The organism is Paraburkholderia steynii (genome assembly GCF_900100565.1).
Lineage (GTDB): Bacteria > Pseudomonadota > Gammaproteobacteria > Burkholderiales > Burkholderiaceae > Paraburkholderia > Paraburkholderia terrae.
Window position 1 is genome coordinate 1 of record NZ_FNDI01000051.1, and the last position, 42812, is coordinate 42812.

Sequence of the window (42812 nt, forward strand, 5' to 3'; positions counted from 1 at the left end):
CGGCGGTGGCGGTGGCGGTGGCGGTGGCGGTAACGCCGGTGGCGGCAACGGCGCCGGCGGCAACGGCGGCGGTGGTGGTAACGGCGGCGGTAGCGCCGGTTGCGGCTGTGGCGGTGGCGGCAGCGCCGGCGGCCCTGGTGGCGGCTTCGGCGGTGGTTTCGGCAGCGGTGGTTTCGGCAGCGGCGGCTTCGGCGGCGGTTTCGGCAAAGGAGGCGGCTACGGCGGTGGCTCAGGTTCAGGCGGCGGCGGTCACGGTGGCGGCAACGGACACTGAGATCGCACGGACGGCGCCCCCGCGCCGTCCCTATACGACGACCATCACGCAGCGCGCAGACGCTTCCTGGCCGGCGTTGGCGGTGACGTTCCGATCCCCCGGTCGAACGTCACCGCCGGGGCCGGGAACGCCGTCGACGGTATTGCCGGCAAGGCTTCGGCGACACGAGCCGACACATAGCTGAGTTCACGGCAGAAACAACAAGAGCGGTCCGGCAAAGCAGTCGGGAAAAACGCATCGGAACCAAACCGCCCTGCTCGCCTCATATCTATTCAACGTTCGATATGAGGCCTTCTACATGCAACGACACTTCCCCCGCCCCGTTGCACGCATCGCTTCGGGCTTGCTGCTGGCTTCGTTGATGGCTGGCGCATCGCTAGCGTATGCGCAAAATGCAGCGCAAAACACAACGCAAACCGCCGCGCAAACCCAGGCCGCCCCTCCCGTCGATCCCACCTTCTCCGCGTGGTCGCTCGCGCAATCCTGCCAGCAGAAATCCGATAACGTCGCGCACGGCCAGTGTGTCGGTGCAATCCGCGGCATCATCCACGGCTACCAGTACGGCGTACTGTTCCTCAGCCAGCGCACGTCGCTTGCGGCGAAGGAAACGCAGCGCGTGTCATTGTGTCTGCGCGACGTGCCCGTCTCGACGCTCGTCGACGAATTCGTGCAGGACGCGAGCCAGGTCGGCGCGGATTCGCTCAAGCGCACACCCGCCGAAGTCGCCGTGCTCGGCTCCGTGCATATGCATCACGCGTGCTACTGATCAGCCGGTAAAACAGCACAAGCGCCGCATGCTCACAGCATCTCGAGCGGCCGCTTGCTGCGCGGCGGACGAAAGTGCGCATCGATAGCGGCGAGGTCATCGGCGGAAAGCTGCAGGTCGAGCGCGCGGCGATTGTCGCGCACGTGCTCGATGCGCCCTGACTTAGGAATCGCGAACACATCGGGCTGCCGCAGCACCCACGCCAGCGCGACCTGAAACGCCGATACACCATGCCTGCTGGCGATATCGTCGAGCGGCGAGCGCTTCGGCAGACGCGCATGATCGACGGGGCTGTACGCCATCGCGGGCATCTTGCGGCCCGCGAGCCACGGCAGCAGATCGAACTCCGGCCCGCGCCGCGCGATGTTGTAGAGAATCTGGTTCGTCGCGCATGCATCGCCATGCGGCACACTGACCAGTTCTTCCATATCGTCGACATCGAAATTGCTCACGCCCCAGTGGCGTATCTTGCCGTCGCGGCGCAGCGCCTCGAAGCCCGCGACCGTCTCTTCGAGCGGCACCGAGCCGCGCCAGTGCAGCAGATACAGATCGATGCAATCCGTCTTCAAGCGCTTCAACGACTGTTCGCATGCATGCTGCACGCCGCGTTTGCTCGCGTTGTGCGGATAGACCTTGCTGACCAGAAACACGTCATCGCGCAGGCCCTGCAACGCTTCGCCCAATAGCGATTCCGTCGCGCCTTCGCCGTACATTTCCGCCGTGTCGATCAGCGTCATGCCGAGTTCGATACCGCCGCGCAGCGCCTCGATTTCGGCCTTGCGGCGCGACGGATGCTCGCCCATCTCCCACGTGCCCTGCCCGAGTTTCGGAATGGGTTCGCCGTCGGGCAGCGTCACGCTGGCGATGTCCTTCGTCATGATTGCGTCCTCGCAGATGATGTCGTGAAGAAGCGCCGCGTCGCAGCGGCCAACGCGACGAGTGTAGCGCTTCGTCGCGACGCGCATCGGCGTCCCGGCAAAACCCCGCTATAACGCGGGGCGCCGATGACATAGAATTGCCGCTTGCCCTACTTGCGTCCGTCACATGAACCCAGCCTCGGAAGACCGTTGGCGCGATCTGCGCCCGGACCCGGAAAACGATACGCCGCTGTATCTTCAGCTCGCCCGCAAGCTCGGCAGTGCGATCCACGAGAACCGCTGGAACGCAGGCGAAGCGCTGCCATCGGAGCGCGTGCTGTCGGATGCGCTCGGCGTGTCGCGCATCACGGCACGCAAGGCGATCGCGCTGCTGGTCGAACAGGGCTTGATTCGCCGCTCGCAGGGCGCGGGCAGTTTCATCACGCCGCGCTATGAAGATCCGCTGTCGCGTTTGTCGAGCTTCAGCGAAATGCTGCGTCGGCGCGGCTTTACGCCAAGTTCGCAATGGCTGTCGCGCGAGATCGTGCCCGCCAATCGCGATGAAGTGATCCAGCTCGGGCTGTCGCCCGCTGCTGCCGTCACGCGGTTGCGCCGCCTGCGTCTCGCGGACGGCATCGTGATGGCCGTCGAAAATTCGACGTTCCCCGCTTCTGTCATTCCCGACCCGCAGGCCATCGGCGATTCGCTGTACACCTATCTTGAACAGCGCGGCTTGACGATCGTGCGCGCGTTGCAGCATTTTCGCGCGGTCAACGCGAGCGACGAGATCGCGCAGCAGATGAGCATCGCGCCGAACGACGCACTGCTGCTGATCACGCGCGTCGGCTACACGGCCGACCAGCGCGCGATCGAACTCACCGACACCTACTGCCGCAACGACTACTACGACTTCGTCGCCGAACTGCGCAAGTAGGCGCGAGGTTCAGTCCTCCCAGCGCGGCGCGTCGGAGCCGATGGGCACGGGCGGCCTCGCGTAGAACGCGGGTGTCTCCGACATCCGCTCGGCGGGCGCCGCCGCCCGCACGCGGCCAAACGGAGAATTGACTTCGTGCAGACCGTCCTGCACGTCGTCGTACTTGACATCGGGCACGCGCCAGCCCGCTTCGATTTGTCCCATCGATTGCAGCCAGCGGCCCGTCTGCGCCAGCGACAGCCGCACATGCCAGCTGCCGCCCTCCTGCGCGCGCCGCGCCAGCGCAACCATCGCGCCGAATGCGGCGAGATAGCCGGTCGCGTGATCGAGCGCCTGACAGGGCAGATGCTTCGGGCCGTCGACGCCCGCCGCGCGGCTCTCCGTGTGCGCGATGCCGCTTGCCGACTGCACGAGGCTGTCGAAACCGCGCCGCGTCGCCCACGGCCCCGCGTGCCCATACGCCGAAATCGACACGCAGACGATACCGGGCCTCAATCGTGCCAGCGTTTCGGGATCGAAGCCACGCGCGGCAAGCGAGCCCGGGCGATAAGCCTGCATGAACACATCCGCTTGCGCGGCCAGCGCCTGCAATTGCTCGCGCGCCTTGGCCTCGCGTAGATCGAGTGTCGCGGAGCGCTTGCCGCGCCCGTTGTCGATGACGAGCGGCGCGATGTTCGGCAGATGCGGTCCGTTGATCAGCAGCACGTCGGCGCCATGTTGCGCGAGCGCGCGCCCCGCGACGGGACCCGCGATGATCCGCGACAGATCGAGCACGCGCGTGCCTGACAGCGGCCTGGTCGCGTCACCCCTTCCAGGCGCTTCGGCCGGCGCATCGCCAATCCGCTCGATCTCGAACAGCGGCAGATTCGCAATCGCCTTCGCCTGATCGAGCGCCGCCCATTCGCGCGGCGAGCGGATCAGCGCGGCGCACAGGCCAGCGTCGGCGAGCGTCTGATCGAGCTGCGCGCCGTCCCAGCCGCGAATCGCCTCGGCGACCGCGCCAGGATCGCCGTCGCAGCCGAGCACCTTCAACACGCCCTGCAGATGATGCGGAAAGTTCGTGTGCAACTGGATCCAGCGGCCGTCGCGCGTTGCGTAGAAACCGGTGACGGGATGGCGCAGTTCCGCTGGCAAGCCATCGTTCACGCGCAGATAGCGTTCGCTGCGAAACGCGATCAACGCGCGCCGCACGCTCACGTCGGCATGTTGCATACGACCCGTGCGCAGCCTGAAGCACTCGGCGGCGGCAAGCGCCAGCGCCGCAATCGATGCGCTCGCGAGCGTCCCGACACGAAACACGGAGGGCAACGCCGGATCGTTGCCGTCAATCGACACATAGTCGAGCAAGGCCGGATCGCAACCGGCAACGGACCAAAGATGATCGAGAGCGAGCTGGGGCGTCATGATGGACGGGCTTCCTGAAGATGAAAGACGTGACCCAGTCTAGTTTTACGCCTCGCCATGATCAATCTTGATTCATATAATCAATATATATTCATTTCTTTGGCTTTCCCGCGCCGATATGTCCAACGCGATGTCCGCCCCACGCTATTTGTCCGCCGACGAAGCCGCCTCGATGCTCGGCATCAGCGTCACGACGCTCTACGCCTACGTAAGCCGCGGCATGCTGCGCTCGGCGCCGGACGCGAACAGCAAGCGTCGGCGCTACGACGCGGACGAAGTGCGCCGCCTCGCGCGCCGCAAGGAAGATGGCAAGCGCGCGGGCAAAGTCGCGCAAAAGGTGCTGGATTGGGGCGTGCCCGTGCTCGAATCGTCGATCACGCTGATCGCGGACGGCAAGCTGCTGTATCGCGGCCGCGATGCGATCGAACTCGCGCGCACGGCGACATTGGAGGAAGTGGCGGCCTTGCTGTGGGAATGCAGCGCGCGGCGCATCGCCGATGCACCCGCCGCGCCGCTTGGCGCCGCGCAATGGTCGGCTTGGCTCAAGCTGTGGAGTGACAGCGCGCCGCTCGATCGCGCACTCGTGCTGCTGCCTGCCGCCGCCGCGCAGATGCCGCGTGTCTGGGCGCTCGGCCGCGACGCGCAGCTCGACAATGCCTGCGCGCTGATCCGGCTGATGGCGGGTGCAATGATTTCGGCTGCGCCGTCGAACGAACCGCTGCATAGGCAGCTCGCCAGCGCGTGGGGCGTGCGCAGCCGCGCGCAGATCAATCTGCTGCGTGCCGCGCTCGTCGCGTGCGCGGATCACGAGCTGAATGCGTCGACCTTCACGGTGCGGTGTATCACGTCGACGGGCACGCATCTGTTCGGCTCCGTCGTGGGCGGGCTTGCTGCGTTATCGGGACCGAGGCATGGCGGGGAAACTGCGCGTGTCGCCGCGTTGTTCGACGAAGCGGCGCGCGCCGCTGATCTCGACCGCTATCTGGCCACGCGGCTCGCCCAGCACGAGCAAAGCGCGCCGGGGCCCGTGATCTCCGGGTTCGGACATCCGCTGTATCCGGACGGCGATCCGCGTGCCCGTCTGCTGCTGGAACTACTCGATGGATGCGCGCCTGCCCGCTCGCCGTTCGCCGACGTGCAGCGGCTCGCGCGCGTCGTGCGCGACACGACAGGCGCCGAGCCGACCGTCGACTACGCGCTCGCGGCCATCGAACGGGTGCTCGGCCTGCCCGCCGGCGCGGCTTTCACGCTCTTCGCGGTAGGCCGCGTGACGGGCTGGATCGCGCACGCGATGGAGCAGACCAGCGACGGCCGGCTGATCCGTCCGCGCGCCAGGTACATCGGCGCGTACGAAGTGGACTGATTCATGGCCCCGCGCTTCAGGCCGTGAGCAGCCAGCGCGGCATCCACGTCCAGCGCGGCGCGCGCCGCCGCTCGACTTTCACCGTGTCGCCCACGCCGCCAGTCACCGTCAGCGAGAGCCGCACACCGTCCTGCCCCGCGCTCAGCCACGCGACGGCGCCGCGCTTCAGTTCGAACGACTCGCCCGCTGCGAGCCAGTAATCCTCGGCGTCGCCTTCGACGGTCAGCCAGAGTTCGCCTGCCAGCACGTTCACGGCAAGCGGCTGCGCAGCCCGCCAGGCGCTTGCCGGCTCGCTGTGATCGAGTTCGAAAGTACGGATTTCACGCATCGCTGTGCTCCTTGAAGTGCTTTTTCGCTTGCATCCATTATTGTCGTGCGATGATGACTGTCACATGCACAGTGCTGAACAGTTTCAAAAGAACTGTACAGCCAGAAAACCTGACAGTTGTCGGCGCTTCGACCATGACAGACCGTGACGGACGGCTGGCGAAGCGCTCGAAAGAAGCGCGAAGAAGGCGCTGAGGAAGGCAAGCCATGAAGCTCGACATTGAACTGAACCGCGAAAACGGCGTGCCGCTCACCGAGCAGATCGTCAGCGGCGTACAGGACTGGATACGCTCGCGCACCGCGCATCCCGGCGCGAAGCTGCCGTCGATCCGCCAGTTCGCCACTGACAACGACATCAGCCGCTTCCCCGTGATCGAGGCTTACGACCGGCTCGTGTCGCTCGGTTATCTCGATTCGCGGCCGGGCTCCGGCTTTTACGTGGCCGAACGGCACCGCGCCGCGATGAGTTGTCAGGGTGCGTCCGACCCGCGCCGCGCCGAAGACGAATCGACCCACATCCTGCAACAGTTCAATCATCCCGGCGAATCGCTGAAGCTCGGCAGCGGCTTCATTCCCGAAGCATGGCGCGACATGGATAGCCTCGCGCAGGCGATCCGCCACGTGTCGCGCACCGACGGCGCGAGCATGATCGATTACGCGACGCCGCTCGGTAACGCGACCCTGCGCGAGCTTCTGCAAGGACGCATCGAGCAGCTCGGCATCGAAGCGGAGGCGTCGCAGATCCTGATCACGTTCGGCGCGAGCCAGGCGATGGACCTGCTGATGCGCTACCTGCTGAAGCCCGGCGACACGATCTTCGTCGAGGACCCGGGCTACTACAACTTCAACGGCCTGCTGAAGCTGCATGGCGTACACCTCGTCGGCATTCCGCGCACGCGCACGGGCCCCGACCTCGACGCGATGCAAGCGCAGTTGCAGCAGCATCGGCCGAAGCTCTTCTTCATCAACTCGGTGTTTCACAACCCGACAGGCACGACGATCGCGCCGCCCATCGCGTTCCGCCTGCTGCAACTCGCGCGCGAACACAACTTCAAGATCATCGAAGACGATATCTACGCCGACTTCCAGACCGAACCCACCGACCGCCTCGCCACGCTCGATCAGCTCGAACACGTGATCTACATCGGCGGGCTGTCGAAGACCCTGTCGTCGTCGCTGCGCATCGGCTATGTGATCGCGGATCACGCGACCATCAAGGATCTCGCCGACATCAAGATGCTGACGAGCATCGGCGGTTCGCGCTTTGCGGAAGCCGTGACCGTCGCGTTGCTCGAACGCGGGATGTATCGCAAGCATCTCGAAAGATTGCGGCGGCGCATGCGCGATGCGCTCGGCGCGACCGTGCAAACGCTCGAAATGAGCGGCTGGCAGGTGTTCGAGAATCCACTGGGCGGCAAGTTCGTGTGGGCGCGCGTGCCACATGTCGAGGATGCCGAGCGGCTCGTCGAATGCGGCGTGCCGCTCGGCGTGACGGTGGCGCCCGGGAGCTACTTCCGGCCGAATGCGGAGCCGAGCCCGTGGATACGCGTCAACGCCGCGTTTGCGAACGATCCGCGTGCGCGGGCGTTTTTTGAGGCGGCGGTGCAGTTGAAGCCTTAGCGTAGACGTCGGGCGCGACGATCGCTGCCCATGCCGGCGGCGGTGCCGTCCGTCACGCTTTTTCCTTAGAATGTGAGCTCCCCGCCCAGCCGCCCTGCCTTCATGTCCGAATCGACCGAATCCGCATCGCCCGCCGCGAGCGACCGCACCGCGACCACCGCGCCGACTGCCCGCTCGTTGACCGTGATGCTGTGGATCGTCGCGACGGGCTTCTTCATGCAGACGCTCGATTCGACGATCGTCAACACCGCGCTTCCCGCGATGGCAAAAAGCCTCGGCGAATTGCCGTTGCGCATGCAATCAGTCGTGATCGCGTACTCGCTGACGATGGCCGTGATGATCCCGGTATCAGGCTGGCTCGCCGACAAGCTCGGCACGCGGCGCGTTTTCATGAGCGCGATCCTTGTCTTCACGATCGGCTCGCTGCTGTGCGCGAATGCGCAAACGCTCACGCAGCTGGTCGCTTATCGCGTGCTGCAGGGCGTGGGCGGCGCAATGCTGCTGCCCGTAGGCCGCCTTGCCGTGCTGCGCGTGTTTCCCGCCGAACGCTATTTGCCCGCGCTGTCGTTTGTTGCAATTCCAGGGCTGATCGGTCCGCTGATCGGCCCGACGCTCGGCGGCTGGCTCGTCAAGATCGCATCGTGGCACTGGATCTTTCTGATCAACGTGCCCGTTGGCATCGCCGGCGTGATCGCGACGTTCATCTTCATGCCCGACAGCCGCAACCCCGATACCGCGAAGTTCGATATCAAAGGCTATGTGCTGCTGATCGTCGGCATGGTGTCGATTTCGATGGCACTCGATGGACAAACCGAATTTTCGATCCAGCACGCGACCATGCTGATGCTGCTGATCCTTTCGCTAGGCTGTTTCGTTGCCTACGGATTGCATGCGACGCGCGCGGCCAACCCGATCTTCTCGCTCGATCTGTTCAAGATCCACACGTTCAGCGTCGGCCTGCTCGGCAACCTGTTCGCGCGTATCGGCAGCGGCGCGATGCCGTATCTGATTCCGCTGCTGCTGCAGGTGAGCCTCGGCTACAGCGCGTTCGAAGCCGGCCTGATGATGCTGCCCGTCGCCGCGGCGGGCATGTCGTCGAAGCGCCTCGTCACGCGGCTCATCATGAAGTACGGCTACCGGCGCGTGCTCGTGTCGAACACGGTGCTGGTCGGCCTCGCGATGGCGAGCTTCTCGCTGACGAGCGAGCATCAGCCGCTGTGGCTGCGCCTCGTGCAGCTCGCCATCTTCGGCGGCGTCAACTCGATGCAGTTCACCGCGATGAACACGCTGACGCTGAAAGACCTCGGCACGGGCGGCGCGAGCAGCGGCAACAGCCTGTTCTCGCTCGTGCAGATGCTCGCGATGAGCCTCGGCGTCACCGTCGCGGGCGCGTTGCTGACCACATTCACGGGCCTCATGCCGCGCGTCACGGCGGCCAACTCGCTGCCCGCCTTTCACGCCACTTTCCTGTGTGTCGGCCTGATCACGGCGGCGACGTCGTGGATCTTCGCGCAGCTGTCGGCCGATATCCGGCAGCCCGTGAGGCGCGCCGATCCGCAAGAACGCACGTGACGCATGTGACATACCGCGCTCGCCATGCGGCATGGACGGAACCTTAACGGGGCGCGCGCCGCACCATCGATGTGCGCTTCGCTCACTGCGCGCATGACAGCACCGGCCGTCCCGGCGCAAAATCGACGCAACAGCGGAGGGAACGGCGCAAAACACAGCGCAATCCGCGTGGCGCGGCACTCAAGCCGCAGCGCATGGCCATGCGCATGTTTCTTGCTGCCCTATCCTGTAAACTTGAATCTTTCGCGCGTTTCGCGCGACCCGCCTCACATCTCAACCGATGACCGACACGATGAGCATGATCGAACTCGATCCTCCCGGCTTCCAGCCTCCGCGCCCCGTAGCGGGCGACGAAGGCTCCCGCCGCACCGTCCGGTATGGCGGCTACACGGTTTTCAGCGTATTCCAGCCGGTTTTCTCAGTGTCGCACCGTCGCGCGATCGGCTATCACGCGTCGCTGCGCGCGCACGACGAGAACGAAAAGCAGGTGCCGTCGGCCGAAGTCTTCACCCAGGCCGCGCGGCGCGGCGATCTGCTGGAACTCGGGCGGCTCGCCGAATCGCTGCATCTGGGCAACTTCAACGCGTTCGACAGTCACGACGAATGGCTCTTCCTGAGCCTGCATCCCGCCGCGCTGATGGACACGAGCTACGGCGACGCGCTGCTCGCGGGTCTCAAGTCGCTCGGTCTGCCGCCGCAGCGCGTGGTGCTCGAAGTGTCCGAGCAGGCGGGCGGCGAAACGACGCGCTTCGCTGAAATCATCGACGCGCTGCGCAAGTCCGGCTTCCTGATCGCGCTAGACGGCTTCGGCGCGAAGCATTCGAACATCGACCGCGTGTGGAATCTGCGGCCCGACATCGTCACGCTCGACCGCTGCATCCTCGCGCAGGCCAGCGAGCATTCGCATATCGAGCGCGTACTGCCCGGCATCGTGTCGATGCTGCATGAATCGGGGCAACTGGTGCTGATGGGCGGCCTCACGACCGAGCGCGACGCGCTGATCGCGCTCGAATGCAATGTCGATTTCGTGCAAGGCACGTTCTTCGCCGCACCGAGCGTCGAGCCCGTCGCGCGTCAGGCGACGGTGAGTCTGATGGACAGGCTGTCGGCGGCGCTGCGTGAACGCGTGGCCGCACGCGAGCGCGCGCAATCCGAACGGCTCGCACCGTTCGTGACGGCGCTGGAAGCCGCGAGCGCGCAGCTCGTCGAAGGCCAGCCGATGGCCGAGGCGACCGCGCCGCTGCTCGAACTGCGCGAAACGGCGCGCTGCTTCCTGCTCGACGGCTCGGGCCGCCAGATCGGCGACAACGTGCTGCCGCAAGGCCGCGCGTCGCAGCGCGCGAAACGCTTCCGGCCGCTGTTGCATTCGGAAGGCGCGAGCTGGGAACGTCGTCCGTATTTCATCCAGGCCGTGCGCGCGCCCGGCCAGGTGCATCTGACGCCGCCCTATCTGTCGATCAACGAGGCGCACCTGTGCGTGACGGCATCGATCGCGGCGGAAACCGCGCGCGGCATGCAGGTGCTATGCGTCGATATCAACTGGGAAGTGGCCGCGCATCGTAATTGACGCGGCCTTGCGGCTGACGGGCCGCAGCAGTTGCAGGACGGCCGCGCGCCCGAACACGCGCGTCGCGCTCGCCAGCCGCAGCGCGCCCGTCACGATGCGCAACGCGACGATGCGCTCGTCCTCGCCAATCGAAATGTCGAGCAGCGCGTCGATTTCGCCGTCGCGCATCAATGCCACGGCACTCATGCCGTTCATCGTCACCGTCTCCATCTGGTCACCACGGCTGCGCATTGACAGCGCGGTCGCCGCCTGTTCGGCCGTCGCGACGGCATCGACCGTTTCGGGCGCATCGCTCATCACGCTCGGCACCTCGCAGAAGAGCCGCACGAGTCCCGCGCGATCCTGCGCTTCCATCGCCGCCCGCAAGCGCTCGACAATGCGTGCGTGCGCGGCGGGATCGGCGCGCTTCGCCGGCACGCCTTCGCGCTGCAAACGCGCCCGCGCGCGATGCACCATCTGCCGGCAATTCGCGGGCGTCTTCGCGAGAATCTTCGCGATCTCCGCGTAGTCGCAATCGAATGCCTCATGCAGCACGAATGCAGCGCGCTCCTCGGGCTTCAGCCGTTCGAGCAGCAGCATCACGCCATACGACATCTGCACGGCCTGCAACGCGAGGTCTTCCGCCGACGGCGCGAGGCTCTCGATCCACGGTTCCGGCATCCAGCCGCCCGACCGCGTCGTGCGTTCGATCCGCAGATGACGCAGCCGGTCGATCGCGAGGTGTGTCGTGATCGTCGTGAGCCATGCGGCCGACGATCGCAGTTCGCTCGCGTCGGCGGCATGCCATTTGAGCCACGCGTCCTGCACGATGTCTTCCGCTTCCGCGCGGCTGCCGAGCATCCGGTACGCGAGCGCGAAGAGCCTCGCGCGCGCCGCCTCGAAATCCGCCGACTTCTCTCCGTTCATTTCCATGCGAGCCGCTCCTGTGGCGTTGTCTCCGGGTTGACGGGCCAGCCGCCCGCGATGTGACACGTCGACGCAAAAATTCTTTTGTCACGCCGTGCCGCGCGTTCGCGTCATGCGACTGGAACCCGCCTTGTGCGGGCCTTTTCAGTCCATCAGCGAGGAACGCATGCATCGACATTTCACTTCACCCTCCGCGTCCGGCTTCAATTTCGTGCCGACCGTCATCGAGCAATCGGGCCGCGGCGAGCGCGCCTACGACATCTATTCGCGCCTGCTGCGCGAGCGGATCGTGTTTCTGGTCGGCCCCGTCAACGACCAGTCGGCGAGCCTGATCGTCGCGCAGTTGCTGTTTCTCGAATCGGAGAACCCTGACAAGGATATTTCTTTTTACATCAACTCGCCGGGCGGCTCGGTCTACGACGGCCTCGCGATTTTCGACACGATGCAGTTCATCAAGCCCGACGTATCGACGCTCTGCACGGGCTTCGCGGCCAGCATGGGCACGTTCCTGCTCGCGGCGGGCGCGCCCGGCAAGCGTTTTGCGTTGCCGAACGCGCGCATCATGATCCATCAGCCCTCGGGCGGCGGACAGGGCACGGCGTCGGACGTCGAGATCCAGGCGAAGGAAGTGCTGTATCTGCGCGAGCGCCTGAACAGCGTGCTCGCGGAAAGAACGGGCCAGAGCATCGCGCAGATCGAGAAGGACACGGATCGTGACAACTTCATGTCAGCGGATGCGGCGAGAGCCTATGGCCTCGTCGATGACGTGTTGACGACGCGCGTGCCTGCTGCCGAAGCGGCGCACAGCGCGATGTAGCGTTCTCTTCTCGCGCTCAACGCAGGCGCGCGGCGAGATACGACGAAACGACCAGCCTGTACTCGTCGACCAGCGCCTTGCGATCTTTCGGCTTCGCGGCTGCGTACAGCGGATTCAGGCTTTTCACGACCTGCAGCGCGACCTCGGCGACGCGAAACGCGTCGTCGTCCGATAACGCCGGGCTGTAGCGCTGAAACAGTTCGGCGAACCGGCCGCGCAAGCGGTTGCGCGCCGCCGCGTCGCGCCGGAAATTCAGCGTCACCGACAGCAGCGGCAGATACGCGGGCCGCGCACCGATGAAGTCGATCATCAGCGCGAAGAGCCGCTCGACCAGCTCATCGACGCTCCATTCGTGCGCCGCTTCGCCCAGCGCGCTCCATTGCGCGTCCATTTCGTCGCCGTAGCGCGTGCGCAGCGCGAAAACAAGCGCATCCTTGTTCGGAAAGTATTGATAGACGGCACCAATCGACGCGCCCGCGCGTTCGGCTATCGCCGTCATCGTCGCGGCGTCGAAACCGCGCTCCGCGATCACGTCGCCGGCGGCGTCGAGCAGCGCATCGACGCGCTTAGCCGCGCGCTCCTGCTGGGGAATGCGCCGCACTTTTGGATTATCTGAGGCGAGACTCATGTTTATCGCTTATCATGACATGAGGACATCCTCACATATAGGTGACATATGGCGCAAGCGCTTTCCATCGATCCGCGCAGCACGGCCATCGTGCTGATCGATCTGCAGCACAGCAATGTCGGCCGGCAACTGGCGCCGCATTCCGCCGCCGACGTCGTCGCGCGTTCCGTGCGCGCCGCCGATGCACTGCGCGCAGCGGGCGGCACGGTCGTGTTCGTGCGCGTCGATGTCGCGCAACTGCTGTCGTTTCCCGCCGATGCGCCGCTGCGTCCGCGCGATGCGCCTGCTCCGCCGCCGCAAGCGTCGGACCTCGTGCCTGAGTGCAATGTGCAGGCCGGCGATCTCGTGGTGACGAAGCGTCAATGGGGCGCGTTTTACGGCACCGATCTGGAACAGCAATTGCGACGCCGTCACATCAACACCATCGCGCTGACAGGCATCGCGACGAACTTCGGGGTCGAGTCGACGGCGCGCGCGGCCTTCGACCAAGGCTACGAGCTGATCTTCATCGAAGACGCGATGTCAGGTCTGTCCGGCGAAACGCATGCCTTTCCCATCGAGCATATCTTTCCGCGTATGGGCTTCGTGCGCTCGACAGAGGAATTCGTCAGCGCGGTTGCCGAAACAGGGGCATTCGGCGGCGCCTGAGCGCGTTGCAGGCCGATCGTCGTGCAAAACCTCGATCGATACCGCGTTGTGTGAGACGATCGAGCCTGCACTTCATTGGAGAAGCATATGGCGTCATCCCAGGATACCGTCAGCATGGCGCTGTTCTGTGATTTCGAGAATGTCGCGCTCGGCGTGCGCGACGCGAAATACGAAAAATTCGACATCAAGCTCGTGCTCGAACGGCTGCTGCTCAAAGGCAGCATCGTCGTGAAGAAGGCGTACTGCGACTGGGACCGCTACAAGGGCTTCAAGGCCGCGATGCACGAAGCGAACTTCGAGCTGATCGAAATTCCGCACGTGCGGCAGTCTGGCAAGAATTCCGCAGACATTCGCCTCGTCGTCGATGCACTCGACCTCTGCTATACGAAGTCGCACGTCAATACGTTCGTCATCATCAGCGGCGACTCGGATTTTTCGCCGCTCGTGTCGAAGCTGCGTGAAAACGCGAAACAGGTGATCGGCGTCGGCGTGCAGCGCTCGACGTCCGATCTGCTCACGGCCAACTGCGACGAATTCATCTTCTACGACGACCTCGTTCGCGAGAGCCAGCGCGCCGTTGCGAAGCGCGACAGCGTCAAGGCGGCGCAGCAGGCAGCGCAACAGGCCACGAAACGCGCGTCCGATGGCGAGAAGCGCAAGGAAGACCTGGAAACGCGCAAGACGAAAGCGGTCGAACTCGCCGCGCAGACCTTCGATGCGCTCGCGTCGGAGCGTGGCGATAGCGGCAAGATCTGGGCGTCGGTGCTGAAGAACGCGATCAAGCGCCGCAAGCCCGATTTCAACGAGACGTACTACGGTTTCCGCGCATTCGGCAATCTGCTCGAAGAAGCGCAGTCGCGCGGGCTGCTCGAAGTGGGCCGCGACGAGAAGTCGGGCACGTTCGTATATCGCAGCGGGTCGTCCGGTGTCGCTGCGTCGGCCGAGGTCGCAAGCCCGCGCGAGACAGGCGACGAATGGGCGGCCATGCCTGCTGCCGCCGAGATCGTCGATCTGGAGGAAGCGACTGTCACGGCTGACGTCGAAGAGTATGTGCCCGCTGATCAGTCGCTCGAAGATGCGCCGCCTGCCGTATCGACCGGTCATGCGGACAACGGCAAGGGCGAGACACGCCGCAAGGGACGCGGCACGCGCAAGCCCGCTGCAAAGAGAGCGAAGAAGAAGACGGAACGCGTCGAAGCGGCCGAAGGCGAAACGGATTCGTCGCTGGCCGCGGATACGCGGCATGTGCCGGAACAGGCCGCTGTATTGGAAGCTCACGCGCCTGCGCACGAAGCGGAACATCCCGCAACGGAAGCACCCGCAGCGAAGAAGAAACCCTCGCGCAAATCGACGACGCGCAGCCGCCGTCCGCGCAAGACCGAGTCGGCCAACGACGCGGAGTAAGTGAAGCCTCATGTGAAAACGCCGCTCATTCGAGCGGCGTTTTGCTTTGCGGACCACGCAGCGTGCTTCACATGTTCGGATAGTTCGGACCGCCGCCGCCTTCGGGCGTCACCCACACGATGTTCTGCGTCGGGTCCTTGATATCGCAGGTCTTGCAGTGCAAGCAGTTCTGCGCATTGATCTGCAGACGGTCTTCGCCTTCTTCCGTTTTGATGAACTCGTACACACCCGCCGGGCAGAAGCGCGCTTCAGGACCGGCGTACGTTTGCAGATTCAACTTGATGGGAATGCTCGCGTCCTTGAGCGTGAGATGCGCCGGCTGATTCTCTTCGTGATTCGTGTTCGAGATGAACACCGACGAGAGACGATCGAATGTGAGCTTGCCATCCGGCTTCGGATACTCGATCGGCTTGCACTGCGACGCCGGTATCAGCATCTCGTGATCCCAGTGCTGGTGATGCAGCGTCCACGGCACGTTGCCGCCCAGCAGCTTCTGTTCGATGCCGACCATCAACGTGCCGAGATACAGGCCCTTGCTCATCCACTGCTTGAAGTTACGTGCTTTATGCAACTCCGTGTGCAGCCACGAAGTCTTGAACGAGTCCGTATAAGCCGTCAGTTCGTCGTTATGGCGGCCTGCCTGCACGGCGTCAAACGCGGCGTCGGCGGCGAGCATGCCTGTCTTGATTGCGGCATGCGAACCCTTGATCCGCGACGCGTTCAGGAAACCCGCATCGTCACCAACCAGTGCGCCGCCCGGGAAGGCGAGCTTCGGCAGCGACATCAGGCCGCCCGCCGTAATCGCCCGAGCGCCGTACGACAAACGCTTGCCGCCTTCGAGGAATGCACGAATCGACGGGTGCGTCTTGTAGCGCTGGAACTCCTCGAACGGCGACAGATACGGATTCGAATAGCCGAGCCCGACGACAAAGCCCACCATCACCTGGTTATTGTCGATGTGATACAGGAACGAGCCGCCGTAAGTCTGCGTATCGAGCGGCCAGCCGGCCGTGTGGATCACCAGACCCGGCTTGTGCTTCGCCGGATCGATTTCCCAGAGTTCCTTGATGCCGATGCCGTAGACCTGCGGATCGGCGCCATCGCGCAGCTTGAACTTATCCGACAGCTGGCGCCCTAGATGTCCGCGCGCGCCTTCGCAGAACAGCGTGTACTTGGCGTGCAGTTCCATGCCGAGCTGGAAGTTTTCGGTCGGCTCGCCGTCCTTGCCGATGCCGAGATTGCCCGTCACAACGCCTTTAACCGAGCCATCTTCGTTGTAAAGCACCGCAGCGGCCGGAAAGCCCGGAAAAATCTCCACACCCAGCGCTTCGGCCTGCCGCCCGAGCCAGCGCGTGACGTTCGCGAGACTGATCACATAATTGCCGTGATTCTTGAAGTTATCCGGCAGCGCCCAGTTCGGCACAGCCTTCGCGCCCGTTTCGGAAAGAATCAAAAAGCGGTCTTCCGTCACTTCGACATTCAAGGGCGCGCCCTTGTCTCTCCAGTCGGGGACTAGCTCACAAAGCGCACGCGGGTCCATCACCGCGCCCGACAGAATGTGCGCACCGATCTCCGAACCCTTTTCGAGCACGCAGACGCCGATCTCAACGCCTTTCTCGACGGCGCGCTGCTTGAGCCTGATTGCAGCGGCAAGCCCCGCCGGGCCGCCGCCGACGATCACCACGTCATATTCCATCGACTCGCGCGGACCCGCGAGTGCTTCATTCAGAAGAGTCTCGTTCGACACTGCGTCGCGTCTCCCTATCGCTGTTACCGGATGGATGGACGATAAGGACGCGCCCCCAGCCGAACACCACCCCGCTCGGGTGGACGCCGCATGCGTCTTCATCTGCGCCAGCCAACGCCCGAAAGCCCGCCCTCACAGCGGTTCGCATCCCACCTGATTCGGGTGGTGCCGCCCGAGCGACGGCCGCCGTACTGTGGCCGTCAATACGCTGCCGGCCGTCTTTCCTGGACGCGCCGGCACGCACGACGAATAAAGGAGACAACATGCTGATCTGGCAAACCTGCGTCCGGGGTGGCTCATGAACCATTCAACCGCCCTGCCGCCGCGCGCGGCCTGGACCCTGGCGCTCATGCTCGCCGGTCTCTACACGGTCAATTTCCTCGACAAGGTCGTGCTCGGCATGGTCGCCGTGCCGATGATGGCCGAACTGCATCTGTCGCCAGCGGAATTCGGGCTGGTCGCGGGCAGCTTCTTCTGGCTCTTCTCGGTATCGACGATCGTCGTCGGCTTCGCTTCCAACCGTATTCCGGCGCGCTGGCTGCTGCTCGCGATGGGCGTGAGCTGGGCCGCGATCCAGCTGCCGCAGGCGCTCGCCACCAGCGCGCTCGCGATCCTCGTGTGCCGCGTGATACTCGGCGCCGCCGAAGGCCCCGCGTTCTCGACCTCGGTCCACGCCATCTGCAAGTGGTTCCCCGACCACAAGCGCAGCCTGCCCATCGCCGTCGTCAGCCAGGGCGCCGCGCTCGGGCTGCTGCTCGCCGGTCTGCTGATCCCGCTCGTCACGCGCAAATGGGGATGGCGGATGAATTTCTTCGTGCTGTGCGGGATCGGTCTGGTGTGGAGCATCGCGTGGCTCTATATGTCGCGCGAACGCGGGCAACGCGACGCGGATACGCAGGCGGCGTCCGGATCGACGCACGAGGACAGCCGCGCGCCCGCCCGCCTTCCCTACCGGACCATCCTCACCGACCCGTCCATCGTGTCGATCTTCCTGCTCGGCTTCTCCGCGTACTGGATGCTGGGTCAGAACCTGACCTGGCTGCCGAGCTACCTCGAAAAAGGACTGGGCTTCGACGGCATCGACGCGGGACGCTGGTTCGCCGTCGTGATCGGTGTCGCGTCGCCCGTCAATATCGGCCTGAGCTGGCTGTCCGAGCGGATGCTGGCGCGCGGCGCGTCGACACGCGTCGCGCGCGCGCAATTGCTGAGCGTCATGGCGATGGTGGCGGGCGCGCTGTTCATCGCCGTCTCGGCGCTCGATTTGCCGCCCGTCGGCAAGACACTGCTGTTCGCGCTCGCCGGCGCGCTGCCGACGCTCTGCTTTCCGCTCGCGCCCGCCTTGCTCGCCGAAGTCGTGCCCGAAAGCCAGCGCGGCGCAGTCGTCGCGATCTACACGGCACTCGCGAGCCTTGGCGCAGCGATCGCGCCGACCGTCATGGGGCGCATGGTCCAGAGTGCCGGCCCGGGGAACAGTCACGCGTACGAGAACGGCTTCATGATCGGCGCAGCGCTGTTGTTCGTCGCAGCGCTCGCGGCGTTGCGCTGGCTTCACCCCGAGCGCTCGAACCGCGTGCTGAGCCGTCAGCTCGAACCCGTTTCCGCGTAATGCAATGGGCGCCGCGTGGCGACGTCGCGAAACTGCCCGTTCGAGGGCCTCGGTCGCACGCGGCGGGCGTTCACCGTTCATGAAGCCTGCCGCGGTTTTTCACATCGTCATGTCCGGCGAACCATGCGGCGAACAAGCGCGATTCACGCCGACGCGAGATGAAACGAGCGCGACACGGCGACCAGTCGTCCGCGCGCGCCGCTGACAATTTCCCGCCGAATCACCAGCGTGCGATCCACGTTACCGCCCGCTTCCGATACCCAGCAAGGAGACATCATATGAACGCAAACGTGCAGGCCGTCAGACCGGCACAAACGGAAGCAGCCAGCGAAAACTGGCCGTTTGAAATCGAACGATGCACGCCCACCATCGGCGCGGAAATCAGCGGCATCGACCTGCGCGAGCCGCTCGACGATGCAACCTCCGCGGCGCTGCGCCGCGCCGTGGTGAAGCACAAGGTCATCTTCTTTCGCGACCAGGACATCACGCCCGCGCAGCACGTGGCGTTCGCGCGCCGCTTCGGCGAACTGGAGATCCATCCGGCGTTCCCGCATCACCCCGATCATCCCGAGCTCGTGATCCTCGGCCGTAACGATGCGAAGCGCGGCCGCGAGAACCTCTATCACAGCGACGTATCGTGGCGCGAAGTGCCTTCGATGGGTTCAATCCTGCGCTGCATCCAATGCCCGGAAGTAGGCGGCGACACGATGTGGATCAACATGGTCGCGGCCTATGAAAACCTGCCCGACGACGTCAAATCGCTGGTCCAGAACCTGAAGGCCGCGCATGAGTTTCTGCCGCTGTTCGGCATCGTAGTGCCCGAAGACCAGCACGACGAGATGCGCAAGAAATTTCCGCCAGCGATTCACCCCGTCGTGCGCACGCACCCGGAGACGGGCGAAAAGATCCTCTACGTGAACGAGGCGTTCACGACGCATATCGTGAACTACGGTCATCACACTGTTCCGCGCTATCGCTTCGGCTTCGACTTCAAGCTCGCGGAAATGGAACTGCTGCAGTATCTGTTCCGCCAGGCGCAGGCGCCTGAGTATCAGGTGCGGCTGCGCTGGAAAGCGAACACGATCGCGTTCTGGGACAACCGCTCGTGCCAGCACTACGCAGTGCAGGACTACTTCCCAGCCGTGCGGCACATGATGCGCGCGACGGTCGTCGGCGATCGGCCGGTTTGAAGCATCGCATGGAGAACAACAGATGAAGACGCTCAACAGGTTCTATATCGATGGCCGCTGGGTCGAGCCATCCAAAAGCGGCAAGGCGATGGAAATCGTCAGTCCGTCGCTGGAAACGACGATCGGCCAGCTCACGCTCGGTTCTACGCACGACGCGGATCACGCCGTCGCCGCTGCGCGCGCCGCGTTTCCCGCATGGTCGGAAAGCTCGCGCGAAACGCGTATCGAATTGCTCGAACGGATCGCGGCCTGCTATCGCGAGCGGCTCGGCGACATTGCGCACGCGGTCTGCGAGGAGATCGGCGCGCCGATCTCGCTGTGCAAGACCTTGCAGGCGCCCATCGGCCTCGCGCACCTGCAGGCCACCATCGACACGCTGCGCCACTTCGAGTTCGAAAGCACGCGCGGCAAGAGCGTGGTGCGGCGCGAAGCGATCGGCGTCGCCGCGTTGATCACGCCGTGGAACTGGCCGCTGAACCAGATCGTCGCGAAGGTCGCGCCCGCGCTCGCGGCGGGCTGCACGGTGGTGCTCAAGCCGTCAGAACTGGCGCCGCTCGACGCAATGATCTTCGCCGAGCTCATGCACGACGCGGGCACGCCCGCTGGCGTGTTCAACATGATCTTCGGCGAAGGGCGCGAGGTCGGCGCGCGGTTGTCGGCGCATCCGCATGTCGACATGGTGTCGATCACGGGTTCGACGCGCGCGGGCGTCGAAGTAGCCATCAGCGCGGCGCCGACCGTCAAGCGCGTCGCGCAGGAACTGGGCGGCAAGTCGCCATTGCTGATTCTCGACGACGCCGATCTGCAGGCCGCCGTGACCACGGGCGTCGCACAATGCATGGCGAACTCCGGGCAAACGTGCATCGCGCCGACGCGCATGCTCGTGCCGCGCGCGCGTTACGAAGAAGCGGTGACGATTGCCGCTGCTGTCGCGAATGCGATTCCCGTCGGCGATCCGTCGAACGAGGCAACGAAGATGGGCCCGCTCGCGAACCGCGCGCAGTTCGACAAGGTGCAGCGCATGATCGGCATGGGCATCGAGGAAGGCGCGCGCATCGTGGCGGGTGGTCCGGGTCGTCCGGCCGGCCTCGCACGCGGCTTTTACACGAAGCCGACCGTGTTCGCCGATGTACACAATCAGATGAAGATCGCGCGCGAGGAAATCTTCGGCCCGGTGCTGTGCGTGCTGCCTTATGACGATGAAGCCGATGCGATCGCGATCGCCAACGACAGCGACTATGGCCTCGCCGCCTATGTCGCTTCAGGGAATCTGGAACGCGCGCGGCGCGTCGCCACGAAACTGCGCGCAGGCTCGGTGCGTATCAACGGCGCGATGCTCGACGTCACCGTGCCGTTCGGTGGATACAAGAGTTCGGGCAACGGGCGCGAGTATGGCGCGGAAGGGCTTGAGGAATTTCTGGAGTGCAAGTCGGTGACGGCGTAATCCGCGCGGACCTCCAGAACAGAACGGGAGATGACTTGATACGTCATCTCCCGTTTTTGCTTTTTACGACGCGACAAACCGGTCGACGGATCGACCGGCTGTCACGCTGACGTCAGAAGCGGTGCGTCATGCCCGCCACGCCGAGAATCTGCTTCGATCCATCCGCTGCCGCGACACCCGGCCAGCTCATGTTCGCGATGCCGTTGTTCTTCATGTAGCCTGCGCGCATGTAGACGCTCGTGCGCTTGGACAAGCTATGATCCGCGCCGATCTGAATGCCGAGCGTGTTGTCCTGCACGCCGCGCACACTGCGATAGATGCCCGCGACCTCGATCACGTCAGCGGATGTCGCCTGGATCGTCGTGCCCAGTTCCATGATGCTGGATGGATGCACCAGCGACGACAGCGCGCCCACCGGCCCGACGCCCGGCACCGTGACGATCTGGCTGTTGGCAGGCGTCTTGACCTTGTTGTACGCATAGTTGAACTGCACATTGACGATGCCGAAGCGGTAGCCGAGCGCGCCCGTGTAATGCTCCGTCGACACGAGGTTGAACGTGCTCGCCGGCAGCGGCAGCCCGCCGGGCGTCTGACCGAGCGATACCGTCTCCTGTCCGCCGTGCTGGAACTGGTACGCGAGCGCCGCATAGAGCCCGGCGCCCTGGTACGTCAGCGCGATGTCGAACATGTTGCCCGACGTCGACGCGATCGGCTGCGATGCCGTGACCGGGAACGCGTACATCGCGTAAAGCTTCACGCCCCACAACTCCGGCGACTGATACATGACTGAGTTGCTCTGGCGGCCCGACACGTACTGCGTCGCGAGCGTCGCGCGGTCGCGCACGCCCGCGAGATCGGCGGCCGCGATCGGCGACAGCACTTCGTTTCCGCGAAACGGATCGGTTGGATAGACGGCCCAGAAGCTCGGCTGATACTGGCGGCCGAACGTCAGTTGCCCGTAGTTGTCGTGCTTGAGCCCCACCCACGCCTGCCGGTAGAACAGCGACGTCGAATCCGCAAAGAAGGTGCCATTGTTGGCGTTGAAGCCGTTCTCGACGGTGAACGCCGCCTTCAGCCCGCCGCCCAGATCTTCGACGCCCTTCAGTCCGAACTGCGAGCCCGCCGAGCCGCCGCTGCGCTCGGAAAACGAATGGTAGCCGGGCACGTAGGCGGACCCCGGCCCGCTTTTGGTTCCCGCGCCGCTATTCAGGTACTGGCCGAACACGTCGACCACGCCATAGAGCGTGACGCTCGACTGCGCGGCTGCGCCGCCCGCGGCGAATGCCAGGGTGGCACCCAGCACCCCTTTACTGATGAAACGCATGCACTGTCTCCTCATATTGTCTCCGCACTTCGCGGACATGGTTCTGCACGATCGCGCCGAAGCCGGCCGTCCTGCCTGGCAGACCGAAACGATGATTCGTCCGATGGCTTGTCGCTGGCTCATGGTTGCAGGCGCCTGCAGGCGCGCTGCCCACCCGAATCGAGTGGGAACGGGAATACCCCGACCGACGCGTCACCACCCGAACGAGGTGGCGGCCCGCGCGACGCGACCGTCTACGCTGAGGCGTCGTCTTCCTTCTTCCGCTTTTTTATCCACTTGCCGGGAGTCCAACCGCCATGAACGATTCAGCCACGCGCAAACCCACCCGGCGTCTGCTGCATACGCGCCACATCGTCTGCAACGGCTACGAACGCAGCGACGGACTGTTCGACATCGAGGCGCGCCTCACGGACATCAAGGCCGACACGGCTGATCTGCTCTACAAGCAGGTGCCCGCCGGTGAGCCGCTCCACGATCTGCGCATCACGCTCACCATCGACGCGAAGGGCCTGATCCGGCGCGCAAGCGCATCGACGGATACGGGCCCTTCGCCGTACTGCGCGCAGATCAACGCGGCCTATGAAAGTCTCGTGGGCGTGCGAATCGCGGCCGGTTTCAGGAAGCAGGTGAAAGAGCGTGTCGGTGGCAAGCACGGCTGCACGCATCTGACGGAACTGCTCGGCCCGCTTGCGACCACCGCGCTGCAGACGCTAATGGGCATACGTCCCGGCGGCAGCGACGCCGACGCGCACATCGCGCAGATGATCGATACCTGCCATGCGTGGCGCGCCGACGGAGAAGTCGTGCGCTTCGTGCGCAAACGCCGGGATCAGGCTTCGGGCAACGGCGAATCCGCTATCGCTAGCGACGCAGAAAAGTCGGCGATCGTCGCACGGTCGCTTTCAGATGTGTAATGACATCGCGCAAGCATTCGCGCATTTTTATTGAGATAGGAGACGCGGATCGTGCATTACCGCAACGCTGCACGGTCTCCTATCGGTATCGCCCCGAGGCGGCGCTTGCTTGGCACTGCGATAGAATGGCCCGTCAATTTTTGTCATCCCAACAGCCATTACCGATGGCGCGGGAGACACGAGGCGCAGGTCGATATGCCGCAGAATTCCCGCTCTACCTCAGCTTGCCGGCGCAACGCCGGCACCGAAGAATCCGGCGCCCACCTCCGCTTGCTTCCCCCGCGCAGCGCGGCGCGTGTCGTCGCGCGCGAACGACTGCTCGCGCAACTGCGCGACGCGCGCCGCATGCGCTGCATCGTCGTTCAGGGACCGGCCGGCTCGGGCAAGACGACAGCCCTCGTCGCCTGGCGCGAAGCGTTGCTGCCGCTCGGTTTCGATATCGCGTGGCTGACTTTCACACCGGACGACGACGATCCCACCGTTTGCCTCGACGATCTGGTCGGCAGCCTCAGCCAGGTGAATCCGTCGATTTGTAAGGAAGCCGCGCTGCTCGGCGGACGCGGAATGGATGAGGAAGCCGTCGAGCGCACGGTGATCGCGCTCGTCAACGGCATCGCGCGCCACCCCGCCGAACTCGTGCTCGTGCTCGACGACGTGCATCATCTCGCCAACGCGCGCAACCATGAAGCGCTCCAATGGCTGCTCGATTACGCGCCCGCGAATCTGCATATCGTGTTCGCGTCGCGCACCATCCCGTCGCTGTCGTTGGGCAGGCTGCGCGATCAGGGTCTGGTGCTCGAACTCGACATGCGCGATTTGCGCTTTACTGCCCAGGAATCCGAAGCGTTTCTGAAAGCGCAGATCGGCGATATTTCCACGAAGGACGCGCGCCGCCTGCACGAACTCGCCGACGGCTGGGCAGCGGGACTGCAGCTATTCGCGATCCGCGCGAAGCGCAACCGGCAAGGACCGAACGACAGCGCATCGGCCGACATGCCGGCGCAATTGCACCTGCACGATCCGCGCGCGTTCGCCGATTATTTCGAGCGCGAAGTGCTGTCGCGGCTGTCGCCTTCCGAGGTCGAGCTGCTGATCCGTATGGCCGCGTGCGCGCGCATCTGCGGGCAGCTTTGCGTTGCGCTCGTGGCGGGCGAACAGAATCCCGCCGAGGTGCTCGCGCTGCTCGCGCGGCTGGAGAGCGACAACCTGTTCGTCGCGCCCGTCGAGTCGCAGGACGCCGCCGTGTGGTACCGGCTCAATCCGCTGTTTCGGGAAACATTGCTCGAACGTTTCGGCGCGCGCAGCGGGCGTTACCAGCGCGACGTACACCGCGCCGCGTGGACCTGGTTCCGCGCTCACGGTCACGCGGACGAAGCCGTGCGCCATGCGATGCTCGCGGGCGAACCGGGCGAGGCCGCGGATCTCGTGCTCGCCGTTGCGCGTGAGTTGCAGGTTGGCGGCGAGTTGCGCAAGGTGGTTGCGCTCATGCGTATGCTGCCCGTCGCTGAGATTCAGGCGCGCATCGGGCTGCGTCTGTGGATGGCGCATCTGCATCTGTACGCGCGCGATTTCGCCGCGTGCGAGACGACGGTTACCAGCCTGCAAGGCGACATCGACCAGGCTGATCCCTCGCTTCAATACCGGCTTACGCTGCTGCAAGCCGCCCTCGCCGTGCAGCGCGACGACACCGACGGCGCGATGTCGATCCTGCCGCGTCTGCTCGACGCGCCCGCGCAGGCGGACGGGCTGATCGTCGGCGCGCGCAACAATATTCTTTCGTGGCTGTACATGCATCGCGGGCACTATGCGGACGCGCGGCGCATGCAACTCGACACGCCGCCCATCCTGTTCGACGATGCGCCGCTCGTCGGCACGAGCGCGGGCACGCTAAACGGACGCTGCTTCGTCGGGTTCAGTTATGCGCTCGAAGGCAAGTTCGTCCAGGCCGAGCGCATCTGCCGCGACGTACTGTTCGAAGCCGACTCGCGTGGCAGCCCGGCCGCCGAAGCGAGTTGCCTCGCGGCGGCGCTGCTCGGCGAAGTACTGTACGAATTCAACGAGCCCGACGCGGCGCGCAAGCTGATCGAAGGCCGCGTCGACGTGCTGGAACGCGTGTCGGTGCCCGATTCGGTGCTGCGCGTGCATACGGTGCTGGCGTCGGTACACTGGCTGGCGGGCCACCATCTCGACGCAATGGCCTATCTCGAACGGCTCGACGAATACGCGTCGCAGCACGGGCTGCTGCGCCTCGTCGCGCACGGCCTCGCCGAACAGGTGCGCCATCATCTGTCGATCGATCATTTCGATGCCGCCGAAGCCGCGCTCGCACGTCTCGATTCGATTGCCGCACGGGTGCCGCAAGAGCGCGCGAGTACGCTGACTGCCGTGGCAGCGCTGACGGAGCAGGCGCATGTCGACTGGTGCGTCGCGCACGAAGACTTCGAGGCGGCTGCCGTGCGGCTGCAACCGCTGATCGCGCTGTGCGAAGAGCGCGGCTGGCAACGTCATGCCGTGCGCTATGAGATGCAGGCGGCCGTCGTCGCGGCGCGCCTCGGACGCACGGCAGCGATGCATAAGTACGTGTTGTCCGCGTTGCGGCGTGGTCACCGCCTCGGCCTCGTGCGCACCATTCTCGATGCGGACCGTGCCGCGCTGGACGTGATTCATGCGGTGCTCGACGCGACGCCGGAAGATCCCTTGCTGCGCTTCTATGCGTCGCGGCTGGATGCGGCGCATCAGGCTGCGGTGGCCGTTGCTGGCCGGCGCGACGCACCGCCCGATGCGCGCGGCAATATCTCGACAGGCGCCGAACTGCTGAGCGAGCGCGAAGCCGAAGTCGTGCATCTGCTCGCGCAGGCGCTGCCGAACAAGAAGATCGCCCGCACGCTCGGTTTGTCGCCGGAAACCGTCAAGTGGCATCTGAAAAATATCTACGGCAAGCTCGGCGTATCGAGCCGCGACGAAGCCGTCGCACGTGTGCGCGACTTCGAGTTGGGATGTGCGTCGGGCGAAATCGCGCGCTGAGCCCGACGGGACGCGCAGCGCGGCCTGCGCGCGGTCCCCAACCTTGCCTGCGGGCTTTCATCCTCATGAGCGCTGCCACCCGGCGCGGGTGGTTTTGCGCGTAGCGTCTGCCACTACTCTTGGATACAGGTCAGCCGCGCGTCGATACGCCGGCAACCTTCAATACAAAGCGCGGCTGCGCGGCGCTCATCACGCGGTACAGCAACCATGTTGCACAAGGCCAGCGTAAGGCGCCAAAGCGCCCACGCGGGTCATCGCTGACATAGGAGACAAGGCGTCATGATGACGGTCACCCCCACTCAACCGGCGGCAGCGTCCTACCGTCCCGTTCGCATTCCCGAGCGGCGCACGCTGGTCGAACGTCGCGCCGATGGCACGCTGATACTGCGTTCGGCCACGCCGCCGCCCGACATCGCCGAAAAAAGCTTCGCGGATTTCATCCCTGCATGGGCCGCTCAGCGAGGCAACAAACCCGCGTTCCGAGAGCGCGACGCGCGCGGCGAGTGGCGTTCACTGAGTTGGGCAGAACTGTGGCGGCAGGTTCAACTCGTCGGCGCGGCGCTGCTCGGGCTCGGCCTCGATCAGGATCAGCCGCTGATGCTGCTGTCGGGCAATTCGATCGAACAGGCGGTGCTGCTGCTCGCCGCCGAATACGTCGGCGTGCCCACCGCGCCCGTCTCGCCCGCGTACTCCACCATCAGCAAGGATTTCGCACGCCTCGTCGGCGTCGCGACACTCGTGCCGCCCGCCGCGCTGTTCGTGCAGGACACCGTGCCGTATGAGCGCGCGCTTGCCGCGCTCGGCTCGGCTACGACGACCGTCATCGCAGTCCAAGGTGTGCGCCCTGGCGTAATCGCCTGGGCAGACCTGATCGCCGAAGACCTCACGCCGCAGCAGATCGCAAAGGTCGCGGCCGCACACGCGGCGATCCGCGCCGACGACACCGCGCGCGTGCTGTTCACCTCCGGTTCGACGGGCACGCCCAAAGGCGTCGCGCTGACGTATGGCAACTTCCGCGCGGTCGCCGCGTACTATGCGGACAACCTCGGCTGGCTGCGCGAGACCGAGCCCGCGTTTCTCGACTGGCTGCCGTGGCACCATGGCCTGGGCGGTGTGTTGAACCTCGGGCGCTCGATCCAGTTCGGCGCAGCCCATCATATCGACGACGGCAGGCCGCTGCCAGGCATGATCGAACGGACGGTGCGCAATCTGCGCGGTGTATCGCCGACTATCTTCACGAGCGTGCCGTCCGCGTGGACCGTGCTCGCGGGCGAACTCGAACGCGACCCCGAGCTTGCGCGCAAGCTGTTCGCGAACGTGCATTACTTCGGCTACGGCGGCGCGAGTCTGCCCAGCGACGTCTGGCAGCGCATCCAGCGCGTCGCCGAGCAGACCATCGGGCAGCGTATCGCGTTCTGCACGGGCCTCGCCTGCACCGAAACGAGCGGCATGGGCACTTACTGTGGCCGCGGCAATGCGGAGAACGGCAACATCGGCACGCCTGTGCCCGGCGCCGAGGTGAAGCTCGTGCCGCTCGAAGGCGGCGACGCGCGCTACGAGATCCGCATGCGCGGGCCGCATGTGTTCGGCGGCTATGTCGCGCATCCGGAACTGACGGCGGCCGCCTTCGACGACGACGGCTTCTTCCGTCTCGGCGACGCCGTGCGTCTCGTGAACGCCGACGATCCGTCGCAAGGCATGATGTTCGCCGGCCGCGTCGTCGAAGACTTCAAGCTGACCAACGGCACATGGGTGCGCACGGGCGCTGTGCGACTCGCGCTGCTGGAGCGTTGCTCGCCGCTGCTGACGGATGCCGTGATCTGCGGACACGATCACGACTATCTCGCCGCGCTCGCGTGGCCCAATGTCGCCGCGTGCCGGATGCTCGCGCCGGAACTCGTATCACTCGATGTCGCGTCGCTGGTGCAGCACCCTGTCGTCGTCGATGCGATCAGCAAGTGCTTGCGCTTGCAGGCAAACAGCGGCTCCAGTCTGCGCATCGAGCGCGTGATGCTGATGGCCGAGCCCCCGTCCATCGACGCCAATGAGATCGCCGACAAGGGCTACGTCAACCAGTCGGTGACGCGCGCGCGCCGCGCGCATTTCGTCGAACAGATTTTCCAGACTCCAACCGCGGCGCACATCGCCAGCGCGCAGTAACGATCTGCAAAAGGTCTACGCCTCCATACAAACAGGAATATTTAGTCATGCAAATCACCCGAACCGTCTTTCGTGAAGATCACGAAATGCTGCGCACCAGTGCGCGGCGCTTTCTCGAACGCGAATGCGTGCCGAAGCAGGCAGAGTGGGACAAGGCGGGCAAAGTCGACCGCGAAACCTGGCTCAAGGCAGGCCGCGAAGGTCTGCTGTGCCTCACCTTGCCGACGGAATATGGCGGTGGCGGCGGCGACTTCGGCCACGCGGCCGTGCTCAATGAAGAGACCAACCGATCGGGCGTCAGCGGTCTCGGCTTTTCGGTTCACTCGGACATCATCGCGCCGTACATTGCGCGGCTCGGCAATGAAGAACAGAAACAGCGCTGGCTGCCTAAAGTTTGTTCGGGCGAAGCCATTCTCGCGATCGGCATGACCGAGCCGGGCACGGGCAGCGACCTGAAAGCGATACGCACGACCGCCATCCGCGACGGCGACGAGTACGTGATCAACGGCAGCAAGACCTTCATCAGCAACGGGCTAAATGCCGATCTCATCATCATGGTCTGCAAGACCGATCCGAACGCGGGCTCGAAGGGCGTGAGCCTGATCGTCGTCGAAGCGGACCGCGACGGCTTCCGGCGCGGCCGCAAGCTCGACAAGGTCGGCCAGCATGCGCAGGACACGGCAGAACTCTTCTTCGACAACGTGCGCGTACCCGTGTCGAACCGTCTCGGCGAGGAAGGCAAGGGTTTCGCGTACCTGATGGCCGAACTGCCGCAAGAGCGCCTGTCAATTGCGATCGGCGCGGCCGCCAAGCTCGAAGTCTGTCTCGATCACACGATCAACTACGTGAAGGATCGCCGCGCGTTCAACCAGACCGTGTGGGACTTCCAGAACACCAAGTTCAAGCTCGCCGACATCAAGGCGCAAGCCTCCGCCGTGCGCCTTCTCGTCGATCACTATCTCGCAGAACACGTGCGCCGCCGCCTGACGCTCGAAGAAGCCGCGATCGCCAAGCTCTTCGCGACGGAAACGCTCGGCAAGGCGCTCGACGAAATGGTGCAGCTGCACGGCGGCTACGGCTACATGCTCGAGTATCCCGTCGCCCGCGCTTTCGCCGATGCGCGCGTGATGCGTATCTATGGCGGCACGAGCGAAGTCATGCGCGACCTCATCTCCCGCAAGCTGTGATCCCCCACGTCAACCGAACATTCCATTCAGAAGGAGCAGTGACATGACTCGCAATGTCTTCGTTGCCGGTGTCGGCATGATTCCGTTCAAGAAGCCGGGCATGAGCGACACCTATGACGCGATGGGCGCGAACGCGGTGCGCGATGCGCTCGCCGACGCGGGTATCGGCTATGGCGACGTGCAGCAGGCCTATGCCGGTTACGTGTACGGCGATTCGACCTCCGGCCAGAAAGCGCTTTATCACGTCGGCATGACGGGCATTCCCGTCATCAACGTCAACAACAACTGCGCGACGGGTTCGTCGGCGTTGTTTCTCGCGCGTCAGGCTGTGGCAAGCGGCGCCGTCGATTGCGCGCTCGCCGTCGGCTTCGAATTCATGGGACCGGGCGCGCTCAGGTCTGTGTGGACCGACCGCGCCAGCGCGCTCGAACGGGCGCTCGACATGACGGATCAACTCGTCGGCCGTCCCGAAGGATTGAGCAATGCGATTCGCCAGTTTGCGGGCGCAGGCATGGCGCACATGCAGAAGTACGGCACGAAGCTCGAAACGTTCGCAAAGATTCGCGCGAAGGCGAGCCAGCATGCGGCGCGCAATCCGCTTGCCGTGTTCCGCAACGTCGTGTCGACGGAAGACGTGATGGCCGCGCCGATGCTGTGGGACGGCGTGCTGACGCGTCTGATGGCCTGCCCGCCGACTTGCGGCGCGGCTGCCGCGATCATCGTTTCCGAAGAATTCGCGCGCAAGCGCGGGCTGCATACCGACGTGACGATTGCAGGCCAGGCGCTCACGACCGATCTGCCGAGCACGTATGACGCACGCGACATGATCCGCGTGGTCGGCTTCGACATGACGCGTGATGCCGCAAAGATCGCGTATGAACAGGCGGGCGTCGGCCCGGAAGACATCGACGTGATCGAGTTGCACGACTGCTTCGCGCAGAACGAGTTGCTCACGTACGAAGGGCTCGGCCTGTGCGCGGAAGGCGAAGGCGCAAAGCTCGTCAACGACGACGACAACACGTATGGCGGCAAATGGGTGGTCAATCCGTCGGGCGGTCTGCTGTCGAAGGGGCATCCGTTGGGCGCGACGGGTCTCGCGCAGTGTTTCGAACTCACGCAACAATTGCGCGGCAAGGCGGATGCGCGCCAAGTGGAAGGCGCGCGGGTCGCGCTCGCGCATAACGTCGGGCTCGGCGGCGCATGTGTCGTGACTGTCTATAAGGCAGCACGATAAAAGCCGCGTTCACGGAGCATCCGACATGATCGACAAAAAGTTTATCGGCAAGGTATTGCCGGCGTTTTGCGCCGTCGCCGAAGCGGGTCAGCTGCGCTTCTTCGCGAAGGCGACGGGCGAAACCAATCCCGTCTATCTGGACGAATCGGCGGCGCGCGACGCAGGGCATCCCGCCCTGCCGCTGCCGCCCACGTTTCTGTTCTCGCTGGAGCTTCAGCAGCCGGATACGAGCTGGCGCGACGAACTGGGTATCCAGCTGTCGCGCATCCTGCACGGCGAGCAGTCGTTCACGTATCACCGTCTTGCTTATGCGGGCGACGTGCTGCGCTTCGAAAGCCGCATCGCCGACATCTACGACAAGAAGAACGGCGCGCTCGATTTCGTCGTGCGCGAAACACGCGTGACGAACCAGAAAGGCGAGCATGTCGCCGATCTGCACAGCGTGCTCGTGCAACGCAACGGCTAACGGAGAACGTCTATGAGCACCCTGAAATTCGACGATGTGAAGATCGGCGACACACTGCCGCCGCTGACGCTCGAACCCGTCAACCGCACGACGCTTGCGCTCTTCGCAGGTGCGTCGGGCGATCACAACCGCGTGCATATCGATACCGACTATGCGCGCAAGGCGGGGATGCCCGACGTATTCGCGCACGGCATGCTGTCGATGGCTTATCTCGGCCGTCTGCTCACGCGTTGGGTCGATCAGCGGCAGTTGCGCGAGTTCGGCGTGCGGTTCGTCGGTATCACGCATCTGGGGCATCAGGTCACGTGTACGGGCCGCATCGTCGACAAGTTCGAAACTGAGGGCGAACGGCGCGTGAAGCTCGAAATCCAGACGGCCAATCAATACGGCGAACCGCGCGTGGTCGGCGAGGCTGTGATCGCACTTTGATCAGCGCCACGACGCAATCAGACATACACAGGAGAACAGCAAATGGGAAAGCTTGACGGCAAGGTCGGCCTCGTGACGGGCTCGGGGCGCGGCATCGGTCGCGCGATCGTCGAAAAGTTCGCGAATGAAGGCGCGCGCATCGTGGTCAACGACCTCGACGCCGATCCGGCGCACGAAACGGTCGAAGCGTTGAAGAAGATGGGCGTGGAAGCCGTGGCCTGCGTCGGCAACGTGACCGCGCCGGATTTCGCGGATCGCTTTGTCGGCACCGCGCTGAAGGAATTCAAGGGCATCGACATCATCGTCAACAACGCGGGCTATACGTGGGACGACGTGATCCAGAAGATGAGCGACGAGCAGTGGTACGCGATCATTGACTGTCATATGACCGCGCCGTTTCGCATCCTGCGCGCCGCGTATCCGCATGTGAAAGCGCTGCACGCCGCCGACAAGGAAGCGGGCCGCGAGGTGTATCGGAAGATCGTGAACATTTCGTCGGTGTCCGCGCTGAACGGCAATGCCGGCCAGATGAACTACTCGTCGGCGAAGGCGGGCGTGATCGGCATGACGCGGGCATTGGCGCGCGAATGGGGACGCTTCAATGTCAACGTCAACTGCGTGGCGTTCGGTCTGATCCACACGCGAATGACTTCGGCCGATGCGCATGCGGGCGCGACGGTCAGTATCGACGGGCGCGATATTCGTGTTGGGCTGAACCCTGACATGCTGAAGTCGCACGCGCAGCGTAACCCGCTTGGCCGTGGCGGCACGCCGGAAGAAGCGGCTGGCGGCGTGTATCTGTTCTGCTCGCCTGAGTCGAATTACATCACGGGGCAAACCATCGCGGTGGCGGGGAACCTGCAGTAACTGCTTTGCGTGGAAGTCCGGCTATTCACCGGAACCGGCCGGACTTTTTCAGGGCGTCTCTGTAGTTGAGACGCCTTTTTTTGCTTCGTGCTGTGAGCCGCCAGCGGCGAGACAGCCGCCGCCGGCAAGACCTCTATAACGACGAAACCAGCTTCGGCACCGCGTCGAACAAATCAGCTTCGAGACCATAGTCCGCGATGCTGAAAATGGGCGCTTCCGGATCCTTGTTGATCGCGACGATCACCTTCGAGTCCTTCATACCCGCCAGATGCTGGATCGCCCCCGAGATGCCGCACGCGATATACAACTGCGGCGCGACGATCTTGCCCGTCTGACCGACCTGCCAGTCATTCGGTGCGAAGCCCGCATCGACGGCTGCGCGGCTCGCGCCGAGCGCGGCGCCCAGCCGGTCGGCGAGCGGCGTCAGCACTTCGTCGAAGCGCTCGCTGCTGCCGAGCGCGCGGCCGCCGCTCACGACGATCTGCGCATCGGCGAGTTCGGGACGCTCGCTCTTCGCGACGTGCCGCTCGACGAATGTCGAGAGGTTACTGTCGCTCACGGTATCGATCGCTTCGATCTGCGCGCTGCCACCTTCCGGCGACGCCGCGTCGAAGCTCGTCACGCGCACCGTCGCGACCTTGACGGGATCGCCGGAACGCACGGTCACGAGCGCATTGCCCGCGTATATCGGGCGCTCGAACGTATCGGCGCTCACCACGCGCACGATGTCGGAAATCTGCGCGACATCGAGTAGCGCCGCGACGCGCGGCGCGACGTTCTTACCCATGCTCGTCGCAGAAAACAGGATGTGGCTATAGCGCGCGGCGACATGCATCACCTGCGCACCCATGTTCTCGGCGAGACCATGGGCGAGTTGCGGCGCGTCAGCGACCAGCACGCGCGATACGCCCGCGATCCGCGCCGCCGTATTCGCCGCGCCCTGCACGCCATGCCCCGCGACAAGCACATGCACGTCGGCGCCGCATTGCAGCGCGGCCGTCACGGTACACAGCGTTGCGCTTCTGATCGATGCGTTGTCGTGCTCGGCAACCACCAGCACGCCAGTACGTTCAGTCATATTTGTCTCCTCACAGTACCTTGGCTTCCGTTTTCAGTTTCGCGACAAGCGCGGCGACGTCGGGCACTTTCACGCCGGCACCGCGTTGCGGCGGCTCGGCGGTCTTCAGCACCGTCAGGCGCGGCGCGATATCCACGCCGAGTTGTGCGGGCGTCACCGTATCGAGCGGCTTCTTCTTCGCCTTCATGATGTTCGGCAACGTGGCGTAGCGCGGCTCGTTCAGCCGCAAGTCGGCGGTGACGACAGCGGGCAGCGCGAGACGCACGGCTTCCAGTCCGCCGTCGATCTCGCGCGTGACGATCGCGAACTGATCGGCTATCTCGACCTTGCTCGCGCACGTTGCCTGCGGCAAGCCCGCAAGCGCGGCCAGCATTTGCCCTGTCTGGTTGCTGTCGTTATCGATTGCCTGCTTGCCGAACAACACGAGTTGCGGCTTTTCCCTGTCGACCAGCGCGTTGAGCAGCTTCGCGACGGCAAGCGGCTCGAGCTCCGCGTCCGTTTCGACGAGAATTCCGCGATCCGCGCCGATCGCCATTGCCGTGCGCAGCGTCTCCTGGCACGCGGCCACGCCGCACGACACAGCAATAACCTCGCTCACGACGCCCCGTTCTTTCAGACGCACTGCTTCTTCGACGGCAATTTCGTCGAACGGATTGATGCTCATCTTCACGTTGGCGAGATCGACGCCCGAGCCATCGGACTTCACGCGCACTTTCACGTTGAAGTCCACCACGCGTTTGACCGCGACGAGTGCTTTCATCTGTTGTCTCCTGTCGTTCGATTAACCTGCCGATACTTCAGACTGGAAGCCGAGTCCGCAAGCCGCCATCCGTTCGATGGCGGCATCGTCGAAGCCCCAGTCGCGCAATGCGCGCAAGCCGCCCTGCCCGCGCTGCGGCGCGGGTCCGTCGATGCGCGACGGCGTACCCGAAAAGCGCGGCGCAGGTGCGGGCTGCACGACGCCCGCCACTTCGACGAAGCTGCCGCGCGCGCGATGCTGCGGGTGATCCGGCGCCTCGGAAAAGCCCAGCACAGGCGCGACGCATGCGTCGCTGCCATCGAATGCCGCGCACCATTCGTCGCGCGTGCGCGCAGCGAATGCCGCGGCGAAGGCTTCGCGCAGAACGGGCCAGCCGTTGCGATCGTGCTGCTTCGGAAGGCCTGCATCGGCGAGGCCGAGTTTGTCGAGCAGTTGCGCGTAGAAGCGCGCTTCTACCGCGCCGACAGCCATGTAGTGGCCGTCGCGCGTGCGGTAGCTGTCGTACCACGGCGTGCCGCCGTCGAGCAGATTGCTCGCGCGTTGCTCGCGCCAGTTGCCCGACGCGAGCAGGCCCCAGATCACCGCGCCGAGTTGCGCGGCGCCTTCCGTCATCGCCGCGTCGACGACCTGGCCCGATCCGCCGCGTTGCACATTGAGCAACGCCGAGACGACGCCGAGTGCGAGCAACATGCCGCCTCCGCCGTAATCGCCGACCAGGTTCAGCGGCACAACGGGCGCGCCATCGGCAGGTCCGATGCCGGACAACACGCCGGACAGCGCGATGTAATTCAGATCGTGGCCGGCGCGCGCCGCGAGCGGGCCTGTTTGCCCCCAGCCCGTCATGCGTCCGTAGACGAGCTTCGGATTGCGCGCGAAGGCCTCGTCGGGGCCGAGTCCGAGACGCTCCATCGTGCCGGGCCGATAGCCTTCGATCACGACATCCGCGCGCGCCATCAGATCGAGCGCCGCTGCCGCCGATGAAGGCTGCTTCAGATCGAGCGTGACCGAGCGGCGTCCGCGGCCCGTGATGTCGATCCGCTTACCGTTGGTTTTCGGCCCGAGATCGTCGGGCGCAGCCGGCCTGTCGATACGCAGCACGTCCGCGCCCATATCGGCGAGCAGCATCGCGCCGAAGGGCCCGGGACCGATCGCCTCGAATTCCAGCACTCTGATTCCGTTCAAAACGCCCATCGTCCACCTGTCTCCATGGAATTGAGGCCCCGCTGACGGGTGCCAACCGGGCCTTGCTGTCTGTTGTGAGTGCCGGGGCGACAGAATGCCCCTTGATCGTAGTAAGCCCTGGCGGGCAGCGGACAGGACCACCCCGAACGGGTGGCGAAGGGACTAGGCGTTTTGTTTCGATGGATACTGGCAAGTGCGGGCATTACCGCAATTCATCCATTAATTCGGATGGCGAATTAATGGATTCCAAAAAGAAAAAGCCCTCACAAGTGAGGGCTTTTCATTGATTCTGCGCTTGCCGGTTTTTCAAACGCTTACCGGATCACGCAAAGACTTACGCGAAATTCTTTTCCGCGAAGTCCCAGTTCACGATGTTCCAGAATGTTTCGACGAACTTCGGACGCGCATTGCGGTAGTCGATGTAGTACGCGTGTTCCCACACGTCGATCGTGAGGAGCGCCTTTGCGTCCGTGGTCAGCGGCGTGGCGGCGTTGCTCGTCGACACCAGATCCAGCGAACCGTCTGCCTTCTTCACGAGCCATGCCCAGCCCGAGCCGAACGTGCCAACTGCCGTCTTCGTGAATTCTTCCTTGAATTTGTCGAAGGAACCCCACTTCGCGTTGATCGCTTCGGCGACCTTGCCCTTCGGCGCGCCACCACCTTGCGGCGACAGGCTGTTCCAGAAGAACGTGTGATTCCAGATTTGCGCGGAGTTGTTGAAGATACCGCCCGACGATTTCTTGACGATCTCTTCCAGCGACAGGTTCTCGAACTCAGTGCCCTTGATCAGATTGTTCAGGTTGGTCACATAGGTCTGATGGTGCTTGCCGTAGTGAAACTCGAGCGTCTCTTCCGACATGTGCGGAGCGAGCGCGTTCTTCGCGAACGGCAGCGGCGGGAGCGTATGTTCCATGGTGCTATTCCTTTGTATCTGTTTATGGGGAGTCTGCGGATAACGCTGCGGGAGCACTCGATTGTAGGCGAGTTGGAATAACCCCGCAAACGCAAGCCCTTTATGGCACGCATTGCGAAAACGCGCTGCGCGGGCAGCGTAATTAATGCTCGCGCAGCGGCTTTTCGCCTGTCCTATGAAGGTCAAAACTACTGTGCCCAATGACGCTTCAAAGCACGACTAAAAGCCTTCCGTAAGACGCGGCTGAACATCCGACAGCGCGATATCCGCCGATCCTTCAGCGAGGTGAACGGTCATGCGGCGGCCCGGCTTCAGTGCCGATGGCGCGCGCACTGCGCGGCCGTTTTGCGCATCGAGCAATGCCGCGTAGCCACGTTCGAGCGTGCGTTGCGGGCTCAGCACTTCGAGCCGCGCGGCAAGCGTTTCCACGCGCGCAATGTGTCTTTCATGTTGGCGCAACAATGCGCGTTCCATCCGTTCGGCGAGGCCACTCACTTGCGAACGTTGCAGCGAGAGATCGGGACGCCAGCGCTGCCAGCGCATCTGCACGAGCGCGAAACGCCCGCGCGCATCGCGCACGGGCCGCGCGCCCGCCGATGCGAGCCGCACGCTCAGTTGCTGCAGATGCGTGCGTTGCCGCGCGAGCCTTTCGGCCGGCGACACGAGACGCCGCGCGAGCCAGTCAAGCTGCTGCGCGCGCCGCTCCATCATGCGGCCGAAGCCGCGCGCGAGCGTCGCATGACGATGATCGAGCTCGCGCAGCAGCAGCACGCGTTGCGGGCTGACGAGTTCGGCGGCGCCCGTGGGCGTGGGCGCGCGGACATCGGCGGCGAAGTCGGCGATCGTGAAGTCGGTTTCGTGACCGACGCCGCTCACGACGGGCATCTTGCTCTCCGCAATCGCGCGGGCCAGCACTTCTTCGTTGAACGCCCACAGGTCTTCGATCGAGCCGCCGCCGCGGCACACGATCAGCACATCCACCTCACCGCGCCGGCTCGCCGTCTCGACCATCGCGGCCAGCTTCGCGCTGACGCCCGCGCCCTGCACGGGCGCGGGATAGACGATCACGGGAATGTGCGGCGCGCGGCGCGCCAAGGTTGTCAGTACGTCGCGCAATGCGGCCGCCTGCAACGACGTGACGATGCCGATCGCGCGTGGATGCGCGGGCAGCGCGCGCTTGCGTTCCGCGTCGAACAGGCCTTCTGATTCGAGTTGCGCCTTCAGCCGCAGGAACGCTTCGTACAAACGGCCTTGGCCCGTACGGCGCACGGCCTCGACATTCAGTTGCAGTTCGCCACGCGGCTCGTACATCGTGACGAGCGCGCGCACTTCGATCTTGTCGCCTTCGCGCGGCGTGAACTCCGCGTATTGCGCGCGGCCGCGGAACATCACGCAGCGCATCTGCGCCTGCGCGTCCTTGATCGAGAAATACCAGTGCCCGCTCGCGGCACGCGTGAAGTTCGACACTTCGCCGGAGACCCAGACGAGCGGGAACGAGCGTTCGAGCATCGTGCCGATCGCGCGGTTGAGTACCGAGACGGGAACGACGGCATCGCCGGCCGCGCCAGCGGACGACGAGAAAGGACTTTCGGAATTCATGCGAGGAATGGTTTAAAACAGGCCGGACAGACGATAGACCGATCGGCCAGTCAGGTCCAGCGCGTTCTAAACGTCTTTCGCCGGATTGTTAAAAGTGTCCACATGTCGGGAGTGCCGCGGAGAGCGGACTCAAAACGGCCCCAGAGCCCACTTAATACCATCTAACCCATTGATTTTTATCATATTTTTACTCGATAAAAGTTCCCCATTGCCGAGCCGATGCTTGCGCGACGGCCTTCCCGACAAAATGCAAGGCACGTTCTCCACAAAGTTATCCACAGGCTATGGATAAAGCATTGCTCGTGCGAGAGCCGCGTGTGGTGGCCTTTCCGACTTGCAGCTTACGCCGCCCGCGCGCTAGAGTGCCGGGTTCTGGCGGAATCTGTCGGACGCGGCGAGCATGCTTGCGCGAATGGGCGCGAAGGGTTTTCGCCGCCCCCGTCGTCCTGTTGCTGTTCCGTCCGCTGTCCGCGTTTCGTAGTTCCCTTGGTCTTTCAACCGTCGGTGCAACCGACCGCCCGGAGATGCCTGCTGATGCTCGCCCTGTCCGTCCTGTCTGACGCGCCGCGCAAGCCGGCCGCCTGCCGATGAGCGAACTCGCTTCCCGCGTCGAAGCGCGCATCGCGCGCGAGTGGCAGCAGCGCGGCCCGCTCGCGTGGGCGATGACGCCGCTCGCCTGCGTGTTCGGCGCGGTCGCGCTCGCGCGCCGCGCGGCGTTCAGGCTCGGCTGGCTGAAGTCGGTGCGCGTTCGCGTGCCCGTCGTGGTGGTCGGCAACGTGACGGTCGGCGGCACGGGCAAGACGCCGACGGTGATCGCGCTCGTGCAGGCGCTGCGCAGCGCGGGCTTCACGCCAGGCGTCGTGTCGCGCGGCTACGGCGTGAAGATCACGCTGCCGACGCTGGTCACGCCGACTTCGAAGGCGTCGCAAGCGGGCGACGAGCCGCTCCTGATCGCGCGCCGCACGGGTGCGCCCGTGTTCGTTTGTCCCGACCGCGTCGCCGCCGCCGAGGCGCTGTGCAAGGCGCACCGCAATGTCGACGTGATCGTCAGCGACGACGGCCTGCAGCACTACCGTCTGGAGCGCGACGCCGAGATCGTCGTGTTCGATCACCGGCTGGGCGGCAACGGCTTCCTGCTGCCCGCCGGCCCGTTGCGCGAGCCGCTGTCGCGCGAGCGCGACGCGACGCTGATCAACAATCCGTACGACCGCGCGCTGCCGCCGTGGCCGAACACGTTCTCGCTGGAACTCGCGCCCGGCGACGCGTGGCATCTCGACAATCCGCGCCTGCGCCGGCCGCTCGCGCAGTTCGCCGGGGAGCGCGTGCTCGCGGCGGCGGGCATCGGCGCGCCCGAGCGTTTCTTCGCGACGCTGCGCGCGGCGGGCCTCTCGCCGCAGACGCGCGCCCTACCCGATCATTACGCGTTCAGCACGAATCCGTTCGCCGACACAGACGCCGATGCGATCCTGATCACTGAAAAGGATGCGGTAAAATTGGGGTCCTGGCATGATGCGCGGCTCTGGGTTGTCCCCGTCGAAGCCACGCTCGATCATCGCCTCATTGCACTCGTTGTGGAGAAAGTCCGTGGACGCTCGCCTGCTTGAAATTCTCGTTTGCCCGATCTGCAAGGGCCCGCTCAGCTACGACCGCGCCGCGCAGGAGCTGATCTGCAACGCAGACAAGCTCGCCTATCCGATCCGCGACGGCATTCCCGTGATGCTCGTCGACGAAGCGCGGCAAACGGTCGAAGGCACACCCGTCGATCTGAATCCTGGTTCTGTTGCCTGAGCGACGCTGCGCGTGACGCGGTGCATCGAACGAAGCATTGCCCATACGCCGCCATTGAACACCTACCCCGCGCCGCCGATCAGGCGGCGCGTCTTTCTCGGCCCGCACAAGGCCTGATGTGACGCTTCCGATGAACGACACCCTGCACACTCCGCCCTTCATCGCCGTCGTCCCGGCGCGCCTCGCTTCGACGCGTCTGCCGAACAAGCCGCTGGCCGATATCGGCGGCAAGCCGATGGTCGTGCGGGTCGCGGAACGCGCGCTCGAATCGGGCGCGCAGCAGGTGCTGGTCGCGACCGACGCGCAATCCGTATTCGACGTCGCGCGCGCGCATGGCATCGACGCGATGATGACGCGCGCCGATCATCCGTCGGGCACGGACCGTCTCGCGGAAGTGGCGGCGCATTACGGCTGGAGCGACGACACGATCGTCGTCAACGTGCAGGGCGACGAGCCGCTGATCGATCCGGCACTGGTGCGCGGCGTAGCGTCGCACCTCGCATCGACGGATGGCTGCGCAATCGCGACAGCCGCGCATCCGATCCACGAGCCTGCGGAAATATTCAATCCGAACGTCGTCAAGGTCGTGCTCGATGCGCGCGGCGTCGCACTGTACTTTTCGCGCGCACCGATTCCATGGGCCCGCGATGCCTACCAGCCGCATTGGCCGAATGTCGCGCAGATGCCCACTCCGCCTGCACCCGCTGCCGTGTATCGGCACATCGGGCTGTATGCGTATCGCGCGAAGTTCCTCCGTACTTACCCGAACCTGTCTATCTCTCCGATCGAGCAAGCCGAAGCACTCGAACAGCTGCGCGCGATGTGGCACGGCGAGCGCATCGCGGTGCTCGTCACGCATGACGCGCCGCTGCCGGGCGTCGACACGCCTGACGATCTGGCCCGTGTACAGGCGTTTTTCGGGTCGTCGGCGTAAAAAGCCATGGCATAATCGATCGTTCGCGCGATTCACCCGATATCGATGCGCGTTGATCGATATCACCATTCGCCCGTTTTTTTATCTGCCTGTTTTGCCGTTTGCTTCGCAGCGCCGCTCATTGCGTGCAGCGCGAAGTCGGCAGCGAAAAGCTGCCCGGTCATCACAGCGGCAACAAAGAATCAAGAGCGTCGACCGCAGCATGCATGTCATGACTCGCGGCGCGCCACACAGAATTCACATAGATCTGGAGATATCACATGCGTTTGATCCTGTTGGGCGCACCTGGCGCGGGCAAGGGCACCCAGGCGAACTTCATCAAGGAAAAGTTCGGCATTCCGCAAATCTCGACGGGCGATATGCTGCGCGCCGCCGTCAAGGCAGGCACACCGCTCGGCATTGAAGCGAAGCGCTACATGGATGCGGGCGAACTCGTCACGGATGAACTCATCATCAATCTCGTGAAGGAACGTCTGCAAGACTGCGACTGCGAAAACGGTTATCTGTTCGACGGCTTCCCGCGCACCATTCCGCAAGCGGAAGCGATGAAGAACGCGGGCGTGGCCATCGACTACGTGCTGGAGATCGACGTGCCGTTCGACGAGATCATCACGCGTATGAGCGGCCGCCGTATGCACCCGGCGTCGGGCCGTACGTATCACGTCAAGTTCAATCCGCCGAAGGTCGAAGGCGTCGACGACGTGACGGGCGAGCCGCTGATCCAGCGCGACGACGACAAGGAAGAGACGGTGAAGAAGCGCCTCGACGTGTATGTTGCGCAGACCAAGCCGCTGATCGAGTACTACAACAGCTGGGCGCAGAAAGGCGATCCGTCGTCGTCGCTGACAGCGCCGCAATATCGGCGTATCTCGGGCTTGGGTTCCGTCGACGAAATCCGTGCGCGCGTGTTTGAGGCGCTGAAGTAAGTTTTTTTGTCTTGCGACGCTGGGTGGTTTGCTTTTGTTTTCGCTGGCATCCGCGATTCGTTAGCGTGCTTCAAGCGTCGCCCCTGTGCGGGGCGGCACCTACTTTTCTTTGCCGCCGCAAAGAAAAGTAGGCAAAAGAAAGCGGCTAACACCGCCAACATTTCTTCCTGCCTGAGGGCCCCCACAGGTTCTTACGCTTCACACGGCAATCACGTCATTCGTGCGCGTTGCCAGCGCTCTGAATGTGCGCCTCACCCGTTTCACACTCCCTCACAACAGCATGCCGCGCCAGACAGTCCACCGCCGCCCAGGTGGTGTACTGTGTGTAGGTTTCCTGTACTTCACACGCACCACTCCACACCGATCGCGCATGCGCCCCACCCTGCAAGAGCGCTAACGCATACGACGCGACAACCTACACACAGTACACCACCTGGGCGGCGCATACGATTCGCTGCCTCCTGCTGTGCTACGGGTGATTGAAGCGGGTGAAGCCTCTATTCGAAGCGTTGGCAACGGGCAATGACTCGTGCGTTGCCGTGTACAGGACGGGGCCGCTGGGGCCCGTGGGCAAGAACAAGAATTGGCGGTGTTAGCCGCTTTCTTTTGCCTACTTTTCTTTGCGGCGGTGTACAGACTGGAGACATCGCTGACAGGTGTACATGGACATGACTGACACTTTCGGGTAATCAAACGCCCGGATTTCGACCATGCCCTGGGATGTAAAAGACACCATGAATCGTCGCGAAGACTTCGTCCGTGAGGCCGCCACGCAGGCGGTTGCGTTCAGCGAGTTGTGCAGCAAATTCAAGATCACCCGCCAGACCGGCTACAAGTGGCTCGCCCGCCACAAGGCCGAAGGCGCTGAGGGACTGGCCGACCGCTCGCGCCGCCCGCATCACAGCCCCACACGCTCTGCAGGGCACATCGAAGCGCGGGTCATCGAGCTGCGC

Annotated in this window: 38 protein-coding genes; 26 read left to right on the top strand and 12 right to left on the bottom strand. The window is 64.5% G+C overall.

What is annotated here, in order from left to right:
* Positions 1-274: hypothetical protein (locus BLT65_RS47545; RefSeq protein ID WP_208545900.1), on the top strand; the 274-nt coding region annotated here is incomplete at its 5' end.
* Positions 275-572: 298 nt separating this feature from the next.
* Positions 573-1040, top strand: coding sequence for a hypothetical protein (locus BLT65_RS43645; protein WP_091790335.1), 468 nt, complete (start codon positions 573-575; stop codon positions 1038-1040).
* A 32-nt stretch (positions 1041-1072) separates the two neighbouring features.
* On the opposite strand, the gene BLT65_RS43650 is transcribed toward BLT65_RS43645, so the two are convergent.
* Positions 1073-1918 carry an aldo/keto reductase gene (locus BLT65_RS43650; RefSeq protein ID WP_091790362.1) on the bottom strand — a complete coding sequence of 282 codons (846 nt, stop codon included), beginning with the start codon at positions 1916-1918 and terminating at the stop codon, positions 1073-1075.
* Positions 1919-2084: 166 nt separating this feature from the next.
* Here BLT65_RS43650 and BLT65_RS43655 point away from each other — a divergent pair, with 166 nt between their 5' ends.
* Positions 2085-2831, top strand: a complete 747-nt coding sequence (locus BLT65_RS43655) for a GntR family transcriptional regulator (protein WP_035986207.1) — start codon at positions 2085-2087, stop codon at positions 2829-2831.
* 9 nt (positions 2832-2840) lie between these two features.
* Here the strand turns inward: BLT65_RS43655 and BLT65_RS43660 are convergent, their stop codons facing one another.
* Entirely contained in the window at positions 2841-4235 is a 1395-nt protein-coding gene (locus BLT65_RS43660) for a CoA transferase (RefSeq protein ID WP_091790336.1), read from the bottom strand.
* A gap of 118 nt (positions 4236-4353) precedes the next feature.
* On the opposite strand from BLT65_RS43660, the gene BLT65_RS43665 reads away from it, so the two are divergent.
* Positions 4354-5598 (top strand): citrate synthase family protein, encoded by a 1245-nt coding sequence (locus BLT65_RS43665; RefSeq protein WP_091790337.1) that lies wholly within the window; start codon positions 4354-4356, stop codon positions 5596-5598.
* 16 nt (positions 5599-5614) lie between these two features.
* On the opposite strand, the gene BLT65_RS43670 is transcribed toward BLT65_RS43665, so the two are convergent.
* Positions 5615-5926 carry a DUF2917 domain-containing protein gene (locus tag BLT65_RS43670; protein WP_091790338.1) on the bottom strand — a complete coding sequence of 104 codons (312 nt, stop codon included), beginning with the start codon at positions 5924-5926 and terminating at the stop codon, positions 5615-5617.
* Positions 5927-6132: 206 nt separating this feature from the next.
* On the opposite strand from BLT65_RS43670, the gene BLT65_RS43675 reads away from it, so the two are divergent.
* From BLT65_RS43675 to BLT65_RS43685, 3 genes are all read left to right on the top strand, one after another.
* The gene (locus BLT65_RS43675; protein WP_042316449.1) at positions 6133-7545 is read left to right on the top strand and encodes an aminotransferase-like domain-containing protein; all 1413 of its coding nucleotides are present in this window, start codon (positions 6133-6135) and stop codon (positions 7543-7545) included.
* A gap of 102 nt (positions 7546-7647) precedes the next feature.
* Entirely contained in the window at positions 7648-9117 is a 1470-nt protein-coding gene (mdtD, locus tag BLT65_RS43680) for a multidrug transporter subunit MdtD (protein ID WP_091790339.1), read from the top strand.
* Positions 9118-9409: 292 nt separating this feature from the next.
* On the top strand, positions 9410-10684 hold the full coding sequence (locus tag BLT65_RS43685) for an EAL domain-containing protein (protein WP_042316475.1): 1275 nt from the start codon (positions 9410-9412) through the stop codon (positions 10682-10684).
* Here the strand turns inward: BLT65_RS43685 and BLT65_RS43690 are convergent.
* Positions 10640-11596 (bottom strand): sigma-70 family RNA polymerase sigma factor, encoded by a 957-nt coding sequence (locus BLT65_RS43690; RefSeq protein ID WP_091790340.1) that lies wholly within the window; start codon positions 11594-11596, stop codon positions 10640-10642. The two genes, BLT65_RS43685 and BLT65_RS43690, sit on opposite strands and share 45 nt — an antisense overlap.
* 160 nt (positions 11597-11756) lie before the next feature.
* Between BLT65_RS43690 and clpP the strand changes: the two genes are divergently transcribed.
* Positions 11757-12407: an ATP-dependent Clp endopeptidase proteolytic subunit ClpP gene (gene clpP, locus BLT65_RS43695; RefSeq protein WP_091790341.1), complete on the top strand. Its 651-nt coding sequence runs from the start codon at positions 11757-11759 to the stop codon at positions 12405-12407.
* A 16-nt stretch (positions 12408-12423) separates the two neighbouring features.
* Here clpP and BLT65_RS43700 read toward each other — a convergent pair whose 3' ends face one another.
* The gene (locus BLT65_RS43700) at positions 12424-13035 is read right to left on the bottom strand and encodes a TetR/AcrR family transcriptional regulator (RefSeq protein ID WP_042316463.1); all 612 of its coding nucleotides are present in this window, start codon (positions 13033-13035) and stop codon (positions 12424-12426) included.
* A 48-nt stretch (positions 13036-13083) separates the two neighbouring features.
* Here BLT65_RS43700 and BLT65_RS43705 point away from each other — a divergent pair, with 48 nt between their 5' ends.
* The gene (locus BLT65_RS43705) at positions 13084-13683 is read left to right on the top strand and encodes an isochorismatase family protein (RefSeq protein ID WP_091790342.1); all 600 of its coding nucleotides are present in this window, start codon (positions 13084-13086) and stop codon (positions 13681-13683) included.
* Between the two features lie 87 nt (positions 13684-13770).
* Entirely contained in the window at positions 13771-15087 is a 1317-nt protein-coding gene (locus tag BLT65_RS43710) for an NYN domain-containing protein (RefSeq protein WP_091790343.1), read from the top strand.
* A 67-nt stretch (positions 15088-15154) separates the two neighbouring features.
* Here BLT65_RS43710 and BLT65_RS43715 read toward each other — a convergent pair whose 3' ends face one another.
* Positions 15155-16783, bottom strand: a complete 1629-nt coding sequence (locus tag BLT65_RS43715) for an electron transfer flavoprotein-ubiquinone oxidoreductase (protein WP_425273213.1) — start codon at positions 16781-16783, stop codon at positions 15155-15157.
* A gap of 349 nt (positions 16784-17132) precedes the next feature.
* Between BLT65_RS43715 and BLT65_RS43720 the strand changes: the two genes are divergently transcribed.
* The 3 genes from BLT65_RS43720 (at position 17133) to BLT65_RS43730 (ending at position 21074) form a co-directional block, all read left to right on the top strand.
* Positions 17133-18440: an MFS transporter gene (locus tag BLT65_RS43720; protein WP_091790345.1), complete on the top strand. Its 1308-nt coding sequence runs from the start codon at positions 17133-17135 to the stop codon at positions 18438-18440.
* A gap of 278 nt (positions 18441-18718) precedes the next feature.
* Positions 18719-19630, top strand: coding sequence for a TauD/TfdA dioxygenase family protein (locus BLT65_RS43725; RefSeq protein ID WP_091790346.1), 912 nt, complete (start codon positions 18719-18721; stop codon positions 19628-19630).
* Between the two features lie 22 nt (positions 19631-19652).
* Positions 19653-21074 carry an aldehyde dehydrogenase family protein gene (locus BLT65_RS43730; protein ID WP_091790347.1) on the top strand — a complete coding sequence of 474 codons (1422 nt, stop codon included), beginning with the start codon at positions 19653-19655 and terminating at the stop codon, positions 21072-21074.
* A gap of 112 nt (positions 21075-21186) precedes the next feature.
* On the opposite strand, the gene BLT65_RS43735 is transcribed toward BLT65_RS43730, so the two are convergent.
* The gene (locus BLT65_RS43735; protein WP_091790348.1) at positions 21187-22398 is read right to left on the bottom strand and encodes a porin; all 1212 of its coding nucleotides are present in this window, start codon (positions 22396-22398) and stop codon (positions 21187-21189) included.
* Positions 22399-22694: 296 nt separating this feature from the next.
* On the opposite strand from BLT65_RS43735, the gene BLT65_RS43740 reads away from it, so the two are divergent.
* The 8 genes from BLT65_RS43740 to BLT65_RS43775 all read left to right on the top strand — a co-directional run bounded on the left by BLT65_RS43740 (position 22695) and on the right by BLT65_RS43775 (position 32679).
* Positions 22695-23312, top strand: coding sequence for a DUF2889 domain-containing protein (locus tag BLT65_RS43740; protein WP_091790349.1), 618 nt, complete (start codon positions 22695-22697; stop codon positions 23310-23312).
* Positions 23313-23582: 270 nt separating this feature from the next.
* Positions 23583-26336, top strand: coding sequence for a LuxR C-terminal-related transcriptional regulator (locus tag BLT65_RS43745; RefSeq protein ID WP_482811882.1), 2754 nt, complete (start codon positions 23583-23585; stop codon positions 26334-26336).
* A 279-nt stretch (positions 26337-26615) separates the two neighbouring features.
* Complete coding sequence (locus BLT65_RS43750) at positions 26616-28496, top strand: feruloyl-CoA synthase (protein WP_091790351.1); 1881 nt, start codon at positions 26616-26618, stop codon at positions 28494-28496.
* Positions 28497-28543: 47 nt separating this feature from the next.
* On the top strand, positions 28544-29683 hold the full coding sequence (locus BLT65_RS43755; RefSeq protein WP_042312529.1) for an acyl-CoA dehydrogenase family protein: 1140 nt from the start codon (positions 28544-28546) through the stop codon (positions 29681-29683).
* A gap of 43 nt (positions 29684-29726) precedes the next feature.
* On the top strand, positions 29727-30917 hold the full coding sequence (locus BLT65_RS43760) for a lipid-transfer protein (RefSeq protein ID WP_091790352.1): 1191 nt from the start codon (positions 29727-29729) through the stop codon (positions 30915-30917).
* A gap of 25 nt (positions 30918-30942) precedes the next feature.
* The gene (locus BLT65_RS43765) at positions 30943-31383 is read left to right on the top strand and encodes a MaoC family dehydratase N-terminal domain-containing protein (protein ID WP_091790353.1); all 441 of its coding nucleotides are present in this window, start codon (positions 30943-30945) and stop codon (positions 31381-31383) included.
* Positions 31384-31395: 12 nt separating this feature from the next.
* Entirely contained in the window at positions 31396-31812 is a 417-nt protein-coding gene (locus tag BLT65_RS43770; protein WP_091790354.1) for a MaoC family dehydratase, read from the top strand.
* 42 nt (positions 31813-31854) lie between these two features.
* A complete protein-coding gene (locus BLT65_RS43775; RefSeq protein ID WP_091790355.1) occupies positions 31855-32679 on the top strand; it encodes an SDR family NAD(P)-dependent oxidoreductase in 825 nt (274 codons plus the stop codon).
* Between the two features lie 133 nt (positions 32680-32812).
* Here BLT65_RS43775 and BLT65_RS43780 read toward each other — a convergent pair whose 3' ends face one another.
* From BLT65_RS43780 to xseA, 5 genes are all read right to left on the bottom strand, one after another.
* A complete protein-coding gene (locus tag BLT65_RS43780) occupies positions 32813-33757 on the bottom strand; it encodes an electron transfer flavoprotein subunit alpha/FixB family protein (RefSeq protein WP_091790356.1) in 945 nt (314 codons plus the stop codon).
* A 10-nt stretch (positions 33758-33767) separates the two neighbouring features.
* Complete coding sequence (locus BLT65_RS43785) at positions 33768-34517, bottom strand: electron transfer flavoprotein subunit beta/FixA family protein (RefSeq protein WP_091790357.1); 750 nt, start codon at positions 34515-34517, stop codon at positions 33768-33770.
* A 21-nt stretch (positions 34518-34538) separates the two neighbouring features.
* Positions 34539-35708 (bottom strand): CaiB/BaiF CoA transferase family protein, encoded by a 1170-nt coding sequence (locus BLT65_RS43790; protein WP_091790358.1) that lies wholly within the window; start codon positions 35706-35708, stop codon positions 34539-34541.
* Between the two features lie 325 nt (positions 35709-36033).
* On the bottom strand, positions 36034-36612 hold the full coding sequence (locus BLT65_RS43795; RefSeq protein WP_091790359.1) for a superoxide dismutase: 579 nt from the start codon (positions 36610-36612) through the stop codon (positions 36034-36036).
* A gap of 219 nt (positions 36613-36831) precedes the next feature.
* A complete protein-coding gene (xseA, locus tag BLT65_RS43800; RefSeq protein ID WP_091790360.1) occupies positions 36832-38211 on the bottom strand; it encodes an exodeoxyribonuclease VII large subunit in 1380 nt (459 codons plus the stop codon).
* A 587-nt stretch (positions 38212-38798) separates the two neighbouring features.
* Here xseA and lpxK point away from each other — a divergent pair.
* From lpxK to BLT65_RS43825, 5 genes are all read left to right on the top strand, one after another.
* Entirely contained in the window at positions 38799-39815 is a 1017-nt protein-coding gene (gene lpxK, locus BLT65_RS43805; RefSeq protein ID WP_091790361.1) for a tetraacyldisaccharide 4'-kinase, read from the top strand.
* Positions 39796-39999, top strand: a complete 204-nt coding sequence (locus BLT65_RS43810; RefSeq protein ID WP_007180583.1) for a Trm112 family protein — start codon at positions 39796-39798, stop codon at positions 39997-39999. Before lpxK ends, BLT65_RS43810 begins: the two co-directional genes overlap by 20 nt.
* A 130-nt stretch (positions 40000-40129) precedes the next feature.
* A complete protein-coding gene (gene kdsB / locus BLT65_RS43815; protein WP_042312559.1) occupies positions 40130-40933 on the top strand; it encodes a 3-deoxy-manno-octulosonate cytidylyltransferase in 804 nt (267 codons plus the stop codon).
* 260 nt (positions 40934-41193) lie between these two features.
* A complete protein-coding gene (gene adk / locus BLT65_RS43820) occupies positions 41194-41859 on the top strand; it encodes an adenylate kinase (RefSeq protein ID WP_042312562.1) in 666 nt (221 codons plus the stop codon).
* A 710-nt stretch (positions 41860-42569) separates the two neighbouring features.
* On the top strand, positions 42570-42812 hold a 243-nt coding region (locus BLT65_RS43825; RefSeq protein WP_143036688.1), incomplete at its 3' end, for a leucine zipper domain-containing protein.

Bases quoted from the DNA above. Each gene is read 5' to 3' on its own strand.
- BLT65_RS43645 (WP_091790335.1), top strand. From the start codon at position 573: ATGCAACGACACTTCCCCCGCCCCGTTGCACGCATCGCTTCGGGCTTG.
- BLT65_RS43650 (WP_091790362.1), bottom strand. From the start codon at position 1,918: ATGACGAAGGACATCGCCAGCGTGACGCTGCCCGACGGCGAACCCATT.
- BLT65_RS43655 (WP_035986207.1), top strand. From the start codon at position 2,085: ATGAACCCAGCCTCGGAAGACCGTTGGCGCGATCTGCGCCCGGACCCG.
- BLT65_RS43660 (WP_091790336.1), bottom strand. From the start codon at position 4,235: ATGACGCCCCAGCTCGCTCTCGATCATCTTTGGTCCGTTGCCGGTTGC.
- BLT65_RS43665 (WP_091790337.1), top strand. From the start codon at position 4,354: ATGTCCAACGCGATGTCCGCCCCACGCTATTTGTCCGCCGACGAAGCC.
- BLT65_RS43670 (WP_091790338.1), bottom strand. From the start codon at position 5,926: ATGCGTGAAATCCGTACTTTCGAACTCGATCACAGCGAGCCGGCAAGC.
- BLT65_RS43675 (WP_042316449.1), top strand. From the start codon at position 6,133: ATGAAGCTCGACATTGAACTGAACCGCGAAAACGGCGTGCCGCTCACC.
- mdtD (WP_091790339.1), top strand. From the start codon at position 7,648: ATGTCCGAATCGACCGAATCCGCATCGCCCGCCGCGAGCGACCGCACC.
- BLT65_RS43685 (WP_042316475.1), top strand. From the start codon at position 9,410: ATGAGCATGATCGAACTCGATCCTCCCGGCTTCCAGCCTCCGCGCCCC.
- BLT65_RS43690 (WP_091790340.1), bottom strand. From the start codon at position 11,596: ATGGAAATGAACGGAGAGAAGTCGGCGGATTTCGAGGCGGCGCGCGCG.
- clpP (WP_091790341.1), top strand. From the start codon at position 11,757: ATGCATCGACATTTCACTTCACCCTCCGCGTCCGGCTTCAATTTCGTG.
- BLT65_RS43700 (WP_042316463.1), bottom strand. From the start codon at position 13,035: ATGAGTCTCGCCTCAGATAATCCAAAAGTGCGGCGCATTCCCCAGCAG.
- BLT65_RS43705 (WP_091790342.1), top strand. From the start codon at position 13,084: ATGGCGCAAGCGCTTTCCATCGATCCGCGCAGCACGGCCATCGTGCTG.
- BLT65_RS43710 (WP_091790343.1), top strand. From the start codon at position 13,771: ATGGCGTCATCCCAGGATACCGTCAGCATGGCGCTGTTCTGTGATTTC.
- BLT65_RS43715 (WP_425273213.1), bottom strand. From the start codon at position 16,783: ATGGAATATGACGTGGTGATCGTCGGCGGCGGCCCGGCGGGGCTTGCC.
- BLT65_RS43720 (WP_091790345.1), top strand. From the start codon at position 17,133: ATGAACCATTCAACCGCCCTGCCGCCGCGCGCGGCCTGGACCCTGGCG.
- BLT65_RS43725 (WP_091790346.1), top strand. From the start codon at position 18,719: ATGAACGCAAACGTGCAGGCCGTCAGACCGGCACAAACGGAAGCAGCC.
- BLT65_RS43730 (WP_091790347.1), top strand. From the start codon at position 19,653: ATGAAGACGCTCAACAGGTTCTATATCGATGGCCGCTGGGTCGAGCCA.
- BLT65_RS43735 (WP_091790348.1), bottom strand. From the start codon at position 22,398: ATGCGTTTCATCAGTAAAGGGGTGCTGGGTGCCACCCTGGCATTCGCC.
- BLT65_RS43740 (WP_091790349.1), top strand. From the start codon at position 22,695: ATGAACGATTCAGCCACGCGCAAACCCACCCGGCGTCTGCTGCATACG.
- BLT65_RS43750 (WP_091790351.1), top strand. From the start codon at position 26,616: ATGATGACGGTCACCCCCACTCAACCGGCGGCAGCGTCCTACCGTCCC.
- BLT65_RS43755 (WP_042312529.1), top strand. From the start codon at position 28,544: ATGCAAATCACCCGAACCGTCTTTCGTGAAGATCACGAAATGCTGCGC.
- BLT65_RS43760 (WP_091790352.1), top strand. From the start codon at position 29,727: ATGACTCGCAATGTCTTCGTTGCCGGTGTCGGCATGATTCCGTTCAAG.
- BLT65_RS43765 (WP_091790353.1), top strand. From the start codon at position 30,943: ATGATCGACAAAAAGTTTATCGGCAAGGTATTGCCGGCGTTTTGCGCC.
- BLT65_RS43770 (WP_091790354.1), top strand. From the start codon at position 31,396: ATGAGCACCCTGAAATTCGACGATGTGAAGATCGGCGACACACTGCCG.
- BLT65_RS43775 (WP_091790355.1), top strand. From the start codon at position 31,855: ATGGGAAAGCTTGACGGCAAGGTCGGCCTCGTGACGGGCTCGGGGCGC.
- BLT65_RS43780 (WP_091790356.1), bottom strand. From the start codon at position 33,757: ATGACTGAACGTACTGGCGTGCTGGTGGTTGCCGAGCACGACAACGCA.
- BLT65_RS43785 (WP_091790357.1), bottom strand. From the start codon at position 34,517: ATGAAAGCACTCGTCGCGGTCAAACGCGTGGTGGACTTCAACGTGAAA.
- BLT65_RS43790 (WP_091790358.1), bottom strand. From the start codon at position 35,708: ATGGGCGTTTTGAACGGAATCAGAGTGCTGGAATTCGAGGCGATCGGT.
- BLT65_RS43795 (WP_091790359.1), bottom strand. From the start codon at position 36,612: ATGGAACATACGCTCCCGCCGCTGCCGTTCGCGAAGAACGCGCTCGCT.
- xseA (WP_091790360.1), bottom strand. From the start codon at position 38,211: ATGAATTCCGAAAGTCCTTTCTCGTCGTCCGCTGGCGCGGCCGGCGAT.
- lpxK (WP_091790361.1), top strand. From the start codon at position 38,799: ATGAGCGAACTCGCTTCCCGCGTCGAAGCGCGCATCGCGCGCGAGTGG.
- kdsB (WP_042312559.1), top strand. From the start codon at position 40,130: ATGAACGACACCCTGCACACTCCGCCCTTCATCGCCGTCGTCCCGGCG.
- adk (WP_042312562.1), top strand. From the start codon at position 41,194: ATGCGTTTGATCCTGTTGGGCGCACCTGGCGCGGGCAAGGGCACCCAG.